The following is a 56,758-nucleotide window of genomic DNA, read 5'->3' as shown; positions in this document are numbered from 1 at the left end:
CTAGCGCACTATCGCCATTTAAATAACCATTGCGAACAGCATTGTTTATGCGTGTCATGCGGTCAAATTCTAATCCAGCAGCCCACTCAGACAGTAATTTCCCTTGAAATGGACGAGACATTGCTGAGGAAAACAACATCTCCTCTGTAATACCCATAAGCGGATATTGGCGTAGAACAGCATCAGGTAATAAAGCATCGAATAATGAGGAATAATAACCCGCTTCATACAAAGCATGCTCTCGCATTTCGCCTATTAACAACGTAAAAGCGCTATCAATCGCACGCTTATTAATAGCTTTCACGCTCGATAGTAATGACTCTAATCGCCTTGCAGTAAAGCCATTAACGTCAATAGTGTCATCATCTAAGGCAACAATAAGCGAAGCTGTTAATTCAGCGTCAAATTCATTGAGTGCATTTATCATGCGCCTTGCAACACCTGTAGAATAACGACCAGAAAACAAAGTGTGAGCTATCAATTCATCCCTTAATCGCTCATTCACTGATTTCATGTTTCACCTACTATTGTCGGCTCTTGGTTGTTAAGCTCATCGACCACCATATCAATATCATCAGCGGGATCGATAACATCATATTTCTGTAAACTTCTCACCAAGTCAGACTTGCGTGTTGCACCAGATTGCCATGCAGCCACAATTTCACGGATCATCGAACTATCAGCAATGTGATTAACGAGGTCTTTGTTAATTTCAAAAGAAGTGTCTTTAGTATCTAAACCTAAGTATTCAGCGCACCACATTAACGCTTTGCTAAACGCATCTGAGACATTTGAGCAACAAATACTAAGGATAGAAGTTTGGGCGTTTTGCTCACCAACAGACTGAATAACCGTTTTGACTTTACTGTCAGCGGAAACCAATTGAGCGCCCAGTGCCACCATATAATCACGCTTACTGTCCATAGCTTCTTTAGCCAACATATTTGGCTGAGCTTGCTCGTAACCAAAGAACCCTTTCACTGGCAGCATTAAAGGTGAACGAGACCCAACCATGATGCCTGTTTTTTCTAAGTGATCTCGCCACTCTATATCTAACCCGCCTAGATATGGCTGAACTTGCCCACAGAAAAACACTGAATCTTCATAATCAGCAGAATTTCGATAATGCCCTAGATTAATTTTTGCCAAACCTAACAATGGCGCCTCATCTATCGTATGGTCATTGTTTTGAGCACCCATAAACGTAAATGGAATTTCATCCCAAGCACCACTACCTGCACGCTCTGGAATATATTCAGAGTGGATTTGATACACACTGCTGCCAGCTGTCTTGCGATATACTCTACAGATAAACTTGCCATCTTCTATCACTAACACGCGGTATTGAATGGCATCTTTAAATCCAAAACCGTCCGCCTCTTCAACAGTCTCTCGCAATACCACCAGCGTTAGCATCGTCCTGCCATTAATACGATCAGTCCGCCAGTTAATAATATCTTCAGCACGATATTGAAATATGTACGGGAGCTTAGAGTCGCTGTTGTAATCAACATATAGCCCATGTCGTCCCACTTCCAATACCGATTCAAGAGAGGATTGAGCTAATTGGTAAATGCTTGAACCTGCACCATCTGCATCATCTTTTAAACAAGACAGCTTTTCAGCAACAGCAATCAATGGATCTTTCTTGAATGCCATCCCTATCATACCGTTACGAGTGTTACCTGTTATTGGGTAAAACACCGCACGGTCTTGATAGTCTTTATTGCGCTTTTTCTTACGCTCACTTTCCTTTTCTTCCAATTCAGGAAGATAACTCTTTACTTCCTCGCCACCTCGACAAACAGCGCGAACTAACTCCCACTGAGGAGCAGCCGTTTTATACTCCGGTCGAGTAAAATCAACATTATTTATACTCATCAGAAGGTTGTTCCTAAGTTAATTTCGAATGCTGGTCGTTTAACGTTCCGTCTACTTACAGCAAAATATCTAAACCCATCAGCATCATGTGATGTGTAATCATGAAGTGGTTTATCTTTCCAGCAACCTCGTTTGTCATCCCACTCTTTTCGGTATGCTTCGAGATGAGCAATGCCTTCACCACATTTATGTTCGTCAAAGACACACAGAGGAAGAATTTCACGTACAGCCTCAATACCTTCATCAATAGAAAGCTTTGGCACTACGTCAAATTGAATCGAGTAAATTTGCCCGCCAATTTCATACCCTTCACGAGCTAGTTCTCTACGCGATTTCGCATCTGAACCAAATTCACGGTTATCAATATCATGTGGTCCATTATGACTCGCGTATGTGTAGCCTTTATCTTTCAGCACTTTCATATAATGTCTTAGACCTTCACCACTGTTTGAGTAATGGTCTATCACGTGGAATTCATTACCGACTTCACGAATAAACCAGATTGACGTTGAATCACCAACGCCGATATCCCAATACGTATGAACAGGTAAGTGAGAATTATCAGGAAGTGTGCCAATGCGTTTATTTTCGTACAGAAAGCGGAATTGCTTAGCATAGTAAGCACCTTCAACTGATTGCTGGAATGCCTCTGAGGGTATTGACGGGTATTCCCGCCTCATATCATCGCCAAGTGTTTTTTCTTTTGCGTAGTACCACGCTTTCTGATGCTCATCCAAGTGAATGCCATGCTTGCGGGATATCTCATCAAAATAATCAATTAATCGCTGCGGCAATTGCTCAACAGGATCAATCGCATACTCAGGATTCTTCCACCATGAAAAGAAAAAGAATTTCCAATCTAAGTTAGATAGAGTTTTACACTGAATTTGCGCTTTCTCGGCCGACTGACAATAATCATAAAAATAGCCCGCCCGCCCCTCAGCAGTGCTTTCAATTGTTGTAAAACAGTCACTTGATACCGCTTCAAACGCACCAGTAACAATCTCACGAGCCTTTTCTGGATATTTGGCGCATATCTTACCGAACTCAGATACATGTAAATATCGGAGTGTACCGCCACGAAATGACGTGCTGATATAAAGTGATCCGCCTTTACTAAAAACCAATTCACCAGCCGCATCATTACTCGCCGGATTAGCAGCCTTAATTTCATCAGGTAGTTTTTCATAGGCATACTTTATCTTTTCCCTGAATAGTCGCTTAGCATCGTTTAGCGTGTGGGCTATTAAGGCACATTTAGCCGCCTCAAATAGCGCCGCATCTAATTGGATAATGCAAACCTCAGTTGTGAAACCAAGTTGACGAGCTTTGAGGATAATATTTCGCGTGTGCATCCCTTCAAAGTATTCAAGCTGCTCAGGTGTCATTTTAAATCGAACTGGCTTACCTTCTTTGTTGGTGATCCAGTACAAGTGATTCAGTCGCCAGAGCTTATCTCTTAATAATGCAAGATATTCTGGCTTCATACTTATTCCTTCGATAGGTCGTCCATCAGTGACGATATAGAGTCGGATACTTTATTCTGCTGTGCGTCATCCAGCCCATATGCCTGGCGCTCAAGTCCAATTAGGTTTTTAAGTGTCTCACTTAATGCTTTAGCAGATTTAACACGTTCGGGGAGGGAGATGATTGAATTGTAGAGTTCATTGAGTTTGTCTCGCCCATTGCTATCAGGCTCAAACATTAATTCACCTAGCTTCCTTAAAGCAGGTACATCCGTACATTCAGCAGATAGCTCATCAAATAAACTGTTGGTTAACTCCCTAGCCCTGCGAATATCACCCCTATGTTCCATACGAACATTGGCAATGACTTCAGCATTAGCTTCGATAAGTTGCCACTCAGAAATAGCCTTCTCGGCGGCAACCAGAGTGGCAACCTCTCTTTTGGCAACCAAGTTTTCAGCTCTAGCCTTAACCTTTGCCTTTAGATCTCGTTCCCATCCTTCTTTCTTTGCCCGTTTACTTATCGCTTGATGGGTTATCTCATATTGAGAGGCTATTTCTCTTATAGACATTACGCCAGCTCGGTAAGCCGACTCAATAGCCTCCCAATCTGGTCTTTTGAACATTATTCACCCTCATGATAAATCAAAAAGCCAACACAAAAACAAGATTTGCATGATTTCACAAAAACCTTTAATTTGATTTAAATCAGAATAATAATAATAATTAAATTAATGTATTTTATATGTTCATTGTTAATTCCATTGCCAAATACAATATTTAGTATTATTGCAATCTCCCTTATTGTGTTCGTTGCAATAAGGGATTTTTTATCTACACACTTATCTTTACATCTTAGTAGCCAATTATTTTGTCGATTGGTTTCACCAAAAACCTTGAAGTCTTTTAGCAAGAAAACAACTTGTCCTTCAAGTATGAATATTTCTTAAGGAATTTCTCATAACAAATTAAAAATTCACCATTTTGAGCTTTATTATTTACAATAAAAAACCCGCACTAGGCGGGTTGTCTATTACAGTAATTACATTTGTACTTGTTAATAAATTAATGTCGTAACAAGTAATTGACTTGTGATTCTATTGAAATATCAATACTCTTTGCCTGTCAAAACCATTAACACTAGCAAAGTTAAGGTATTCATCTAAAAGTTCTGGCGGCATAGTTGGTGTACGCGATAATACCCATAAGTAATCTTTATTAGGTCCCACAACTAGCGAATATTGATAGTTGTCATCAAGCTTAATAATGTTATAGCCACCGTAAAAAGGACCGAAAAAAGACACTTTCAAGGCACCTACATCCGACGATTCAACAAAATAAGCTTTTCCTATACTCTCTTTCCACTTTTTCCCGTTTGAATCCCATCCTCTGTTGACTACCTTTACACCACCATCATTGCGTAGAGAATAGTTTGCAGAAACTTTACTTAGTCCCTTTTCAAATCGATTATCTATTCTAGCAACTTCATACCATTCGCCAAGATAACGGGATAGTTCAAAATGTTTAACTGGTGTTATGTCATGTGGAATTTTCACACTACACCCATTAAGTAACAGCATACTTACAAACATAAAAACTGACTTTATCTGCATTGCAACCTCACATAAAATTGATCTATGAAGATACTTTCGCATAAAAAAGAGCACAGAGCGACTATAGTGATTTAGTATTTCGTGACTATAGAACCCTCGTATTTAGATAAAGTCATTGTCGCACTAACTTGGATTACACTAGCCAGTGTGGTAAACCGATTGATGATAATATTAAAAGAATACCGACTAAAAGGTATTGAAAAACATGAAGCATACGGATAAATAACTCTTTTAATATCATAGAGCGTACCCCTTATTGCTAATGTTATTGTATTATCAAAATGAATAGCACCACCTAAAATATAGCAGCTTTTTTTAATTTGTCAGATATCATATCTCACTAAAGCACTTCGCTATTGCTTATAATCATCTATCACATTACATATCATTCCAATAAACAATCAAATTATTCTGCTATAATGAAAGATGACCTTTGTAGCTTATAACCTCACACAATGTAAGGAAGGAAGTATGATTAAAAAATTCAGTTTCCTCATATGCTCACTAGTTATCGTTATGAACTTGGCTGCCTGCAATACGACTAAAGGCGTAGGTAAAGATATAGAAGCCAGTGGAGAAGCCATACAAAGAGCTGCTGAGTAAAATTAAACTTTGCCCAATCCTAAAAGTTTAGATATAAATACATCCTCTTGAGCCTTAATATTTAAGAAATAAAATAGCATAGCCCGTATTAATTGATGAAATTGAATGTTTGACGTCAGATTCATCATTATAATTTTTAGGGTGAATTTTCATTAACTGATTCTAACTTATAAGAGATATTACATATGAAAAGAAGAATAATTATTGCTACATTAATGACATTATTTATTCCAGCCATTGCGAGTGCTTCATGCGAAAGCGTTGTTGAAGAAATTACGCAAAAAATTATTAACAATGGCGTGCCTGAAGAGAGCTTTACCATTACCGTCGTTTCAAATGAAGAAGCAGCCTCACAACAAGGTACTGTTGTAGGTAACTGCTCTAATGAAACACAAAAAATTATTTATACAAAAAAATAACTCATGCTATGCAGAGGGCTCTAAATGAAGCCCTCTCGCTTTTTATTCTAGTTGTAGAACGCCATATTATTCAGAACTTGAATAAGCGATCAAGCCTACATATATAATTTCGTCACCTTCACTAATAATGTCAATTCAATTGTATAAAGCTGTTCTTCTTCGTGTGCAAATTCATATAATGGCTTAATTTTCTACTATGTTAATACAAACTTACTAAGTTGAGTGATAATCCCATTTGGATAAAAAAATAAATAGTGATACTATTTTCTCGCTGGTCAAGGATGACTAGCCCTACAATAATTATGAGTTAATCTTAAAAACTCCCCTTTAACTGAAGGGGAGTTTTTTTATTTTTTAGGAGCAGTCTTATTCACTTATTTGCGGAATTAACATAGTGCCTTTCAATTAAAAATTGCTTTATTTCTATGTTTGTTGTTGTTTAATTGTCCGGATTACTTTTTTGCAAAAAAATCGCCATTTCTTGAGGCTCTGCTTTGTAATATCTTATTGAGATTACTACCTTTTTAAGGTTGCCCCCATTCACGATTAACGTATAGTGACGCTTATTCATAAGTAGTTATTCTCATTTAGCCTCGATATCTGGGGCATTTCTTTATTGTTCAATTTTCCGTATTGCTTTCCTATTGAAAATATACTTATACTACTGGATTAAACTTTCATTACATAAGAGAACTGTATCAATATATATATGTATAATAATCCCGTTACTCTCTTACTAATATTTATCCCTACTCTTGCCTGCATCCTATTGATTATTGTTAAAGATAAAAAACAACCAAATATAACGACACTTTTTTTAAAATTCTCTATCTACCTGTTAAGCACTCTGACTTTCATAAATTTAATTTTTTTTGCAAGGGCATTTACTGATTGGTATTAACGTAAACACTCGGTTCTAATGTAATCTTGCAAACCAAGTATCATATTCTTGGATTCTGCGATTCGCTGCCTGAGTAGCCAATAATTTCCGATAGCGGAGTCAGTAGGTCTGGCGGTTGTTCCATCATCCAAGCCGGAGGTGGAATTGGTTTCGACTTTCTGGCAGCTGGCTCGGATGTACACCCGCTCAGGATTACGCTCAGCAGCAATACGCAACTCATCAATTTCAATTTTTGCATTGGCTAGTTCCTGAATATGTTTAGTATCGAGTTTATGGAGAGATTGGACACGTTCTTGGTAATCCTCATTAATTTTGACCTGCTCTGTCAACTTAACGAGTAGTCCGGCATTTTTGGTATTTAACTCACCTATCCTCTCGTGTTGTTTCCACATTCCCCATATCGCTATCAATGCGACAATAAATAACAATATGCTGACTTTATTCATGGCGATTACCATAGAGACGTTTAAAAATTAACTTGCCGACCTTTGTAATGCTCGATAGCTTTCTGGCAACGCTTTTCTAAACTTATCTTATCAGTGCCACCACAAGTGTCGTCTCGAAGTGCGTATACGCCAATTGCCCAGTAGATGGGTAGACAGATAATAAAGGAGGATAAGCATAAGCAAACTCGCCAAGACACACGTTTTTTTCTACCTCTCGTCTCGTCATTAGCCCTTTCCACGCCTTCCCCCCTGCATATATCCAGCGTTTTAGTTCATGACATGCGCCAGCTTGGTCACCAGTATTAAGTTTTTTAAGTAATGTTGAGCGCGAGAAAGCACCTATTCCCACGTTATAAGTAAATGAATAAAGTGCCGCCCTGGTGTAATCAGGAATATTGATTTTAATTAAGGGGTTTACTGCTTTAGCGACGATTGCTAAGTCTTTTTCCAGTAACTCGTCACACTCGACTTTTGTATAGGTTTTCGTCGGAATAATGTCAGAACCTGTATGCCCATAACACACCGTAAGAACACCACCTACATCACGGTAGGGTTTGGGCTCATATCCCTCAAAATTAATCACCATTGCAACAGTTAATGCCATCAGCCCACCTGTCACAGCGGCTATTTTTATTTTATTTGGTATCTTTGCCACTGTTAGCCTCTCTTAATTTGAATTCTTTCCGTTTGTAGTACCAATTCACCAAGAAGGTAGCGACAGTACAGATAATCCCAATGAGCACCGCCCACTGGTCTAGTGATAACGCCCCAGCTGCAGTAGTGATAACTCCAAGAGCATAAGAAAAGGGGCTAGAGTATTTTTCGTGCATACGCATATCCACCCCTGCGGAGTGTTCCAATATTTGGTTAATAGAAGTCCACCCGCTATAAAAACTAGAAGGTGTTAATGAAGTCAGTTGAAATTTAGGCAATAAAAAAGGTCACCGAAGTGACCTTAGTAAATTCTAGATAATTAATTTTTTTTCTTACCCGTTATAGCATCGTAAACAACACTTAAACCATAAATAATAATGGCTAGAGGCAACCCCCACTTCACATCTCCGGAGATGACACCATAATTTTCGAGTAATGTAATTATGCCCGCGAAGACAATAAATATACCAAAAAACATAAATACCTCATTCATGTATATGTGAGAATACCATTATACATAAAGATTAATTTAGCTTACATCTTGAATAGAGATAGCCGTACACAATCACCATTCGTCAAATGAATTAGATTGATTAAAATATTGAGGTAATCGCGTATTTAGCGCACCAAAAAAGACTTAAATCTAAACAGTACAATTATGATTTACTAACTTTAGCTTTGAACGACGAATTCAAACAAAAAACTGCACTAGGTAGGATATTTTCATCGTATTACCTCGCACTTCTACTGGTGCAACATGCACATATTTTAATAAGGTTATATCCTGAAGCTTTAGCCGCTGCTATTGCATGTATAGCATTAAATAGGTTACCTAGGTAGAAACGATTTGAAGTCATCGGCATTTGTTTACAGCCAACTTTGTGTATTTTGTAATTACCTTTTGGTCCCATCGTCGTCTGAATGTAATAGTTCATACATCTCCGCATTTACATTGTACAAAAGATTTATAACTTATGGACCGCCATCGAGGTATCGAACCCCGACTCTTAGTTTTGCTAAGACTAAATACTCTTCCAATTGAGTTAATGGCGGAATGATTTTACATCCAGTAGACCAATGCAAGGGAGGCTAAAAGCAGCCCTAAAATAGTTAGTGCATTTTGCGTTAGTGACAAAATTCGTTGATAAAAGGTAGGTAAGTTCATAGGTGATCCCTTAGGAAATGAATCCTTTGGATACCGCATCTATTTTTAAAATAAAAACTCGCAACTGCAAGATTTGCTTTTATAGCAATGAGGTATGATGTCACAGCTATTGTAACACATAACTCTCTCATTGGGGGGTAATGATATATAAAACAAAAAAACCCCGCTTTTTGCAGGGTTTCATAATCTATACGTTATTTAAGCTAACGTCATATTAGATTTACAGAAAATACATTTAGCACCAGAAGGGTTACTTTTTGTTACTTCAAAATGGTACCGTCTGTACTGAGACCCTTTACAGCAAGGGCATCTCATAAAGATATCGCCCTTAAAGCGCCACCACGTTTGCCGCAGCTGGACCTTTTGCGCCATTCTCTACTGAGAAGCTAACTTTTTGTCCTTCGTTCAGCGTTTTGAAGCTGTCACTTTGAATTGCAGAGAAGTGCACGAACACATCTTTGCTACCATCAGCAGGCGAAATAAAGCCAAAGCCTTTAGATTCGTTAAACCATTTTACTAAACCAGTCATTGTATTAGACATATTGAATTCCTTTGAATTTTTAATTGTTGCCACATGGCGTATAGGTTTGATGTTTCTTGTTACTTATGGAACTAATTAGGAGGAATTCACTACGAATGGGTATCTATGGGATAACGCTAAACGGGGGAACTTTCAAAACTTGCTTTCATAAATAGGTCTGTACTTCCAAACCAGTGATATTATTAAGCCACACAAATACAGGGATAGCAAATTTAATTTTCACTCTCACCGCAAAAGAGTTGATTTTCCTTAAGACACAACACATTCACCGTCAATAACTTTTTCAAACAAATCATGTTGATAGCCAATTTCTTATCAACCCAATTATTTTTTGCAACAGTATTGATTTGATTAACTGAGGTTGTATATGAAAAAGCCTCACTAGGTGATTTATTTAAATATGGATGATTTCGTTCATCCCGACAGTTATACGCTAACATAGCTCTTAGGTTCAATATTCATATGACTGGACAATCCAATCATATGAATAACTTTGAAATTCTAGAGTATTATTTTTAATATCATAACCCATACCGCAGCCTTAATGACTGAGGATAAGGATGGAAATATTTTTGATTATTCAAATAGTTATCAGGATATTCAGATAAATAGTGCGTTATTAATGTTAAGGGTGCCAATAAAGGTTGTGTTCCTTGTCGATACTCGAGGATTAACTTGCTTAATGCTTGTCTTTGGTTTGATGTTAGATAGCGTTTAAAATAACCTTGGATATGCATAAGTACATTAGTATGATTGCGCCTAGTTGCTTGGTTCTGTAATAAATTCATAAACTTATTTCGATACTCATCAAAATAAGAGTCGATTGAATCCCATTCATTGTTACTAGCAACAAAACGACCAAGTTCTCGATAAAGCGGTTGTGAATGAGCCAATAAAAGGAGCTTATATCGAGTATGAAAGTCGATTAATGAGTGGCGATTGAAGGAGTTTTTCTTTAGTTCATTTAGCTCATGAAGAGCAAATACCCGTATAATAAAATTTTCGCGAATATGGGGGTCACTTAACCTACCATCTTCCTCAACTGGTAACCAAGGCATTACTTTTAGTAATTGTTCAGTAAAAAGCCCCATTCCAGATTTTTTATTACCATTGCCAACAGAATCATACACTCGAACCCTTTCCAAGCCACAGCTAGGTGAGTTTTTACATACAATATAACCACTTAAATCTGAAAGCCCACTCAAATAGGCGGTCGAAAACTGAACCATTTCTTCAGTTAAATCGCCTTCCCGACCATCACTGAATTTGAGTCTAACGTTATTTTCTTCAGATTTAACTAGCCTCAATGCGGGTCTAGGTGTAGGTAAGCCAATTGCCATCTCTGGGCATGCTTGTTGGTATTCGAAATAATCTGATAACTCATCTACAGCAAAATGAAAACGCTTATGACCACCATCAAATCTAACACTATCACCCAATAAGCATGAGCTAATACCTACAGTGATTTTTTTACCTGATGTATTGCTCATATCACTAGAGGTAAGAAGATTAACCATCATTGCCACCTTATATGAAATCACTTATATACGAAATTGATTTATAGTAATAATTGAATTCATATTAGTAACATTGCACTTTATTTACTAGCTTTATAAATCACTACTCCACACTCTAATAAAACAAACAAAAAAGCCCCACTGAAGTGAGGCTCATAAGCTGCTGACGTTGTAGTCATTCTTATCACAATATCAGCTATTTTACGATCGTAAAGTATTTTATTAAATCTTCTCTACATACCTATCTAATTCTAATTTTATGTCTAACATCATCAACATTCCGTCAATGACCCCCTCCGCTTTTTGAAGTTTTTTCCCTATATGGGTATCTGAGCATTTATGTTCTCTAGCTAGCTGCATAAATGTTTTCCCAAATAAATAATAATCCAGTAGCAGGTCATGCATCTCTCTATTCTTTATACTTAATTGAGCCATACAGCTAGAGATAATCATTGCGTCATCTTCACAACATTGAGGTCGAGATTTCACCTTACTAGGTATTAAGCGGCTAAATCCTGCCGCTGTCGAATACCATTGAACTGACTCGATGTTATCCGCAGCCCATGCGCCCCACATTTCTAGTACTTGTTGAATATTACGCATCCGTTACCTCGTATTAATTTGCGAGCTTTTGCCGTCGGATTCAGCGTTAATACGTTTAGCTATAGAAATGGCACTATCTGATTCTTTGGCGAGATTTGAAGTGCCTCTTTCTCTTGTCTTGTACATAGTCATTAATCGCCCATTTATCACAGCATGATTTTCAGCCTTAACATCGGTAGAATATTTTTTTACTGTCGCGCGATAACATCCTAGGCACCGAGAAACCTCAGCCATATTTCCATATGTCTTAATAAGCAACTCTGGAATAGTCGTGATTTCAGCCTTCATAAATCCCCCATCTGATAAATGATCCCTTTCTGGTACCAATCAGGTAAAGTGAACTCAATTCGACCTATTACACCGCTAGCCCGTAGTGCCTGAATTCTTTTAAGCTCAATCTTCATGTGCTGATATAACTCATCCATTTGCCACGGTTTCAACTTCACTGAAGTACCTGCTAAACGAGCTATGCGGTCAATCGTCATTTCGCTGTAAGTGATAACAGCGTGAGCATTGAATTCGTGTGGGTCTTCGCCAAGTTTTCGATGGCAACCTACGCAGTGAGCGAAAGCATTAAAGGGATGGTATCGGGTTGATTTGTGTCGTCGTGATTTGAAATGTGAACAGTGGAGTTTTGAAGGTTCGTGTCTAAATTGTCTTCCGCAGTAGTCGCATTCATAATTTGCTCTTTCTCGGACCAACTGCGAAAACACAATATCGTGCTTGTCGCGTTTTAATGCCATTTATTTCTCCTGAATACCCCACTCAGCGACTACAATCACAACCATCGGGTTTTCGCTTAACTCTATCGTCCTCATAGTATCTACTGCATGCGGTAATATAAATTTGCGCTTTAACATTCCAGCACACTTCCTGACCGCATCATTTGATTTATGAATAGCCCAGCATAATTTAAGGGTAGTAAGTGCGCTCATAAACACTTCAGCCTCATCTCTCATCTCTCTTGTTGCTCCTTAAGTTTCATATACTCCGAGTTATTGGGAATGATGATTGGGATGCCTTTCTCAATACACCATTGTTCATGCTTCTCCATCATTAGAAGCATCCGTGCTTTATCCATCTTGCGGGTTTTCTCACGCTCTCCGTTTTCATCACGACCTAGCCAGTGACCGACAAAATATTCATGAGTTTCTTCATTAGTGATTGGCTTTGATAGAACGACTTCACCTGCCCCATTTTTAATATCAATGACAACACCACGCGCACGTAGCCAATCGCCTGTGGTTTCTATCCACATGCGCCATGTTCTGTTCATTGGTATTGTTCTGAGGTCACGCCATTCAGTAATTCTGATTCGATATCGCTTACCGGTTTCTGTTAATTCTGAGAGGGTTTTGAATATTCCTTTGAGATTAGATTTGTGGAGACAGATGCCATCTGTCAATTAGCCTCCTATTTTACCCTTGCGAAAATTAGTTTTGAGGCGTAGCCTAATAAAGTTAACTCGTTAATTAATCAGTTTTTACCTAGCGGCCATCGTATAATGGCTATTACCTCAGCCTTCCAAGCTGATGATGTGGGTTCGATTCCCACTGGCCGCTCCAATCGTCTTATCAGCCACTTTATCCCAATTAACTCTCAACTCCATTGCTAAGTTTAGCTATCAACTCATTTTGCCAAACCTTGATATAAGCTGTTCCACGAGGGAAGCATCTCAATAATTTTTTATTCAATTTACTTTGAATATTTAAGTAGTTCATCCCATTGAGCTTATGTCCTTTCTTTAATGACAGTAACTTACTATTAATATAACAATTGTTTTTTTCATCTAGCTTATGGTCTTTATGAAATAAAATACTCATTCTGTAATCTCTTAGCCGACAGCACTGTGATATTCAACATTCAAGTCATCAAGGCTAGCGTTACCTAAATTAGCCCAAAAGACAATCGTAGCCTCAGCATCCAACGCACACTCTGCTAACATTAGCTTTTCAAATGGCTTTCCATTCCATGTGCCGGTAATGTTGTATACCGCTTCGTCATCCATCTTAAAACTCCTTATGATTCTATGTGTTACTTGAGTCCATATTTGTTTTTCCAATCGGCAATGATTGATAACGCTTTGTCACGCTTAGTGGGTATCACTAAGCTTTCAAGTTGCAAAACTGGATCAGGGATTTTCTCACCTAATTTAATACGATTAGCCATAGTCTTAAGCTCAGACGCGCAAAGTTTTATAACCTCTGAATCCGATAAGTTTCGACTTCGCATTTCTGAGTAAATTTTAGTGACCATCCAGTAACAAGCGTTCGACTGCCAATTAAATCTACGCCAACCTCGCTCAGAGCAATACTTCTTGAACATGTCGTATAGTTCAGTTTCTGTGGGCAATCCGAGCTGAGTAAAGTCTTCCTGTTTGCACCACTTGATGAATTGACCGACTGCGGGGAAAAAAGGCGAATCACTTGCCCTCGCGTGTCTCATTCCGTTTTGAAGTTGCTCGCGGGTAGTAATTCCATTTTCAGCAAAGGCGGCAACCCACTGTCGCTTAGCCGCGAGCTCGTCACTTTCATTTTTGAATATGGTATTTACTGCCGCAGGAAAGATTTGTTTCAGGTTTCGGAATAACACATCAACGAGTTGCTCAGCTTGTGGGTTTACTACTTTTTGCGGCGTACTGTCTTGAGCAATTTTAGCCAGTGCGCCTACATCACGATTAGCAATTGCAGTTGCCAAATGAGATTTCATATAAATTCATTCTCCCATGCTTCACGAGTATTCCAGCTTTGTGTTGGCTCTTGCTCTACAGCTTGTTTGTTTCGGTTTTGTTGCTGACTTTGAATGACTAAAGTCGCCCATTTTTTGCGAAGTTTTGCAGGAGATAACACGACGCTACACCAGAACGAATCGCGGTTAGCCCATTGGAATAATCGGCAAATATCTTTGTGTGAATACCCGTCTAATTGCCTCATCAAGCGAATATCATTAGCCCATGATGACCAGTTTGGCTCTTTGGATGTAGGACTGATTATCAACACTTGTGAGTAAATCCATTGAGCTGCCTTGAGGTCATCAGCATTTCCCCACTTATTACCTTTGGGGGAACAAACAACAGCATCAGCCTTCAAGGTTAAAATGTTATCCAGTGAGTGGTCAGAGGATTCGTTAGAATTCGTGGACGAAAAATTATTAATATTATTGTCTTTGGTAAGACTGTTTTTGGTGTTGGGTGATTTCGCCAAACTAGAAACCTTTTTTTGCCCAACTTTTTGGGCGATTTCGCCCAACTTTTTTTGTGGTGTTTTTGGGCGTTTTTTGGGCAGTCTTTCTAACTGCCATTGCTCAAGATTTACGTTGACACTTACCAGCTTAAATCCGCCGATTTTTCTGAGATTGATAATTTTTCTCTCAGCCAAAACCTTTAACGCATTACCGATATCAGAGTCATCTAACCCTGTCATTTCTGCTAGATAGGTGTTGGTTACCTTATCCTCTGATTTATTCCAGCCATATGTGCAATCAATCACAGCATCGAATACCTGATGCTCTCTTCCAGCCATTTTTAGCTTTGGCTTGAGCCTACTGATACTGGTAGCTAGACGCATATAGCCATTATCAAGACTAGCCACTTGCTCCCCCGATTTATCAGCCAATCGTCGCTTATTAGCAAAATCCACATGCCTAACAATACTCATAGCGACCTCCATATCGATTTGTGATGTAATTCATTTTCATATATAATCACCTTGCGAAATTAAATAATTAATACGCCTCAGTTGCTCCAACAACTGGGGCGTTTTCTCGTGTAAGCAAGCGTGAAAGCTCGCCAATTTGCTTCCACAAAAAGCGATATTCCTCTTCACTAATTTTCTTTTCGCCCGGCAAAACAAAATCAATTACCCCTGCCGCTGCTAATGTCTCGCATAGCTCAGGTATCTTTTCGGTTCTACGAGTGATAGTTGAGTCATGAACGCCTAATGATTTAGCGATAACTGTTTGAGATGTTGTTCTGATAACTTGATAAGCGGTTGCCACCAAGTGATTGGATACAAATCGGTTAAACGATTTGCGTGAATTTGCGTTTTCCATAATTTATATTCCTTCATATATAGTTAGTCCGTTACCCACGATCCTGTGGGCGTTTTTATACTTGGTAAATCTGCCGCTTTATCAGCGGCTCCGTAGCAGCAAAAAACTGCGATTGTTAAAGAGCCGTAAATCTATGATGTTTTAGGTGGGAAAACATCATCTAGAGAGCATTTTGCACCAAGTTTTTGTAGCACTTCGACAATTACTCGACAATCATTCAGACTAGGTGTTCTGATGTTTGACTCGTAGTTTGCAATTCGCGATTGCCCCCACCCGATTGATGAAGCTAAAACAGCCTGAGAAATTCCTAGTTTTTTTCGCTGTTCTGCAATGTTATTCATTATAAATATCCTCCATGTCCACTTATTACATTACACACAATATGTGATTAGGTGTCAATCACATATTGTTTGAATACTTAAATCACATTTTGTGTTAAAAGATAGACATGAAAAAAATAAATGAAATTATCGGTGAAAGACTGAAGTCTATTCGGGAATCAAGAGGCTTAAGCCAAGCGCAACTTGCAAAGCTGTGCGGATATTCAGCAGCCTCTAGAATTGGAAATTATGAACTTGGGGAAAGAAAAATAAGTGCTGATGATGCATTGGTCATCAGCGAGGCGCTTGGTGTATCACCAGCAGAGTTAATGTTTGGTACCCAAAGTGATCAAGTTATTAGTAATTACGAATACCCATTACTGACCAAAATTCAAGCAGGCGCATTTACCGAAAATAGCAACTCTTATACAGAGAAAGATGCTATTGCATGGATACCTACAGCCAAGAAAGCAAGTGAACGCGCTTTTTGGCTTGAAGTTGAAGGTCATTCAATGACAGCAGCACAAGGAGGTAAACCTAGCTTTCCTGAAGGAATGTTGATACTTATTGACCCAAAAGAGCCTGTGAATGTTGGTGATTTTTGTATCGCTAGGCTAAACGGTAACGAATTTACATTTAAAAAATTAATAAGAGAATCAGGACAAACATTCCTTGAACCTCTTAACCCGAAATTTGATTTAATCCCAATAAATGAAAACTGCGAAATCATAGGTAAAGTTATAAAGTGTCAATGGTCTGATGACACATTTTGAGGAGAAAGCATGGCATTCAATGATATTGAACTAGCAAATATTGAAAAGTGCATGGAATTTTTCTTAGAAAAACGCCGCCCAGCAGAACATCTCAGAGATGAGCTCGATTTACAGTATCGTATTGAAGATGACTCGGTCGTTATATTCGAGGTTAGACAGCTAACATGGAGTGATTCAAGAGTAGAAGAACCTGTAGCAAAAATAATACATAACAAAATCACAGGCTCTTGGTCACTACTATGGATGGATAAAGACAGTAACTGGCATCATTACGATGAAAAAATGTTAGGTAGTTTTTCAGATGCTATTAAGCTTGTAGAAGATGACTTGCAAGGTTACTTTTTTGGTTAATGGAGCTTTCAACATAAAGCAATACAGCCCAAAAAAAACACATTAAACCACTGATAATATAGTCATCTTTCAATACACAGTTTTATCTTACTGTTACTAGTTACTTTCAACAGCCATTAATCTGCGTAGATGAAAAAATTGTGGAAGTACATAAAAGACCATAAGTTAGTAATACTATATTTTATTGCTATAGTCATTATTGCTTTCTTGATTGACTTTGATGATGACGCGTTTTGGCAAATATGGTCGATGGTTTTCTGATGCATGACGCCCCTTTAGGGTGTAGTTTAATCTTAAATTTTACCCTTGCTGGGATAAAAAATTTACCAAATTGGTAAAGAATGATAGGATAATGGTGTCTTGGAAATTTTATTTGAAAATAGCAAAATTCAAAAAATTTGCGAGCAAAAAAAGGAAGCTGAAAAAAAATTAGGTCCCTTGTGTGCTCGAAAATTAAGAACAAGACTAAGTGATTTAGAATCTGCCAGTAGAGTTACTGATTTGGTTGCTGGAAGCCCTCACCCTCTAAAAGGAGATCGAGCAGGTCAGTTTGCCCTTAGTCTTCATAGTGGCTATAGACTGGTTTTTAGCCCATCCAATGACCCATGCCCAACCAAGCCGGATGGCGGTATCGATTGGGATAAAGTGACTATTGTTTGTATTGAATATATAGGGGATTATCATGACTAATCTGAGTGCAAATTTCGCGCCGGACTGGGTCTCCCCACCTGGCGAAACCATACTTGATATTTCTGAAGAGCGCGGATGGTCTCAATCCGAGCTAGCTAAACGATTGGGGTTTAGTGAGAAACATTTGAGCTTGCTGGTAAATGGGAAAGTATCCCTTACCACAGATACAGCAGAGAAATTGGAACGCGTATTAGGTGGATCTTTGGATTTCTGGTTATCCAGAGAAGCCAATTACCAAGCCCATAAATCTAGAATTGAAGCTGCTGAGAAGCATGCTTCATGGGAGCCATGGCTCGATGAAGTGCCTGTTAAGGAGCTGATGGCTTGTGGTGCTATAGAGAAATTGAGAATAATCTCTAAGCATAAATTAAAAATAGTCGAGTCATGCCTGAAGTTTTTTGGCGTGGCATCTCCTGATGAATGGCGTGATATATATGGTGGAATGCAATTGTCATTCAGGAGAAGCCGAGAAGAGCAGTGCGATGTAGGTGCTATATCGTCATGGCTAAGGCTAGGAGAACAGGTGTCTGAATCTATAAATGCGCCTAAGTTCAATAAGAGTAAATTTGAGAAATCTCTAAAAGAAATACGTGGATTAACTGTCGAAAAGGCCGAGGTTTTCGGGCCAGCCATGAAGGAGCTATTGCTTGAATCTGGCGTAATTCTCGTTTTTGTTCCAGCTATACCGAGATCACATGTCAGCGGCGTCGCTAGGTGGATAAACCCTACAAGGCCATTAATTCAACTTTCACTATATGGAAAAACGAACGATAAGTTTTGGTTCACATTCTTCCATGAGGCTGCTCATATATTACTTCACTCTGATACCAAAGAGGATAAAAAATCAATTTTCTTAGATGACCCTAACGCTACAAGATCTCAAGATAAACATGAGATAGAAGCTAACGAATGGGCAGGAAAATATTTGATACCAGAGAAGTATAATAAATATCTTCCAGACCTTAGAAACAGAGATGCCGTCACTCAGTTTTCTAAAATGATAGGAATTCACACAGGAATAGTTGTCGGAAGATTACAGCACGACGAGCATATTCCAATTAATTGGATGAATGACCTAAAGCAGAGCCTAAGATTCAAATAACCCAAATAACAAAAGCCCTCCCCGCGAGGGCTTTTTTGTATATAAAACCCACGTCACCTAAATGGATAACCATATGAAAAAAATCATGATTTTATCAGCTTTAATTTCGTTAACTGCCTGCTCTTCAGGAAAAAATGAAAATCCGCCAACACAAGTAGGAATGGCTAACCCTGCTTCAGTTTATTGTGCAAAATTAGGCGGAAAACTAGATATAGTTAACACCAACGATGGACAAGTCGGATATTGCACCCTCCCCTCTGGCGAAAAAATTGAAGAGTGGTCTTTGTACAGAAGAGATCACAAATAAACATAAGAGCCCTAAGGGACTTTTTTTATGCCTTCCCCCTACGAATGTGAATAAAATCACAAATCGTGTCTAAAAATAAAGTTTTTTTCATTTAAAATCATCACGTTAATATCTAAACCCATAGTTGAACACAATTTGTGGTTGACATTTAAATCACGATTTGTGAATATTATGAGCGTCAACGGAACACAGCTCGTTGATGTTCTTTAACAACGATGATAGTGAGCTGTGTATTAACTATCAGAATGGAGTCGCTGATAAAGCGGCAACCTTCTCAGAAGGTTTTTGTGAGAATAAGGTGTTCACTCACTCCAGAGAGTTCTGCCCAGACATGAGAAACCGCCCTGTAAAAACAGATATAATCAAGGATTTCAATCCTTATTCTCACCAAAACCAACTATTTGGAGGGCATATGGCAACTATTTATGTGAAAAAATCACGCAAACCTGAATTTTTGCGCGGATTATCTAGAAATAGACGTCACGCTAGACGAAAAGCTGAAGCTATTTCGAAAAAAAATATTGAAATGAAATTGGATTCAATATTTCCAACAAGAAAAAATGTAAAACCAATTAGCCGAGTTGAAAAAGCAATTTCAATTCGCAGTACTAAAGTTTATGACTCAGTAGATAATACCTGCTTACCCAACGCTAGTATTTACTCAGCCAAATATCGTAAATCAGGAACGTTATTAGAATCTGGCAAAGTAACGGCAAGAGCTTAAAAGCCCATTCAGTGAGTGAGCTATGGTGAGTAACTAGGAGGAAATGAAAGTATGATTTAAAGAGTTTACATCACACGGTAGACAGGTTTTAGTAAAAAAAGCGCATAACCCTGATGAGTCAAAACTATCTGTTCGTTTCTGTTGGTTTGAAGAAAACTTTCAAGTTAAATTCGGAACTTCTTTTAAGTTCAATGACGTCTGCGAAGAAAGCTTTAATAAATCCAAACCCTTAGAGATAAGTACGTCGAAGTAATCAACCAAGAAGAGACCGACAAAGTTGTGGCGGCAATCATGCCAGAAATTTAATCATTCATCGAATAGCAATACTTACTCTAGCGTCTTTACGAGGGCGCTAGGTTGAATAATAGGAGGTATAGAATGGCTGGTAAAAAAGTACAGTTACATAGAGTAAAAGTTTACGGTAAAAACTTTTATTTTCATGAGAATTCAATTTCTGGGTTCTGGGAAGATGATGAAGATAAAGAAGATATCAGATCAGCAATTATGCTAACTAGCGGTAGTGACTTAGTTTATCCCGTACCGCTATCTGAGCTACTAGAACAATTAAAAGAAATTATTGATTTTCAGCTACCTTAAAAGGTATCTAAGAACGCTTTCGATGGAGGTGGGTTTTCTTTACTCCATTGCTTCTTGGCGACTTCATAGCATTCAGGATATAGAACTTCAATCTCAGCCATTAGTTGCTCTGGTGTCTTGATTGAATTTTGTTTAGCGGCTAATGCTAGAGCCATATCAAAAGCAACCCTTTCTACAGGGTTATGTTCGGTAATAACATTTTTAGACATCAATTCAATCCTCTCTATCTCAGGGGAGGAATAAGTATATCCAATTTATTACTGGGAAGTAATAAACCTCAACTGCCTGACGTGGTTAAAAGCAGGCAATTTGATACTTATTTTACTCAAAAAAACACACATAAGGAGGCAAAATGCCACACGCTAAAGCATCAGTAGATATTAATTTGAAACTCATTCTGTCTGATGAAATGCAACCCAAAGTAAAAGGTATGGCTGAAATATCTGTACCTGAAAATGAGCCAAATATAAAAATGCTATTGGATGAGTTTGTGAAAAATCTAATCGGGAACGAAGCGGTGAAAACAGCTCTCAAAAAAGCCGCATTAGAAACACTAGTCAGAGACATTATCCATTAAAAAAGACCTACATCTTTCATATTTAACCGAATAAATATTACCAACACCAGGGTACTTTCTATCGCTATCGCAAGATAAGTGAGGGTTTCGCACATCCGGAGATAAGCATGAATATTGATAAATACAAACTTTGTTTAGCTCAATCACAAGCTGGAATTGCACGCTATCTCAAGGATGAGAATGGATGGAGCGAAGCAAATGAAACATTAAAGAAAGCATATGGAGTCAAATATGAACGCAAAGCAGAAATACATAAAACAGAAAATATTCGCCCTACTGCGAGAGTCTGACATGACTGATAAACAAATAGACGAATTAGTAGCTGATTGGAAATTTAAACAGCAATTCGAAAAGACAAATAGAATCCTACGGCAAGTTAACTCTCGTGGGTCATACGCATTCACGTAAGGATGAGATATGAAAACTTCAGAATGTGAACTAAAGCAAAGGCTGGATGCCGAGAAAAGACGCAGAGAGCGCGAAGAAGAAGCTGAATACTATCGCATGGAAAGCTTAGGTGTTCAGCAGCAATCGACCCCTATTCGATGGATGAGAGGTGAATATGGGTAAATATCTAGTTAGATGCTTTCCATCTCATCCTATAAAAGAAGTAGCGTTAAACTCAGCGATAGAGCAAATCAAATTATCTAGGCAAGGAAAGCCTCAAGATATAAACGCATCAGGGAAGCAACGCGAAGCCACAAGTGTATGGCAATCAAATCTAGCAATGTCGAAATTTTTCCCTCCTCTACCAGATCACATCGAACAGCAACGGATTGCAGAAGACCTGATGAGATATGCGCGTTATATAGCGAAAGGAATCGCTCCAGACAACTACGGCTATGGTCAAGGTAGAAATATGGGCGACTAATTTTCGGAGGTAATTATGAGTGAGGTATACAAAGCAATAAGTAATGTTGCCAAGGAACTAGCAGAAAAAGGCATTAGTAAGGAAAAACCAGAAGGTGGTGGCGTTAATTATGCGTTTAGGAGTATTGATGCGGTATATAACGCCCTAGCCCCCGTATTAGTTAAGCATGGATTGCTTATCTTAACTCGCTGTACTGAGCGCTCTGTATGTGAACGAACTAGTAAGGGCGGAGGCGTATTAAATTATGTCACTGTAAAAGCTGAGTTTGATTTTGTGTCTGTCTCAGATGGCAGCAAACACACGGTCATGACTTATGGTGAGGCGATGGATAGCGGAGACAAAGCCACAAATAAAGCAATGTCGATTGCATACAAGTACGCAGCATTTCAAGCGTTCTGTATACCGACCGAGGAAACGGCGGTTGACGCTGACTCGGAGGTACATGATGTAGCACCAAGAACACCAGAGCAAATATTAAGTGATTACACAGGCTTTTTGTATAAAGCAACTAGCGAACTAGTGATCACAAATGAATACAAAAAAGTATGGAATGAACTCAACGGAAACAGTACTCAGCAAGAAGAGTGTAAACGGTTAACAGGAATAAGAATTAACGAACTTAAAAAGGCGGCATAAATGGCAGATAGAGGAGTAAATAAGGTCATCATTATTGGTTATCTAGGTAATGACCCAATAGTTAGATATGCACCAACTGGTACTGCATTTGCTAGCTTTTCAGTTGCGACAAGTGAAATATGGAATGACCGAAATACTGGCGAACAAAGAGAACGCACTGATTGGCATAATATTTCCATACAAGGAAAGTTAGCGGAAATAGCCGGGCAATATCTAAGAAAAGGCAGTCAGGTTTACATCGAAGGAAAACTCCGAACTCGTAAATATCAAGGGAATGATGGGCAAGAAAAAAATATTACTGAAGTTTTTATAGGCATCAATGGAACAATGCAAATGCTAGGTAATAATAGCCAAGCAAGAAGCTCGGAACCACGACAGCAAACACAGCGGTCTAGTCAACACCAACAACAAGCATCACAACATATTGAACCACCGATGGATTTTGACGATGATATTCCCTTTGCCCCTATCGGACTCCCCTATCCTCGCCACGCGATTTATGTGATTTAACCAAAGGATATATTTGCAAGGATGCAATAAAAAAACCGTCAACTTAGACGGTATAATTCTAACAAGGGAATTAATCATTAAATGAAGCTTAAACCTAGCCCCAACAACCAAAGTACACGAATAAAAACAAATAGATACTATTATTTTGAAAGTTTGCAAAAAAAAACCGACGCATGGGAGCATCGGCAAGGACTATAAAAATAATTAGAAAGTTCTAATTAACTATAGACTATAAATTTAAAAGGCTGATGAAACGTTTTAATCCTAGCGATTAAACAAATGCAATGAAGAGGAATGAATATGATTGAGAAGCCGATTTATTATATATCAGCGGAAAGAACAACCATTAAAAAGAATCACTTCTTACTTTGCATCGTTGCAGTTTCTGGTGATGGTTGCGAACTTTTAGCTGAAAAGAAGTTTGTTGTAAAACCGACAAGGCGGCAAATACGGAAGGTAACTAAATTTGTAATAAATCACATTAAAAGGTGGAGTGATGGATAAATCAAGGCTGCAATTTGAAGAATGGTTTAAAAAAGAGTATCCGTTAATTGAGTCTCAATCAGAAAATACTTTACTTCAGTCCGTAAAACGTCAATGCCACAAAGCATGGCAAGCATCACGCCAGAAATTACAGATTGAATTACCAACTAAAGAACCTAACCCATCACAAGATAATAGCTACGCCTTTGGATATAACAGGGCTATCACAGAATTAATTAAATTATTAAATAGACAGGGAGTGAAAATAAAAAATGAAAGTTAGCGATGAATTATTAGAAATAGTGGCAAAAATTGAACTTGAACTAAAAAATAGTAAATCATCTAAGATTAATATTGAGATAATGAAGCATGAAGCTCAAATTCTAATTTATCACTTTAAGGGGCTAAGTAGAAATAATCCAATTGGCTACATGTCAGTAACCGGAGTTGAAAATATACACGATTGTGGCTGTTCTACTGTGTATGAAGAATCAGACGATAAACGAAACATTCCTGTATACATCCAATATTAAATAACCATGCCAATAATCGGATATATATTACTGCTTGTAATACGAGGTTCTACTGTAAAATAGCAAGAATGTGAGAGCCGTAATGAGGCATCTAAGAGATAATCAATAATTAAATCCATCTATAGCAAAATATGGAGACTATTATGCATACAAACCTTTCTGTTGAGTGCTTACCAATATCTAAATACTGCGAATTGTTTGGTGAGAGCACTGATGCAATCAATAAACGAGTTCAAAGGCGCTTCTGGCAAGAGGGAGTGCAGATATTAAAGGTCGATGGTTCAAAAGAGCGTTGGATTGATATAAAGGAAGTCAACAAATGGGTCAGAAAAAACAAACAGGATACCTACTACCAAGAGGCGTAACCATCCGTCAAAATAAAACCAAAAATACGTTGGTTATTACATTCACTTATAAAGGGGTTCTGTGTAGGGACCCCCTATCCCGGCTAACCGTAGATAATAAAAATATTAAATACGCAGAAAGGCTACTTGCTGAAATTCAAAATAATATTGAAAAAGGTACATTTAATTACCACAAGTATTTCCCTAACTCTAAAAAATCAAATTTCTTCGGGGATAATAATCGTGAAAAAAGAGTTATTGATTATTTGGAGGAGTATCTTGTGATTTGTGAAACTAGAAATCTGTCACCATCGACTATCAAAGGCTATGAAAAGTGTAAAAATGCCTTATCAGATTTACACCAATTTCATGTTTCATCACTTACTCCTGCTATTCTTAAAAATTGGATACAGAAGCAAACGACAGTATTAAAAACTATCCGTAATCAACTCTCTTTCTTACGTAGCTCGCTAGATGAAGCCATTACTGATGGGATTATATCAATTAATCCTGTCAGCCTTGTATCGGCATCAAGATATCAATCAAAAAATAGCAGTGCCGAAAGTAACTATATTGTCGACCCTTTATCCCCACAAGAAGTATCAGCCCTACTCGCTGCAACAAAGTACGAGCAATGGAAAAACTTATTTCAGTTTGCCATTAATACTGGATTAAGAAGCTCCGAATTATGTGCATTAAGATGGAGAGATATAGATTTCATAGAAAATACTGCACATGTGCAATCCGCCAGCGTGGTAGGTGTTATTAAGAAAACAAAAACTAAAGCTGGTACCAGAAAGGTTGAATTAAATAGTGAGGCCATGAACGCCCTGAATGGGCAAAAGCAATTCACATTTATGAAAGACGGTGTAATTTTCGAGGACCCGAAAACAAATAAAGCTTGGGCAGGTGCTGATGCAATCAGAAAGAAAGCATGGGTGCCAACGCTGAAAAAAGCGGGTATTCGATATCGTAATCCTTATCAAACAAGACATACCTTTGCTACGAGGCATATCAGCCAAGGGGCTAATCTGTTTTGGCTAGCAGGACAAATGGGACATAAAGGACCTGAGATGCTGTTTAGGCACTATGGGGGATATCTTAAGGAGTATGATGGGAGTGTAGTAAATAAAATTTCAGATTTATTTTCAAACTGATATCTGAAAAATATATATCATAGCCTATACAACATTAATTATAAGATAAGATAAGATAAGATAAGATAAGATAAATTTTATTTAGATATGTGACATATATAAGGCGCATATATTCTTATGCGCCAAAATATTTAAATATAATTAAGCTGAATCTGTATCTAATAAATTTGGCTCAATGCCAACTAAACTTAACTCTAATGACCTGGCCTCTGGATTATAATATCGACCAACGGTTAAATTAGTGTCTTCATATTCAGGATTTATCTCTGATGTTGCAAAGATTAATTGAAAATCATGCTGATAATTTGCTGTTTCCTCAACAATTATTTTTTGCAAATTATGGCTTCGACCTTTCTCCATACCACCATCATCTATTCCATCAAGCATCATAAATCTAGGGAGGCGCATATACTCTTTATTCATGGATGCACTAAGTAAAGCTAAGTGAAAAACGTGACGTAAGATAACAGCAGAGCTCTCAGAGAAATTTTTAGAACCATTAACAGAGACTGAATTATCTTCAAAACTAAACTTAACTTGTTTAGCATCAATAAACTCAGCCTGTAAAGGCAAATCTAACCTCAGAAGTCTAATAGTATTAGACTCAATTAATTTTGCCACATCTAATTTTAAACTATCTTCTTTTAGTTCCAAGGATTCAATATAGCTTATTAACCTTTCTTTTTCAGATTCGAGATCACTCCTACTTTTCTCTAATTCTAAAATAACTGTATTTAGTTTCTGATGCTCATAAGCCTGATCTATAGCTGCCTCCACTGCTCCTAACTCTCTTGATATTTTTTCAACTTCAATCTCGTATGCTGTTTGCCAATTTTGTGATATAGATGAATACTCATCTTCGAGTCTTTTTACATCTTTCCTTAATCGTGGTGATTCTTTTTTGTGCTTTTTGAGCTCATCATTTTTATGATCCAAAATATATTTAGACTCATTTAATTGCACTTGGATTTCGTTACGCATTCTTAATAACTGCGGTGCATTTTCACCTTCAATTAATTCGGCTTTACATAAATTACAACAATTTGTATTTTCGACAGATTTAATTTCACTCAAGCAACCAGGACAAAACTGAAATTGTATGTCATTAAAATATTCCCTAGTTTTAGCTGACTCATTAAGATTCTGTAATCTAGCTTCAAGCTCAGTAATAAACATTTCAATATCAGCTATTACGAAAGAAAGTTTATCTATTTCATCTCGATTTTTCAGTTCTAAAGATTTAGCTTTGTTCAGAGACTGTCTAATAGCTCTAGTCTTCGCCTTATCGTCTGGTAAATCCGTATTAGTTTCGGTGCGCTCTAATCTTATGTCGTCAAGACTTTTCAGTAATTCACTTTTTTTTGTATTGAGCGCTTCAATACGTTCATTAATAAAGTGAATATTTTCAGATTGACCTGAGCGACCAAGTATTTTAAAAATACTTTTTAATTCACTGATACTTTTGCTAAGGTCTATCTCAACTTGTCGAAGCCTAACCTGTGAAGAATATAGACTATCATCATAAATTCCGCATAAGTAATCTCCAACGGTCTTTCTTGTCAATGCTTTATCAAAGCTATCCTCACGAAAAATCGGGCTATGCAATGATGGCTGATCAGCATAAAGTACTCTTAAGATTTGATGCATAGTTAAAATTGATGCTCCATCACCTTGTGCTAATGGCATATCTAACGCATCAAATATAACTTGCGAAAAACTTAAAACTTTCTCCGAGCGCTTAAAAGGATGACGCATCCATTCATTTGGAGCTGATTTAAGCGCTGCTTCAATAGTTCCAGAATAAAAACTAATAGGTTTCTGAATTTCAGGCGGGCTTAACTCTCTTTTTAAGCATACAGGCAAGCCATTAAGATAAACTTCAGTGAGGGTTTCAGTACAGATTTTAGCTTCAGGCTTCCAAGGGAGATTCTCAGCCCCCAAAGAGTAAGCTAATAAATCCATTATTGTTGTTTTTCCTGAGCTATTGCGACCTCTTATTACGTTAACACCTTTGTGAAACTTACAACCAAATGCTTGGTGACCATGTTGAAAAACACGAATTTCACTCACCCAAAATGTTGGACTAAGAAAAGTCATATCTATACTCCATTAATTGAGTCCGGTCCTTTAACCCATCTTTACCTGTCAAATCAAACTGAGAAAGTTCATTAATTATAAAATCGCTTATATCAGCCTTATCATTGAGAAAACTTTGCATGGTGATTAATAAATCATTAGGAATCTCTGTAGTAGTTCTTGTTATAACTCCATATTCTAACTTAGATAAATCTATCAGACCTGTTGCAGCAAGACATTTCAAAGCTGACATTTGTATTTGATGCATATCTCTAAAGGTAGAAAGTGAGTTAATAGGATCCCTATACTCATTTTTATATTTTCTGGCCAAAGATTTCGCTCCACTTTGTGTGGGTGGCATTCTTATATTGGCTATCATAGCTGGAAAAATCATATAAAAATCAAGTATTCTTACTTTATCAACTTCTGCAGTATTTAGATGATTAATCAATGCAATCATTCGGAAAAGACAATGGTATGCGTCAAACGCAGGATGATAAATTAACATTTATCCCACCTTATATGACAATTCCCCCCCAGAAAAAATAATAAACCCAACAAATCTGTTGGTGTTAATTCTAGAGGATTTTCCCCTAGAGTTTCATATAGGGTTTCAATTATTTCTGTAATTTTTGAATCGACAGTAATACGATCACTGTCATTATGAATTAATGGGTTAACTTTCATTAGAAAATCAAAATATATTCTATCAAGAAGAATTACGAATATTCTCTGAGCTGATTTGGATGTTTGCTTTTTCATAATAGCCATAGTTGCTTGCTGCTTAAACATCTTTGCGGCAAACAACAAATCTTCTCTATTACTATCAGTAAGCTTAGCGTCTAACCCCCTTACATCCGTTTCATTTTGAGCAGTGAAATAATGATTAAGCTTTTCATTGAATTGAGCGCTACGCTCACCAAAATCATCATTTCTCAAGCGCTCGTAGAGCTCAAGTAACTCTCTATTAACCTTAGAGTTACCATAGATATGGTTATGCTGGTCACCTGCAACAATGCTACCATTATCAACACGATTCCCAGTTTGTTGTGTATGTATCTGTGCTCGAGGAGTTGTAAACACCGACTAACCTCTCAACGACTGGAGTTATTTTGGTCACGTCCAACAATATTACCATTAGTAACATTATTTTTAGTTTGGCTAACATTATAGTTAGCATCATTGCTTTTAAGCTCTATAGATGTTTTTCTAGAGATAAAAGCGATTCGCAATGTCCAACCGGCACCTAAACCAACGATAAAACTTACTATGTGAGTAACCCAGTCCATTTACAAGTCCTTATAATAGAAGCGAAGTTACTTAACATCATAGTTATTATAAATAATATGTACAACTGCTATGCTTTTGAATATAGACATGCGTAACATCTATATCATACCATTGCATTATAGCTGTATAAAAATACAGTGTATTGTTTTTCTTAGCAAGCTTTTAATTTCAATAAGGCATCACAAAAATAACAAACGCTCCCCTAAAACTCTTAGATAAAAACATCAAAAGTTAGATAACCTGCTGAAATAAAAAACTCTATACCAGAACTACACTATGACCTCCATGTGCACACCTAGTGCACATGATTGATGATTACTAGAAATACTCTTTTATAATCAATCAATTAAAAAATTACGGACTCGGGTTCAACTCCCGCTAGCACAAGTTTCAGATCGTTTTCTTTCTATCATGTCGAAATTGTGCCGCAGGAATGTACCGCATGACGACATTAAAGCTCTCCCACCACCTCTACTATCGAACCAATACATGATAGTTTCGTAAAATCATCCCGACCATTAGCAATAGCCAATATAATCACTGGCAAGCCCTATATTCAGGAACCACGGAAACGGTCAAGGAATAAGCAGTAACTCAGGTTATTAGTCAACGCATGGCGGCAGCGTGAAATAGATGATTTTCATCTGAATATTGATAAGAGAATTGATGAACTCAGACGGGGGCTTTCAAACTATTTCACCTCAATCATTAATAGGATTACCAATAGCTTGCAACTACTCCATAAATATCAATTCAGCTCCTTAACCGGAGTTGAATTCAAAGTAAACATCAATAACTATTAATTTCTTAATTAAAGGACGTTATATACCTAATCCCCAAAATTCTCAGTAGATCTTGAATCAATTGATATTTTAAACCTTTTGCTTCTATTATTTTTTTCATGTTTGATACAAATTTCTTTGCATTTAACATATATAAAGCAACAAGAAATAGAGTTATAGCTACGTTGGATATCTTCGATTAACAGTTGGTAATAAACCGATAGACTACTTTTAGTCTAATACTTATGAAATCGAGATTGAAGATATTACAGGCTTCACAGCGGAGTAACATTATATTTTTAGAAAACCTTATAACAGATGTCCATGATATCAACCTGTATCGCCGCTACACCTGTTACATCATAAAAATATGTATCTGAACGAAAATTAGGGCAATCTCAAAAGCACTTGGTTAGACTCGTGTTAACCCTATACACTTTCTAACTACCCTGAATCAAAACAGGTTTTCACAACACTAAAACGGATTTTATCTATTTTATAGTAAATGTTATTAATTTTATCGAACACTCAACATCCAAAAAAAACAAAAATAAAATTAATTACAATAACTTACCTAACTGTAAAACTTTTGCAATATTATATGCCGCTTGTTGCACATTCTCTGCCCCCTGCTTTAGCGCCTCATCTAACGGGCTTAATCTTGGCAAAATACTGAAAAAAGCATCGATACCTTCTTGGTGTAGTGCTTCAACGCCTTTACCTAAAACGCCGCTTAGTGCAATAACAGGGACATTGTGTTTGGCCGCAACCTTGGCTATTCCTAAAGGCGCTTTTCCCCCTGCCGTTTGACCATCCATGCTACCTTCCCCCACAATAACCAAATCGGTATCAAGGATTTCTTGCTCTAACTTCACTGCATCAATAACGATATCAATGCCGGGTTTAAGCTTAGCATTCATAAATGCAGCGGCAGCAACAGATATCCCACCAGCAGCTCCTCCGCCAGATAAATACCTAAAATCATGCCCTTTAATTTGTTGGATAACCTCAGCAAAACGATTTAAACCTTTTTCCAATTCCAATACCATTGAAGCAGTTGCCCCTTTTTGTGGCCCGAATATCATTGCAGCACCCCGCTCTCCAACCAGAGGATTATCTACATCACAAGCCACTTCGATCGTACAGTGTTGCAATTGAGGAGACAGACTTGACGTATCAATCGTTGCGATATGATTTAAAACTTCACCGCCCAAACCAAGTTTATTTTGTTGATTATCATAAAAAACAACACCTAGGGCTTGAAGCATACCGACACCACCATCAACGGTTGCGCTACCGCCAATCCCTAATATGATTTTTTTCACCCCTTTTTCAAGCGCATCTTGAATTAGCTGACCTGTTCCGTAACTCGTCGTCAGCATTGGATTACGTTGTTCTGGGCTAACTAACATCAATCCGCTGGCCTGTGCCATTTCAATGACGGCAGTTTTACCATCATCTAATAAACCATAGTAAGCGCTTACCATATCCCCCAATGGATCCTTAACGACAAGTGATACTCGCTCACCACCTGCGGCAGCAATTAATGCATCAACCGTTCCTTCACCACCATCAGCAATCGGTAAACAAAGATATTGGGCATCAGGGAATACACTTTTAAATCCTTTAGTTATGGCATTTGCGGCACATTCTGCACTCATACTTTCCTTGAAAGAATCAGGGGCTATGATAATTTTCATATATGGCTACCTATAGAACGGTTAAGTAATCAGTTAAATAATATTGTTAATTTCGAAAAATATTATCGGTTATCAAAATACACATCCATTTTTATAAATGTGCGCATATTACTGATAAATAGATTAGCTTATTAAATTGAGAGAATTATATTCAGCACCGCTTTCTAAAAAACGTTTTAGCACTGAGTATAGCCATTAACTTCTATTCGTCATTGTATCAAAAAAAAACAATTGATAAAGATTTAATTGGAAAAATTTTCCAATTATTTTTTCATAATGAAATCAATGAACTGCAATTAAATCAAAAATAATAAAGCATTAAAACAAACCTAAAATGAATCAAGCCTCATTAAAATCAATCAAAAATAGAGTAAATTAACTTAAATTGAACAAAATATCTCAAAAAAAGAAATGATAAAAAACAAAAACTACTGTAATGCATTGTTTATTAGGTTATTTTTCAAAAAAGACGCTCCAGATCTATTTTTTGGAAAAATTTTTTAAATTTATATTGCATCCATCAGTTAACGGTGGCTATATTGAGTTCAAGAATTAATTCCTAGGTAGTCAATATAATTAATTAAACTGACGCTAATAACTATATATAAACCATTGGTTATTAAGTTGATGTATATATAAAAAATAATATTATTTAAAAAATTAAAACAATAACTTTATTACTTTATTAAAAATTCGATTAGTTAAATCTCTCGCTTTCAAATTTAAATTATATGCGTGGAAGGGCTCATATATGAACTATTCAGAAGAAAAAGAGATTTATCGTGAACGTGGTTATACAGATGATTTATTACCTAAAACACCGGAGCAACGAACATGGAAAACATTTAACTACTTTACGCTATGGATGGGTTCCGTACACAATGTCCCAAATTATCTAATGGTTGGCGGTTTTTTTATTCTGGGCCTTTCTACTTTGAACATTATGTTTGCCATCGCACTAAGCGCAATATGCATCGCTTTCGTTATGGTAATGAATGGTGCGGCGGGGTCTAAATATGGCATCCCATTCCCGATGCTACTTCGGGCATCTTATGGAATTAAAGGCTCACTCTTTCCTGGCGTATTAAGAGGCTGTATTGCTGCTATTATGTGGTTTGGCTTACAATGCTTTACTGGTTCATTAGCGCTATTAATATTAATCGGGAAAATTTGGCCTGAATTTTTAAATATAGGCAATGGTGAAACCTATATGGGAGTTACCATTCCAGCCTTTATTGTTTTCATCATTTTCTGGGCAATGAATGTTGCCATAGGACTAGGTGGAGGCAAGGTATTAAATAAACTTACTGCCATTCTTAACCCCTGTATTTATATTTTGTTTGGTGGTATGGCAATTTGGTCAGTTTCTTTAGTGGGCATTCAACCTATTTTGGATTATATCCCAAATGGTATTAGTGAAACGCCAAGTAAAGTATTCTTTTTCTTTATCGTTATTAATAGTGTTGTCGCTGTCTGGGCAGCTCCTGCGGTAAATACTTCTGATTTCACTCAATATTCGACTAGTTTTAAACAACAAGCCATTGGACAAACCGCTGGCCTGTTAGTGGCTTACTTGCTCTTTGCCATTAGTAGCGTATGTATTTTAGCCGGCGCCAGTATTCACTACGGCGTTGATACATGGAACGTACTTGATATTGTTCAAAAATGGGATAGTTTATATGCCTCACTCTTTGCGGTAGTCGTTATTCTGATGGCGACAATTTCCACCAACGCTGCTGGTAATATTATTCCTGCAGGATACCAAATTGCTGCACTGTCCCCATCCAAACTCACTTATCGTCACGGCGTTATTATTGCCAGTGTTATCAGCGTATTAATCATGCCTTGGAAACTAATTGAGAATCAGGACAGTATTTATACTTTCTTGGATATTATTGGCGGTATTTTAGGTCCAGTTATTGGTGTCATGCTATCGCATTATTTCATCGTAATGCGTACAAATATTAATTTAGATGTCTTATACACCCGTGCAGGCGATTATAAATTCTATGAGCACGGATTTAATATTACCGCTTTCGTTGTCACTGTTATTGCAGTTATTTTCTCCCTTGGTGGAAAATTCATTCCTGTATTAGAGCCTATATCACGTGTGTCTTGGTTTGCTGGCGTCATATTAGCCTTTGTTCTCTACTCTTTATTCAAAAAAGACACCACTAAGGTGGTTGAAAATAAAGTAAAAGCTACGAATGATTCAGATATCGGCATAAAAAACCCAGTGTAATCTGAATTAAATACCCTATTCAGCCCGTTTTAATATATTGAAAACACGCTGAACAGTAATGTTAATAAATGAAATTATAATCTTATCTAAGGAATACCCTATGTCATACGATTTAATCATTAAAAACGGTACTGTCATTCTTGAAAACGAAGCAATTAAAACCGATGTCGCGGTAAAAAATGGCAAAATTGCCGCTATTGGCTCTGGTTTATCTGGTGCAAAAGAAGAAATAAACGCCGAAGGCCTAGTCGTTTCACCAGGTATGGTTGACTCTCATGCCCACATTTCGGAACCAGGGAGAACACATTGGGAAGGCTATGAAACAGGGACGCGTTCAGCAGCAAAAGGTGGCATCACAACTATCATCGAAATGCCATTAAATCAGCTACCTGCAACCGTTGACCGTGAAAGTATTCAAATGAAATTCGATGCTGCCGCAGGTAAACTGTCAGTAGATGCAGCCCAATTTGGCGGTTTAGTCTCTTATAATCTCGATAGACTGCACGAGCTAGATGAAGTGGGTGTTGTTGGCTTCAAATGCTTTGTTGCCACCTGTGGTGACAAAACTATTGATAATGACTTCCGTGATGTTGATGACTTTCAGTTTTTACGTGGTGCAGAAATTATCAGTAAATTTAACGACTCTCGTGTATTAGTTCACTGTGAAAATGCATCAATCTGTGATGAATTAGGTCGAGAAGCTCAAGCTCAAGGGCGCATAACTGCTCACGACTATGTGGCCTCGCGCCCTGTATATACTGAAATTGAGGCAATTCGCCGCGTGCTATATCTGGCAAAAGTGGCTAATTGCCCAATACATATTTGCCATATCAGTAGCCCTGAAGGCGTTGCTGAAGTGACTAAGGCACGTAATGAAGGACAGGATGTTACCTCAGAATCTTGCCCTCACTATTTTGCCTTAACAACCAATCAGTTTGAAAAAATTGGTAATTTAGCAAAATGTTCACCACCGATTCGTGATGAAGCGAACCAAGAAGGCATGTGGGAAAAACTGTTTAATGGTGAAATCGACTGTTTAGGTTCTGACCACTCACCATGCCCACCAGATATGAAAGCGGGTCATGTATTCAAAGCTTGGGGTGGAATTGCAGGGATGCAAAACTGTGTTGACTTGATGTTTGATGAAGCAGTGCAAAAACGTGGAATGGAACTCCCATTATTTGCCAAATTAATGGCAACTAATGCAGCTAAGATCTTCGGCCTTAAACATAAAGGCTCCATTACCGTTGGTAAAGATGCAGATTTCGTGTTCATCAAGCCAAACTCACCTTATGAATTAAAAGCTCAAGATTTAGAGTATCGCCATAAAGTCAGCCCTTATGTAGGGCGCAAAATAGGTGCACAAGTTGCACGCACTATTTTACGTGGAGAAACTATCTACGATATTAATACTGGTGTTCGTGAAACGCCTATCGGGCAATTTATTTTAAAACACCAACAGTAATATGATGTAAATAATACAGCACACGCTTTACTGGGTGTGCTGTATTGTTATTTATAACAGGATGTAATTTATGTTTAGTTTGAACAAAGATAATGTGTTATCAGGCTTGCAATGGTTCTTTTTTATTTTTTGTAATACAGTCGTTATACCTCCTACATTACAATCTGCATTTCATCTGAGCAATGCCACCACTTACACAATTACCCAGTATGCTTTTTTAGCCACATCACTGGCTTGCTTAATTCAAGCTATTTTCGGACACAAGCGCTCTATTATGGAAGGTCCTGCGGGGCTGTGGTGGGGAACGATTTTATCTGTTGCATTTGCAGAGTCTGCTCAAGGAACACCATTAGAGGTTATTGGTGGAAGCTTTGCCGTAGGGATTGCCATTGCAGGGATCATCACTGTCATTATCGGTTTGAGTGGCGCAGGAAAATATTTGGCTTTATTATTTTCCCCCGGAGTAATGGCGGTATTCATGTTATTACTCGGCGCTAACTTGATTACTATTTTTCTAAAAGGCATGTTGGGCTTGCCTTTTAGTGCCACAACCGACGTTGTCCATATTAATTTTGATACCTTTTTACTGGCTTTACTTATCATGGTGCTAATTATTGGGATTATTGCCCTATTCCCTCGTCATATTAATAAATATGCCGTACTGATTGGCTCCATACTGGGTTGGCTCTTATTTGCCATGATCTTTCGAAGTGACTCAGTAGGAACAAATGGCATTGAGTGGCAGCTGTTCCCTCTCGGAAAAGTTGAGACTATCAATTATGGTATTGTCGCAACCTGTATTATTGCCTCACTGTTGAATACGTCCAATACGTTTGGCGCGATAAAAGGAACTGATTTGTTCCACCCAGATTCGCCAGCTACCCCAGCGATGTATCGCCGCAGCTTTATTAGCTCAGGTGCGCTGACTTTTGCATGTTCCCCATTAGGAATTGTGCCTTTCGCGCCTTTTGTTTCATCAATAGGGCTCATCACACAGACCAATGATTTCAGCAAAAAACCGTTTATTATTGGTAGTTTGTTATTCTTTGTTATTAGTTTCGTTCCCGTTTTTTCAGGGTTCTTTTCTACCTTTCCTTTAGTGATCAGTAGTACCGTGATGATGGTCACTTACTTACCTCTGCTTTGGTCTTCTTTGTTATTTATTCGTATTTTAGATTTAAACCCGCGCAATATTTATCGGCTTGCTTTGCCTATTTTTATTGGCATATTTTTGATGAGTGTTCCTCCAACTTACATGCAAGATATTCCATTGATGATAAGGCCTATCATCACAAATGGGTTATTAATGGGAATTATTATTTCTATTATCCTTGAAAATATATTTAAGTGGGATGCTATAAAATAGAAAAGAGAAATAAGTCAGATTTTATAGAGGTAATATGCATTAATTATATTACCTCTTTTTTATTCACGTAATGCTATGCAAAAAAAAGCCCCAGATACATGGGGCAAATAAACGACTAGTTAAACTGTTTACTACTTACATTTACACTTAAAACATGAGGATCATTACATTCAAACAATTAGACTGTGTATTAATCTCCTAATTTATGGTTAGCCATAATTTCAATTGCCTTCACTAAGGCTGAATGGTCATTATCTTGACCGCCATGTGCGGCACATAAATTGAAGAGTTCCTGACAGGTCGCAGTATTCGGTAAGCTCATCGATAATGCCTTCGCACCCTGTAAAGCAAGATTTAAGTCTTTCTGATGTAAAGAGATCCTAAAGCCTGGTTCAAACGTGCGTTTTACCATGCGCTCACCATGCACTTCAAGGATGCGAGAAGAGGCAAATCCTCCCATCAACGCTTCACGAACACGTGCAGGATCGGCCCCTGCTTTCGATGCGAAGACCAATGCTTCAGAAACGGCTTCAATGGTTAATGCAACGATAATTTGATTTGCAACCTTACAGGTTTGCCCATCACCATTGCCACCAACTAGGCTAATGTTTTTGCCCATCAGTTCAAATAACGGTTTTACCTTAGCAAAAGTCGCATCTTCACCGCCCACCATAATGCTCAGAGTGCCTTGCTTAGCGCCAACCTCGCCACCGGAAACTGGGGCATCTAAATATTGGCCACCTAATTCATTGACTTTCTTTGCATATTCTTTGGTTTCTATTGGTGAAATAGAACTCATATCAACAATGATTTTTCCTTTCAATGATGTTGATGCACAACCATTTTCACCAAAAAGAACATCACCCACTTGTGGCGTATCCGGTACCATCACAAAAATGATATCTGCATTTTCAGTCACTTCTTTAGCCGATGAAAACGTCTTTGCCCCTTCATCTGTAAGATAAGCCGGAATTTGCCCACGAGTATTTACAGCTAGCTCATGGCCACCCTTTAATAAGTTAGCCGCCATTGGGCCACCCATAATCCCTAAACCAATAAAGCCTAATTTCATGATGTTCTCCTAATTATAAATACGGTTTCATCCAGCCTAAACCGGCTTCAGTTGTGGTTGCTGGTTTATATTCACAGCCAATCCAACCTGTGTAGCCCATTTGTTCAAGCTGTTTAAATAGATAGCTATAATTAATTTCGCCAGTCCCTGGTTCATTACGGCCTGGGTTATCCGCTAATTGAATGTGGCAAATATGCTTTAATAAACGTTTCATTGTCTCAGTTAGCTCGCCTTCCATTCGCTGCATATGGTAAATGTCATATTGGAAGTAAATATTGGCATGACCGATACGCTTAATTAAATCTTCGACCTGAGCTGATTTATTCAAATAGAAACCTGGAATATCGTATGTATTCACGGCTTCTACCAGTAAACGTATATTCTCTTTTTCTAACTGCTCAGCCGCATAACGAAGATTTGCTACGAGGGTTTCCATCGTTTTTTCTTCACTAAGAGAGGGGTCTTTACGACCCACTAAGCAGTTAATTTGTTTACAGTTCAAGACTTTTGCATATTCAATGGCTTTTTGGACGCCTTCTTTAAATTCACTTTGTCTTTCAGGTAAGCAAGCAATCCCTCTTTCACCACCATTCCAGTCACCGGCTGGCAAGTTAAAAAGAACTTGAGTCAGTTTATTTTCATCTAACTCTTGCTTAATAGCTTGCGCTGAAAAATCATAAGGAAACATGTATTCCACGGCTTTAAAGCCATTTTGAGCCGCCAATTTAAAGCGCTGCATAAACTCGGCTTCAGTAAATAGCATGGATAAGTTAGCTGCAAACTTGGTCATTTTTCCGCTCCCTTATTTGTATTGGTAAAACGCTGTTGCCGTTGGTGCATCCGCTTCAGATGTTGCAACTTCTTCAAACTCAGTCACGTTATCCAGCTCAGTCCCCATCGAAATATTGGTGACGCGCTCCAAAATGATTTCCACAACAACAGGCACACTGAACTCTTCCATCAGTTGTTCAGCTTGTTTAAATGCAGGTGCAATGTCTTCTGGTTTGAATACGCGAATAGCTTTACAACCCAAGCCTTCGACCACTTTAACGTGGTCAACACCGTACTCTCCCAATGCTTCATTATTAATATTTTCAAATGAAAGCTGGACACAGTAATCCATGTCAAAGCCACGTTGGGACTGGCGGATCAGACCTAAGTAGGCGTTATTCACGACAACGTGGATGTATGGCAGTTTAAACTGCGCACCGACCGCCAATTCTTCAATCATAAATTGGAAGTCATAATCGCCAGAAACGGCAACGATTTTACGTTTAGGATCAGCAGCACGGACACCCAGAGTTGCTGGCAGAGTCCAACCTAATGGGCCTGCTTGACCACAGTTGATCCAGTGGCGTGGTTTAAATACATGTAACATTTGAGCCGCAGCAATTTGCGATAAACCAATGGTTGTGACATAGCAAACATCACGGCCAAATGCTTTGTTCATTTCCTCGTAAACGCGTTGTGGTTTTACAGGCACATTATCAAAATGCGTTTTACGTAACAGAGTACGTTTACGCGCTTGGCACTCATCCACCCACTTGTTGTAATCAGGTAAAGAGCCTGCTTTTTTACGTGCTTTTGCACGCTCAACCAACAGTTCTAAAGCCGCTTTAGCATCAGACACGATCCCTAAATCAGGGCAGAAGATGCGACCAATTTGCGTTGGCTCGATATCAATATGTACCGTTTTACGATCACCAACATATTTTTCTACAGAACCAGTGTGTCGGTTCGCCCAGCGGTTACCCACACCTAATAAGAAATCAGATTCTAATAAGGTTGCATTTCCATAACGGTGAGCTGTTTGTAAACCAACCATGCCGGCCATTAATTTGTGGTCATCAGGGATAGTTCCCCAGCCCATTAACGTTGGAATGACGGGCACGTTACAGATTTCAGCTAATTCTTGCAGTTTGTCTGCCGCATCTGCATTGATAACACCGCCACCGGAGATGATCAGTGGTTTTTTCGATGCGAATAACATATCCAGTGCTTTATCAACCTGAGCAACTGTTGCCGCTGGCTTGTAAGCAGGTAATGGTTCATAAGTCTCTGGGTCAAACTCAATTTCAGCGACTTGCACATCAAAAGGTAGGTCAATTAATACGGGTCCAGGACGACCAGAACGCATTAAATGAAAAGCTTGCTGCAATACTCGAGGAACCAATGCTGGCTCTAACACCGTTGTAGCCATTTTGGTGACCGGTTTTGCGATAGACTCGATATCGACTGCTTGGAAATCTTCTTTATGCAATTTCGCTCTTGGTGCTTGACCTGTAATGCACAAAATAGGAATTGAATCAGCAGAGGCGGAATATAATGCTGTGATCATATCCGTTCCCGCAGGACCTGATGTACCAAGACACATTCCAATGTTACCCGGATTTGCTCTCGTATATCCCTCTGCCATATGAGAAGCACCTTCTACGTGACGAGCAAGATAGTGTTTGATCCCACCATGCTTACGCATCGCACTATAGAATGGGTTTATTGCAGCTCCAGGAACACCGAATGCGGTTGTGATCCCTTCTTTTTCCAGTACATACATTGCAGCATCAACTGCGCGCATCTTAGCCATAACAACTCCTATTTGGAAAATTTTTCCAACTTGATTTTTTGTCTAAAAAAACCGTTTTTTAAAACGGGTTATCTATGTATTCTGTGCTCATTGGTTAGTCAGCGCGTTGATTATCAGCTAACTACCTGTTAAATCTTGTCTTTTCAGCGGATGGTTAGCACCCGCTGGTCTCTTGTCTTTATTGGCGCTCACCTAATGCCGCGCTGATATCCGCAGCAACGTCACGAACCAGTTCTCCCAGCTCAGTAAAACGCTCTTCAGTTACCCTTGAACTCGGCCCTGAAATTGATATTGCCGCTATCACTGAATTATTACGATCAAATATCGGTGCCGCTAAACAATTAAGACCCAGTGCATGTTCTTCGCTATCAATGACATAGCCCAGCTCTTGATAATGCCCCAATGCCTTTCTCAACACATTGATACTGGTGATGGTTTTAGGGGTGAATTCCTGTAAGCCGGAACGTGTCACAAGCTCTAACATTTCTTCTTCATCAAGAGGGAACAATAACGCCTTCCCAGCCCCTGAAGCGTGTAATGGTAAGCGACTCCCTAAAGGTGCACACATTCTCACTAACGCATGGCACTCACATTGGCGGATCAGAACTGCATCCAAATTATTACGGATAGCCAGATTTGCTGTTTCGCCTGATAGCAGCATTAGCCTGCGCATAAATGGTCCTGCCACCGACACAACGTCCCTATCATTCATATAGGTCGCCCCAACCGTGAATGATTGAAGACCGATATGCCACCAGCCAAGCTGTGGGTCTTGAAAAATAAATTCTGCTTGCTCAAGGACTTTCAGTAAGCGAAATGTCGTTGATAAAGGCAAACCTAACTGCTCGGATAAAACGGAGACTGATGAGCTACCACCTGAGTTAGCCAGAAATTGAAGAATATCCAGCCCGCGCTCAAGTGCCTGCGCACCTTTTGGCGAACTTTTATCTGTCTGTGGTCTTCCTTTTGTGCGTGGTTCAGTCATTTATTTTTACCTTTTATGTTTGCTATCGGCAGAAAGGAGCCATATTAGCTAGTCCTTGTCGCCCAATAGAGTAGTTAAGGAAAAACTATTTGACAAGGCTCAGGGAGATCCTTAACGACACAATTATCTGCACCACCTCTATCTACCGTTAAAAAATCCGTTTGTGATTGAAATGCATAAATCGGATGATGCCATACATCGCGGTGATAATTTACACCCTGCTTACCATTGGTGATAAATGCTCGCAAGGTACCAACAGGGATATCATCCCCCGGCTCAGCCACCACGACAATAAAACGCTCGCCATTCATTGGAATAAAAGCTTGGCTGGAAAGCGGATGCTTCTCTAAAAGTTTAACATTCATTGGCATATCAATGGGTTCTGAACGGCTAATACTCATTAGAACTGGGCTTTCATCGGTAATCTCTGCTTTACCTAAAGCATGATAACGTTCTGTCGTACCCTCATTGATATGAAAAAATTCAGATCCTTCAACTTGGATGACGTCTCCATAGGGGGCAAACGCTTCCGGTGTCAGATCAGATAGAACAAGTTCCATTATTTTCTCCTAACACACTAAAAATTTTAAGCCACTATTTTGTACAACCACCTACATGACAAAATCAGTTTATCAGGTTGTATTACATTTAACATCATTTTATGGAAAATTTTTCCATAAAAAATCATGGGTCACAGTTTTTCATTTTATTTCATATATAATCCTTTAATATTCAGTAAGATAATAATTACTAACAATTTTACAGAATTTATACTTATCACTTTCAATTATGATGAAGCCAACTTAATGGATAACGTGAAACAAAATGCAGATCTAAAAAATATTATAAATTGGTTTTTCCTTTGACTTTAGGGAGATACATACATGTTAGATCAAGAAACGATGACAACCTTTATCACTGTTGCGCAGTGTCAGAGCTTTTCTCAAGCCGCAAAACAACTCTACAAAAGCACTGCAACCATCAGTTACCGGATCAAAATCTTAGAAGAATATGTTGGAGTCCAGCTTTTCACTCGAACGACACGAACCGTTAACTTGACCTCTGCGGGGGAATATCTCCTTGAGCATTGCCGTGAATGGCATAATTGGTTAAGTAATATGCCAAATCAGTTACGGCTGATTAATGAAGGTGTCGAGCAAGAAATTACGATTGCAATTAATAACTTACTCTATGAGCCAAATGCCGTCGCTGACCTACTCCAACATCTCACCGAGCGCTTTCCTTTCACCCGCCTTAATATCACTCGGCAAGTGTATATGGGGGTATGGGATGCCCTACTCAGTAACAAATGTGATATTGCAATCGGTGTCCCAGGTTCTGAATCATTGGACAGCGACATGAACACCTTGTTTTTAGGCAAAATCGATTGGGTCTTTGCAGTTGCCAATCAACACCCACTTGCCTCTATTGACGGTATTCTTAGCGATGAACAACTGCGTTGTTACCCGACTATCAATGTGGAAGATACCTCGCAAGTTTTATCCAAACGCACTGCATGGCTATTATCAGGCCAACGAGAAATCAAAGTGCCTGATATGAAAACCAAAGTACTCTGTCACCTAAAAGGAACGGGGATTGGCTTTTTACCTGCCTCTATTTGCAAACCCTATATTCAAAACCAACAACTGATTGAGAAATCAATAAAAAGGCCTAGAAGACCGTCCCCCTTATCCTTAGCTTGGAATAGCAATCAGCAAGGAGAAGTATTAAAAACGGTCGTGAAACTGTTCAAACTGCGCGATCCCATCATCCAAAGCTTGCTGAGCCCAATTGACCCAGCAACAAAATAACGTTGAATGAATTACAAAATATCCAGATGTTGCTTATGTGTTGGTGGTGGAAAGCTTTCATCCAACAACGCAAGATCCTCACTATCTAACACCAGCCGGCAAGCGTGCGCATTTTGCAACATATGCGCCCTGCTACCTGACTCAGGAATGGCAACCACCCCCTCGCCGCGGATCACCCACGCTAATGCTATTGTTGCTGGTGCAACTTGATATTTTTGCGCAATCATCCTCAACGTTGGGTGCCGAAGTAATTGATTACCGCTGCCGAGCGGTGAATAAGCCATTAACGGCATTTTTTTATGTCGACACCAGTTCAGTAATGAATAATCAATACCACGGCTACCAAGGTTATAGAGCACCTGATTTGTCGCACAATATCGGCCTCCTGCGAGGTTATCGTACATATCTTGCAGTTCATTGATATCAAAGTTAGATATCCCCCAATAGCGAATTTTTCCCGCACTTTGCAGTTTTTCGAAACCTTGGATGGTCTCTTCGAGGGGGATATCGCCAGCCCAATGCAACAAGTACAGATCAAGCCTATCCGTATTTAAGCGGCGTAAAGAGCCCTCACAAGCATTAACTAACGCTTTGCCTCCGGCATTGAATGGATAAACTTTTGATACTAAAAACGTTTCATCGCGTCGTCCTGAAATTGCTTTACCAATTAACTGTTCAGAAGCCCCATTGCCATACATTTCAGCGCTATCAATTAATTTTAAGCCTACATCAAGGCCTGCTTGTATTGCTTCAATTTCTTCTTTTGCACTTTTCCGTTGCTGCCCCAAATTCCAACTACCCATGCCAATTGCGGGTAAAGCATCATGACCCAATGAAACGTTTTTCATTAATACATCCTTGATTATCAAAGCAATTAATCACTATGGTATAATTTTAGTGCCTGCCTCTCCTTTCAAAATAGCATCTATTTGCTTTAACGCACCAATATAAGCAGGTTTACCAGAACGCTGTACAAAACGGCTGACCGCCATCAATTTCGGTCCCATAGAACCATCATCAATTGCCATAGGGGCAACCTCTGCTACCGTTGCGCATCTAATCACGCTTTGCTCAGGAGTTCCCCAATTCCGATAGACGGCATCCGCATCGGTTAGAATAATTAGGTGGTCAGACTCAAGCACTTCCGCTAATAATGCGGAGGATAAATCTTTATCGATAACCGCCTCACTACCACAAAATCCATTATCCTGCTGAATAACAGGAACACCACCGCCACCATTACAGATGACAATATGCTGCTGATCTAACAAACATTTTATGGCATTAATTTCCAGAATCGCTTTCGGTTGAGGGGATGGAACAACCCGACGATAATGCTTTCCATCCGCTTTAATCGTCCAACCCAGCTTAGCTTCTAAACTTTCTTTTTGCTGCTCATCATAAACTGGGCCAATGTATTTCGTGGGGTTTTGATAGGCAGGGTCATTACCATCGACTTCAACACGCGTAAGCAGCGTTGTGACCGGCTGTTTAGGGTGTTTGCGACCCAATTCTTGCATCAACATATAGCCTATCATTCCCTGACTTTCCGCAACTAAAATGTCCAACGGATAAGCAGGCACATCTGGATACGCTAAGTTTTGCAACGCCAATAACCCAACTTGAGGTCCATTGCCATGTACAATCACCACACGATATTTTTGTGCAAGTTGCCCCAAAGTTCCCGCAATTGATGCGATAGCTTGATATTGATTTTCAGCGGAAAGCACTTCTCCGCGCTGCAGTAATGCATTGCCACCTAAGGCGATAACAATAGTTTCCATGTTTGTCCTTATTTATTCGCGAACGTTAACCCATTTCATCCATCCCCGCTAACCACACACCGATTAACGTATCCGCCCCCGAAAAATGACCGACCTGAAGCAATAAACGCACCGCTTGAGATAGTTTCATCGGCTGCGCTAATGCAGTTGCTAATGTTTGTAGTGGAGTCGAAAAGATGCCTTGGGAAGCAAAACGTAAATAGTTCACACTGATCAGAGTCGTGAGTGACTCTAAAGGCGGAGTGTCTTGAAAAAAATTGGGTAAGTTGTCACTATCAATTTTTGGGTTAAGAAAAGTGACCAATAGCATACCGATTAAGATATCATCAAAGCTTGGTGTTAAGCCGGGTCCTCTCCCAATTATCGACTGCCAATCAATGTGTTCACCTTGAAGGTATCGTTGATAGTTTGCTTTTAATTCTTTTAATTCACGACATAATGGGCCAGTTGTCACGTCACTCAAACTGCCGTGTAGACCACTTTTCGCTTTCGATTGCCTTAAAATGTCCCATAATGCAGTAAACGTTCCATTAGGGAGTTTTTGTGGCATCAACTTGAGTGATAAGCGTGCTTTTGGTGCAACAAGTTGCCAGTTAGGGCTGACTAATCGATCATTTTGATACTCAACAGACTCACATCCATCATCAAAAATAGCTTGAAAATCAGTATCAGAAACCATCCAGCCCATGGGACTTAGTCCTCGACCATAACGATGTAATGTCAATAATTCACCTGAAGGAGTGATAAAATTAAGTGCATGATTAAAGCGTCCAACGCAATTCAACATTCCTGTTTCTTTAGGTAAGTGAGAGCTAACAGACAGTGCTTGCATGATCATTTTTAAGCTCCTTCAGAGTGAAAATTATCGATTTATTCGCTAATACCCATTTTTTCCGCTAGCGCAACAATCGCTTTTTCGAAACAAGCCAGTGGTGCTCTTACCGTACCCGCACCAATTTGGCCAATCCCTGCTTCTTTATGAGCGATCCCTGTATTGATGAGCGGCGTTATACCCGTTTCAACCACTCGGCGAGCGTCCAGTCCGATACACGCTCCTTGGAAATCCCAAGTCGGAATTTGCAGCATCATGTTATGTTCTAAGTAAATTTCAGTCATTTCCTCAGACACGTCTAATGCGGCGCTCATCCCACCACTTGCACCAACAAAACGTGTAACACCCGGTGCTGCTACCATCGCTGCACCGCCAATACCGAACGCCTCAGTGATTGCACTGTCACCAATATCTGGGTTGGCATCCGCTTGGCTGTAACCTGAGAAAAAGAGACCTTCCGGTGTGTTAACAGGCGCCGTGAACCACTGATCACCCATACCGCTGATTTTCACACCAAAGTTTTTACCATTACGCGTTAATACGGTCACAATGGTGCCATGCTGAATTTCAGCGCCAGCATCCATCGCCGATTTACAGTAAGCCATGGCAAGGTTGAGGAAAAATTGGTCTGTAATGCTTAAGAATTGCATCACTTGCTGGAGCTCAGTCTTATCGATATCCAGTCCGCTCATGATTGGCGCAAGTTGTCTTAATAACAATGCAGAAGTAGCGATGTTGCGTTGGTGGAATTCATCCCCCATAGTGATGCCTTGCGCCATCACTGCTGTTAAATCAATGCCATTTTCCAACGTTTGTAAGGTTTTTTTCAGTACTGGGCCTAATGAATCACGCATCCAACGATGACGCACTTGTACATCTTCACCGTATGCCCCAAAACGCATGACTTTACCGATACCCTCATTCATGTTGCAGTATGCAAAGTTACCGTGGGTCATGTTCTTAACAACCAACATTGGCATGTTGGCGGAAGTAATTCCGCCCATTGGCCCCACCGCTTTTACGCTGTGGCAAGGAATGAATTCAATCTCACCATTGTTTAATAGCTTAAGAGCTTGCTCTTCATTATCAGCCCACTTTTCAAATAAACAGGCTCCGATACAAGCGCCACGCACGGGTCCACTCATTTCATCCCAAGTGACAGGCGGGCCCGCATGCAGTAGTTTTTTGCCTTGTTGTAACGTTGGGATGAGATCTTTTGCAGGCTCAACACTTTGCCAAAAAGGACGAGCGGCACGAATACGTTCAATTACTGCGGTATTTGCTTCTTCAATCGTTGAGTACATATCCAAACCCTTATTTCAATTTTTTCAGAATATTAGCTAATTTTTTATTCCCACCAGCGACGGGAGCCCACTGGTAGTGAACAACTGGGATATCATTGGCTTGTAAGTCATCCGCAAAACTGCGCACACCCGCGTTAATGACCGAAACGCTTTGCAGGATGTCTTGTTCTTTTTGGGGGAATGCAATCACAGGTGGAGAGATAATGTTGCATGCCAGCGTCACCGCTTCAGGTTGTGAATTCATCACCGCAATACCGGCCTCTTCGAGATAAGCGATTTGTTCGGAGCGCACTTGAGGGTCTTGCTCAGTCCCCGTTACGGTAGCAATAACCGCAATCGGTGAGTTATTTGAGCGATTAGCTCTTAATGCATTAATTTCTTTAGCCAGTGTTTGCGCTGAATCCATTTGAGCACCATAACCAATAACCACATCCAGTAATAACACGCCAACATCCGCTTTCTGAGCAAGCGCCGCAATTTGCTGGTTGCGAGTAGATGGGTCAATCATTGGGTGAGGCTTGCCCTGTGTATAGAAGTCATCACCTAAATCAATAATTCGATGGCCATCTTGGTTAAGCATCATTCCCTGATCGTGGGCAGCGTCTGTTTGTAACCCTAATTTTTCGGCCAATAACATGGCGCACTCAGCCGCGAGTGTTCCCCCCGCATACAGACCTGAAATTTTCTTTCCTTTTGCTGATGGTTGAAGCGCAGCTGCTTTCTCAACACGACCAAGCATGGCTGCAACACGCGCAGTTTCATCCAATGTTTCAGTAAAGTATAAATTTCCATCCTGTTTGATTTCAGGTTTGGTACCGAGGAATAATGCAACAACAGGTTTTCCTTGAGCCTTAAGCTTATCAATCACTTTGCTACGGATTTCTTTAGCGGGTGGCTTAGAAACAAAGGCGATAACATCGCTCTGCGGATCGGATGCGAGCAATTCAATGGCGGTCATGGCACTGACGCCACCAATTTCAGCGGTTAAATCGCGACCGCCTAACCCAATCGCATTTGTAATGCCTTGTCCTGCAAGCGTAATTTGAGAAATTAGCTCTTGAATACCCGTTCCCGATGCCCCAATGATGCCAATGTTTCCTTGGGGTGCTACGTTGGAGAACGCCAGTGGTGCACCAGCTAAGTAAGCCGTACCACAGTCAGGCCCCATGACTATCAGACCACGTTCGCTCGCTTTAAGCTTTAATCTGCGCTCATCCGCTGGCAACACGTTATCGGAGAACATCATGACGTTACAGCCATCATCTAACGCTTGGTCAGCCAGTTCTGCGGCAAACTCCCCTGCGATAGAAACTAATACCACATTGGCATTCGGAAGCTTATTTTTTGCCATTCGCCAACTACGAACACGCTGGAGCTTTTTCCCCGTTTGCTGTTGTCCTTGAGCCAACGCTTTGAGTGATTCATCCAACGCTTGTGCAATTTCATCAACAATAGCGGTATCCACAGATTCGGTTTTAATCGCAACACAAATATCATTCGGTGTTGCGTCATCAAAGGATGAATGCCAAAATCCGGTTGCATCAAGTAACGACTTATTCGCTGGTGTTCCCATCATGACGGATATTTCTGAAACATTTGGAGATTCACTTAGTTTTCGAGATATCAGCATTAAGCTCACTGAATCTTGGAAGCTCCCTTTTTTTATGAAAGCATGGATCATAGTGACATCCTTTAAACAACTTTTATTAATTGAAGTTTTATTTACTCAATAAATGAGATAAAAAAGTAAATAGGCATTTATTGAAAAATAAAATTACAAATAAACCTTATAAATAAGTTGAGAATGCTCACACTTTATATATTGTTAGAAATTCCTTTAAAATACACTTGGTATTAAAAGAAAAAACACCAAATTTAAAACTGTTAGATTCGTTCTAATAATTAATGGGCTATTTGCACAATTTTTTATAAAATCGAATAAAAATAATCTAGATCACATTTATAGATAATTTAGTTGTTACATTGGTATCAGCAAAGAGTTTTATTAAACTTAAAAAACACTAAAGGGTTATTTATGTATGAAAGTTTCTAAAGAAAAACTCCATCAGCTCATCGCTAATAAAATCCATGCAGCAGGATTATCAAAAGATCATGCTGATATCGTTTCTGATGTCCTTGTTCATGCCGATGCGAAAGGTATTCACTCCCACGGTGCGGTGCGTGTCGAATATTATGCAGAACGCATTTCTAAAGGTGGCACAAATAACTCACCTAATTTTACCTTTGAAAAAACAGGTCCTTGTAGCGCTGTCTTTGACGGCGATAACGGTGCAGGCCATGTTGCCGCCAAACTGAGTATGGACGAAGCCATTAAAATGGCAGAAGAAAATGGGATTGCAGTGGTAGGAGTGCGCCGTATAGGTCACAGCGGCTCATTATCTTATTTTGTTCAACAGGCTTCTAGTGCTGGCATGATTGGTATTTCAGTTTGTCAGTCAGACCCGATGGTCGTCCCTTATGGCGGTGCTGAAACCTATTATGGTACTAACCCTATCGCATTCTCCGCACCCGGTGAAACGGACAATATCACCTTTGATATGGCAACGACCGTACAAGCATGGGGCAAAGTGTTAGATGCTCGTTCAAAAAATGCAAAAATTCCAGATACTTGGGCTGTAGATAAAGACGGTAACCCAACAACAGATCCATTTGCAGTAACGGCATTAGTCCCAATTGCAGGGCCTAAAGGTTATGGCTTGATGATGATGGTCGATATTCTCTCCGGTGTGTTACTAGGACTGCCTTTTGGTAAACACGTCAGTTCCATGTATCACGATTTAACGCAAGGAAGAGAGCTGGGGCAATTACATATTGTTATCAACCCTGCTTATTTTACTGACCCGGTGATGTTCCGCAAACACATCACTCAAGTCATGAATGAACTCAATGCCGTTAAGCCTGCCCCAGGCTTCGATAAGGTTCAATTCCCAGGACAAAATAGCTTAGCAAGAGAAAAACAAAGTGAAGTAAATGGTATCGATATTGTCGATGAAATTTATGATTATTTGGTCTCTGATGATATTTACCAAAAATCCTATGATAATAAATCACCATTTGCCAGCTAAATAAATACGGAAATACGATGATTAATCGGATCTCCTGCCAATATTTATTGCATCGTTCTACCCCTAATCACTCGATAAATAAGAGGTTAGGGGCTCCTTGCCAAATATAACAAAGATACAGTAGAACCATTAATTATTTTCTTTTGCCTATGAAAACAAATATCGCGCTTTAGTGACAACACAAACTGTTTTGTTGCTACAGCACACAGTATAAAAATCACTAGGTGGTATGAATATGAAGGACTTTACAAAAGAAGTTAAAGAAACTTCAAATTGGCTGTCTCAACACGGCGCGGTAGAAAATAATGGCATGACGCGCCTGCTTTATACTCAAGAATGGGTTAGTGCGCAAAAAGCGTTAAAAAATGCATTCGAAAGTTCAGGTTTATATGCCTATTACGATGATATTGGCAATCTGTTTGGTCAACTCAAGGGCCGTAAATATCCAGATCAAGTAATTTTATCAGGATCACATATCGATACCGTTATTAATGGTGGAAATCTAGACGGGCAATTCGGAATTGAAGCCGCCTATATAGCGTTAGATTATCTGCATAAAACATATGGTCAGCCACTCAGAACATTAGAGGTTGTTTCCTTAGCGGAAGAAGAAGGTAGCCGCTTCCCTTACGTGTACTGGGGTAGCAAAAATATTGTCGGTATCGCCAAAAAGGAAGACGTTAAACATATTTCAGATGCTGAAGGGGTCAATTTTGTCGACGCAATGTCGCAAGCTGGTTTTAAATTTCGCCCCGCCAACCAAAATCCTCGCAGTGATATTAAAACCTTTGTTGAATTACATATTGAACAAGGTAACGTACTTGAACGTGAGCATATTACAATTGGCGTTGTGAATAGCATTGTTGGTCAACGTCGTTACAATATAACCTTAAAAGGTGAAGCCAATCACGCAGGCACAACGCCAATGGGGTATCGCAAAGATACTATCTGTGCCTTCAGCCGTATTTGTTATGAATCCACTGAAAAAGCCAAACAGTATGGTGACCCATTAGTACTCACGTTTGGTCGAGTAGTTCCCCACCCAAATACGGTGAATGTGGTTCCAGGTCAAACTGATTTTACGATTGATTGTCGCCATACCGATAAAGCAACGCTAGTTGAATTCACCGCTATGATAGAGAACGATATTCAACGAATTTGCACTGAAATGGGTATTGAGGTAAAAATCGACCTTTGGATGGACGAAGCACCAATTCCAATGGATGAGCAGCTAGTTACTTTCGTAAAAAAAATTTGTGATGAAAATCAATATAGCTATAAAGTCATGCACAGTGGTGCTGGCCATGACTCACAAATATTTGCCCCTATTGTTCCAACCGTCATGATGTTCGTTCCCAGCATTAAAGGGATCAGCCATAATCCTGCGGAAGCCACTACATTAAGCGATCTCGCTGAAGGCGTGAAATTACTGACGGAAGTTTTATATAAATTGGCCTATCTGGAATAGATTTTCTGCAACATATAGCCAAAACAACAAATAATGAAATTACTTAGGAGAGGTTAAAATGGGTTATTTAGATAATCAAATTGGCTACCCAAATGATATTTTGGCGTCACGTGCAATTATCAAAAAAGATAATTATGCCATCATTCCACCTAACGGGGTTGTTTGTAATATCATTCCCGGTTTTACTGACTGTAATATGACAATTTTATCCACCCCAAAATTAGGAGCTAGCTTTGTTGACTACGTCGGAACCTTATTCAATGAAGGTGGTAACTTAGCGGGTTTTGGTGGCGGTAAAATTGAGTGCATTATTTATGTCATTGAAGGCGAACTCATTGCTTATTCTGATAAAGATGAACATAAATTAACCCAAGGTGGTTACCTGTATTGCCCAGCTGGTGTCACCATGCGCTTTAAAAATAATAACAAGGGTAATCCTTCAAAAATATTTTTATACAAACGCGTTTATGAACCAACAGAGGGCCATAAAGCACACGTGGTTTGTGGTAACGTCAATGAGCTTCCTAAAATTGATTATGAAGGAATGCACAATGTCCATTTACAAGACTTATTACCTAAAGACCTTGGTTTTGATATGAATATCCATATTCTAACCTTCCAACCAGGTGCTAGCCACGGTTATATCGAAACTCATTATCAAGAACATGGTGCGTTAATATTATCGGGTAAAGGTATGTATAACCTCGATAATGATTGGGTTCCTGTCAAGAAAGGCGATTATATTTTTATGGCATCATATGCACTGCAAGCAGGTTATGCAGTTGGCGACGAAGAATTTAGCTATATTTATTCTAAAGATTGTAACCGTGATATTGAACTATAATTTCAAATAACTATGTTGCAATTCATTATCTATATTCTAAATCATTTGAATTGTAAGAAAACAAAATAGTCTCACTCGCAATCAAAGGCATTAATAAATAATGCCTTTGATTTCTTAAAAAATTCCTTCAAATTAAAATCAACTTTACCATTATATAAAGGAATAGATATGAAATTAATTAAATGCACTTTAATTTCTTTGCCTTTGTTACTTTCTGCACACTATGTAACTGCCAGTCAAGTTTATAATATTGATGAAGTAAATAAAATGAGTGTTAATGATTACGAAAAAACATTCTCGAATATTTTTGAAGATACAACGTGGCCTATTGTCGAGAGTGCCTCTAAACGCCCTTTTACTGGGTTTGTTAATATGTATATTGATCTTGTTAATGTGGTTGAAAAATCGGGAGCAGAGAAACAATTAGAGCTCATTAAATCTCATCCTCAATTAGCGTGCAAAAATTTGCGCAATAATAACATCGCAGCCTTGTCACAAGGGGAACAATCAGGTGCTGGGCTCAATGAATGCACAGAGGAAGAGGCTAAAGAACTAGCTAAATTAAATAAAGAATATAATGAAAAATTTGGTTTCCCTTTTTTATTGGCCGTTAAAAAAGCCACTAAACAACAGATTTTCTCTTCTCTTAAAACCAGAATCAATAATACCAGAGATCTAGAATTTAAAATTGCCTTACAGCAAGAATACAAGATTGTCCTATTTCGTTTATTAGATACCGTTCAATAATCACATTTATGTTATTTCAACTAAGGACAGTGCAAAATGAATATGAATAGCAACCGTAGAAATTTTATACTCGGAGCATCGGTTTTAGCGACTATGAAACACGTAAAGCTGCAGGAGATAATGTCGAGGTTGTTGGGCTAACATCCAGTTTTGGGTCTGACTATATCGACAGCGGGGTTGCTATCGGTATCGCAATGCATTCATTGATATGATGGCTAAACAACTTAAAAAAGACGCACAATTTGATGCCGCGATTATTGCAGGTTTCGGCTGCGGCGAAGCCTTTATTTTACAAGAGATGGTGCCTTTTCCCGTCATCGGCTTACTCGACGCCTCTCTGTCCACTGCCCTGCTATTTGGACGTAAATTTTCAATTCTCTCGGGAGGCGAAAAATGGAAGCCTATTTTGGAAAAACAAGTTGAACATTTTTGCCTAGCAAACCGGTTAGCTTCCGTGAAAACTGTTTCAATGACAGGTGCAGAAATCGTTAACAATCCAGATAAAGCTTATGAAATAATAGTGAAACTCAGCGATACCTGTGCACAAAAAGAAAAATAAAAAAGCTCACTCCTGTGGGCTTTTTTGTTATCTACCAAGCACTAAATTTATAACACAGCCATCTTAATTATATTTAATCAATTGAGTATATAGGGTGTATTATGACAAACAAGATGTTCGGTAATTTCATAAAACAGATTCGTATCCAAAAAAAATATCTCAACTTCAGAGGTAGCTAATAACTTAACTGGAGCTGGAGCTGGAGCTGGAGCTGAGTATATTCGATATGAAAATGGGGATATGTCTACCTACATCGATGATCTGCTTGTTATAGGGAGAATTTTAGATACTAATGTGAATTATCTGCTGGGTATATATGAGAAAAACAGTTCCTTGTATTAAATATAACCACAGAAAACCCAGCTTATCCTTATTATATTCAATAGGTTCTTTGCAAGCTTCAAGCTTCACCTGTTCGAAAAAAAACTCAATATTAACATTTAAGACTTTAAGTGCTGATACCAAAGCATCTCATAACTCCACGTTTTCCCCAAAAAAAATCAAAGTTATATAAAATCTCTAATTTTATTATGTACCACTAATAAATTAATATTATTTTTAATTAACCTTAATTTATAAACCCTCACTAACCTATACATTCAATGCGTTATATACTCTACGATCAAATAAGTTGTCATCTCTATGATTTCAATTCTGTTGAAATCATAGCCAACCTATTTTTATATATTATCAATAAAATCCTACAAATTAATTTGAAATATTCGAATTGTAAACCTTATTAAACTTTGGATAGAATGTTTCCCTAGCATTTCAATTGTTAATCAATTGTATTAATTGATTAACAACCAAGTTAATTATTTTTTCATTTTCACCATCATACAATCAATTTTATATTCGAGGTCAATTAAATATGTTTAAGGTAAAATTAATTAACATATTAATTCTTTCAGTAATACCAGGAACTGGCTTATCTGCTAGTTTTACCTCAAATGTAGATAAAGGTAATAAAATAAGTAATGAAGTTATTGATGGTATCCAGAATGTCTCAGGAATAATAACTAACAGCATGGTTATCACTAATGGACATCAATATATCAATGCTGGTGGTAGTGCATCACACATTGTACTCAATGGAGGTAAAAGTACAGTGACAGATGCAGCAATCAGTAGCTTCAAAATAATTTCGGGAATTCAAAACCTAGAATCAGGTGCTATTGCTAATAAAACATATATCGGTTCATCAGGCATTCAGCATGTTAATAATGGAGCTATTTCCAATAAAAGTACTTTAGAACATAAAGGAAGACAATTCATAAATGCTGGAGGTAAAGCGGAAGATACAACGGTTAATACTGGTGGAGCACAATATGTGTATGCAGGTGGTTCATCTAATATAACTACTATAAATGGGGGAGCTGTATTTGTTCGCGGTGGCACCGCTACAAACACTACAATCAACAGTGGAAAGCAAGTTGTAACAGATGGTGGTACTACATCAGGAGATACCATTAATAATGGAGGATACCAAAATATTGGTGCTAACGGCAGTGCTTTTAACGTAACTGTCAATGAAGGGGGTCGACAAGATATAAATGCAGGTGGATACGCAAAAGATACTACAGTTATCGGTGGTCGATATGATATTGATCCGACAGCAAAAGGAGAAAATGTAACCTTTAATGGTGGGGTTGGATATGTTTTCAAGAATGGTATTTTGTCTGGATATGCTAAATTAGATAATAGTGCATCGCTTTATTTAGCTGAAAACTCAGATGCTGATATATCATTATCCAACGATAGTAAGCTCTACGTTGTTAATAGTCTAAATACAAAAAATATAGCTTTATCGGATTCATCTGTACATTTCCACTCGCCTCTGGATAGCACATTATCCACCGAGGAATTTAAAACTTTAAATATAAACAAACTGGAATCTAATAACTCATCTTTCTATATGAATGTTGAGGGAATGGATGGCGATTTCCTTAATGTTACTGATTTTTCAGGAAAGAATAACATTGTAAATGTTGCAGGGAGCGGCAAAGAAAGTAGCGATGGATACCACTTGATCCATGCAGGGAATAGTACAAATGATGCATTTAAACTCAATGGAGATAAGGTTGAACTTGGTTCATTTGTTTATACTCTGGAACAAAAAAATGATAATTGGTATCTAAAGCAACATTCAGACCAATTATCTCAATCGGCTAAAAGTGCGTTATCGATCGCATCCTATGCCTCTACTATTTTCACTAATGAATATCATACTATCACTGATAGATTAAATAATAGTATGACCGATATAAATGGAAACCAGGTATGGGGAAGATATATTCATAACGAGTATAGAGTTGATAATGGAGTTAACAATCCCTACAAGTTAAAGCAAAATGGTTTTGAGTATGGTATAGGAAAAACTTTTGATATCAATACTGATAGTCTTAATACTGGCATTTCTTTTGGTATAACAAAAAATGAAATAAAAGAAAAATCAGGAAGTAAATCAGATGTTGATAGCTACTCATTAGGTCTGTATGCATCATATATAAAGGATAACGGTTTTTATTTAGATGCATTAGTCAAAGGAAATTACTTTGATAGTGAAAGTAGCGTCAGATTTAATATGAATAACATCGCGAATACAAGCTTTAAGCAAAAAGGTATTGGCTCTGCGTTTGAAATAGGAAAACAAACTAATTTTAATCATTCATTCATTACTCCCTACGCTAGAATTGAATATTTCTCTGCTAAAAATAAGGAGTTAAAAATGACCAATGGAATGAAAGTGAAATTAGGAAATGATAAATCATTAAAAGCGGAAGCAGGTGTTAAAGCAGGTTACACATTCGATATTGGTGAAAAATCCACATTAACACCTTATATAAAAGCTTCATTTGAAAACGAATTCATTAATGATAATACTGTATTAATCAATGATACCGTAAAACTTAAAAATGATTATTCAG

General features: G+C 38.6%; 66 protein-coding genes, 2 tRNA genes and 1 pseudogene (2 of these 69 only partly in view). 31 read left to right on the top strand and 38 right to left on the bottom strand.

What is annotated here, in order from left to right; translation table 11 throughout:
• The 5 genes from PR795_RS00600 to PR795_RS00580 all read right to left on the bottom strand — a co-directional run.
• Positions 1–514, bottom strand: partial view of a hypothetical protein gene (locus PR795_RS00600; protein WP_272516568.1) — the beginning only. 608 nt of this gene lie to the left of the window's left edge; only the first 514 of its 1,122 coding nucleotides appear in the window; the start codon lies at positions 512–514; the stop codon falls past the left edge of the window.
• Complete coding sequence (locus PR795_RS00595) at positions 511–1,881, bottom strand: DUF4055 domain-containing protein (RefSeq protein ID WP_036960285.1); 1,371 nt, start codon at positions 1,879–1,881, stop codon at positions 511–513. The genes PR795_RS00600 and PR795_RS00595 overlap by 4 nt, the downstream gene beginning before the upstream one ends.
• Positions 1,881–3,368 (bottom strand): terminase, encoded by a 1,488-nt coding sequence (locus tag PR795_RS00590; RefSeq protein WP_272516567.1) that lies wholly within the window; start codon positions 3,366–3,368, stop codon positions 1,881–1,883. The genes PR795_RS00595 and PR795_RS00590 overlap by 1 nt, the downstream gene beginning before the upstream one ends.
• Positions 3,369–3,370: 2 nt before the next feature.
• Positions 3,371–3,973, bottom strand: coding sequence for a hypothetical protein (locus PR795_RS00585; protein ID WP_272516566.1), 603 nt, complete (start codon positions 3,971–3,973; stop codon positions 3,371–3,373).
• 471 nt (positions 3,974–4,444) lie between these two features.
• Positions 4,445–4,939, bottom strand: coding sequence for a lipocalin family protein (locus PR795_RS00580; RefSeq protein WP_442959996.1), 495 nt, complete (start codon positions 4,937–4,939; stop codon positions 4,445–4,447).
• A 492-nt stretch (positions 4,940–5,431) separates the two neighbouring features.
• Here PR795_RS00580 and PR795_RS00575 point away from each other — a divergent pair, with 492 nt between their 5' ends.
• Positions 5,432–5,563: an entericidin A/B family lipoprotein gene (locus tag PR795_RS00575; RefSeq protein WP_154631331.1), complete on the top strand. Its 132-nt coding sequence runs from the start codon at positions 5,432–5,434 to the stop codon at positions 5,561–5,563.
• Between the two features lie 185 nt (positions 5,564–5,748).
• Positions 5,749–5,982, top strand: a complete 234-nt coding sequence (locus tag PR795_RS00570) for a DUF1161 domain-containing protein (protein WP_132494933.1) — start codon at positions 5,749–5,751, stop codon at positions 5,980–5,982.
• A gap of 897 nt (positions 5,983–6,879) precedes the next feature.
• On the opposite strand, the gene PR795_RS00565 is transcribed toward PR795_RS00570, so the two are convergent.
• From PR795_RS00565 to PR795_RS00515, 12 genes and pseudogenes are all read right to left on the bottom strand, one after another.
• Positions 6,880–7,329 carry a lysis protein gene (locus PR795_RS00565; RefSeq protein ID WP_272516564.1) on the bottom strand — a complete coding sequence of 150 codons (450 nt, stop codon included), beginning with the start codon at positions 7,327–7,329 and terminating at the stop codon, positions 6,880–6,882.
• Between the two features lie 82 nt (positions 7,330–7,411).
• Positions 7,412–7,984, bottom strand: a complete 573-nt coding sequence (locus tag PR795_RS00560) for a lysozyme (protein WP_272516563.1) — start codon at positions 7,982–7,984, stop codon at positions 7,412–7,414.
• Positions 7,965–8,165: a phage holin family protein gene (locus PR795_RS00555; RefSeq protein ID WP_006658152.1), complete on the bottom strand. Its 201-nt coding sequence runs from the start codon at positions 8,163–8,165 to the stop codon at positions 7,965–7,967. Before PR795_RS00555 ends, PR795_RS00560 begins: the two co-directional genes overlap by 20 nt.
• A 793-nt stretch (positions 8,166–8,958) precedes the next feature.
• A tRNA-OTHER gene (locus PR795_RS00550) sits at positions 8,959–9,036 on the bottom strand.
• A 322-nt stretch (positions 9,037–9,358) separates the two neighbouring features.
• Positions 9,359–9,520: pseudogene (gene ymcF, locus PR795_RS18075) on the bottom strand (cold shock small protein YmcF); the annotation flags it as partial.
• Positions 9,477–9,689 carry a transcription antiterminator/RNA stability regulator CspE gene (cspE, locus tag PR795_RS00540; protein ID WP_006661258.1) on the bottom strand — a complete coding sequence of 71 codons (213 nt, stop codon included), beginning with the start codon at positions 9,687–9,689 and terminating at the stop codon, positions 9,477–9,479. The gene cspE and the pseudogene ymcF, both read right to left, overlap by 44 nt.
• A 521-nt stretch (positions 9,690–10,210) precedes the next feature.
• Positions 10,211–11,206 (bottom strand): YbgA family protein, encoded by a 996-nt coding sequence (locus PR795_RS00535; RefSeq protein ID WP_179896710.1) that lies wholly within the window; start codon positions 11,204–11,206, stop codon positions 10,211–10,213.
• Positions 11,207–11,428: 222 nt separating this feature from the next.
• Complete coding sequence (locus tag PR795_RS00530; RefSeq protein ID WP_036950157.1) at positions 11,429–11,809, bottom strand: antiterminator Q family protein; 381 nt, start codon at positions 11,807–11,809, stop codon at positions 11,429–11,431.
• Positions 11,810–11,812: 3 nt separating this feature from the next.
• Positions 11,813–12,097, bottom strand: a complete 285-nt coding sequence (locus PR795_RS00525) for a hypothetical protein (RefSeq protein WP_272516562.1) — start codon at positions 12,095–12,097, stop codon at positions 11,813–11,815.
• On the bottom strand, positions 12,094–12,552 hold the full coding sequence (locus PR795_RS00520) for a hypothetical protein (protein ID WP_272516561.1): 459 nt from the start codon (positions 12,550–12,552) through the stop codon (positions 12,094–12,096). The genes PR795_RS00525 and PR795_RS00520 overlap by 4 nt, the downstream gene beginning before the upstream one ends.
• Entirely contained in the window at positions 12,553–12,744 is a 192-nt protein-coding gene (locus tag PR795_RS18070; protein WP_442959995.1) for a DUF7740 domain-containing protein, read from the bottom strand.
• 20 nt (positions 12,745–12,764) lie between these two features.
• Positions 12,765–13,214 carry a hypothetical protein gene (locus PR795_RS00515; protein ID WP_036968321.1) on the bottom strand — a complete coding sequence of 150 codons (450 nt, stop codon included), beginning with the start codon at positions 13,212–13,214 and terminating at the stop codon, positions 12,765–12,767.
• An 85-nt stretch (positions 13,215–13,299) separates the two neighbouring features.
• Between PR795_RS00515 and PR795_RS00510 the strand changes: the two genes are divergently transcribed.
• Positions 13,300–13,374: transfer RNA gene (locus PR795_RS00510), tRNA-Gly, on the top strand.
• Positions 13,375–13,643: 269 nt separating this feature from the next.
• On the opposite strand, the gene PR795_RS00505 is transcribed toward PR795_RS00510, so the two are convergent.
• The 5 genes from PR795_RS00505 to PR795_RS00485 form a co-directional block, all read right to left on the bottom strand.
• Complete coding sequence (locus PR795_RS00505; protein ID WP_165906924.1) at positions 13,644–13,817, bottom strand: hypothetical protein; 174 nt, start codon at positions 13,815–13,817, stop codon at positions 13,644–13,646.
• Between the two features lie 26 nt (positions 13,818–13,843).
• Positions 13,844–14,518, bottom strand: coding sequence for a replication protein P (locus PR795_RS00500; RefSeq protein WP_154631321.1), 675 nt, complete (start codon positions 14,516–14,518; stop codon positions 13,844–13,846).
• Complete coding sequence (locus PR795_RS00495) at positions 14,515–15,465, bottom strand: replication protein (RefSeq protein ID WP_272516560.1); 951 nt, start codon at positions 15,463–15,465, stop codon at positions 14,515–14,517. The genes PR795_RS00500 and PR795_RS00495 overlap by 4 nt, the downstream gene beginning before the upstream one ends.
• Before the next feature lie 67 nt (positions 15,466–15,532).
• Entirely contained in the window at positions 15,533–15,859 is a 327-nt protein-coding gene (locus PR795_RS00490; protein WP_272516559.1) for a hypothetical protein, read from the bottom strand.
• A gap of 131 nt (positions 15,860–15,990) precedes the next feature.
• The gene (locus PR795_RS00485) at positions 15,991–16,200 is read right to left on the bottom strand and encodes a helix-turn-helix transcriptional regulator (protein WP_006658131.1); all 210 of its coding nucleotides are present in this window, start codon (positions 16,198–16,200) and stop codon (positions 15,991–15,993) included.
• A 107-nt stretch (positions 16,201–16,307) separates the two neighbouring features.
• Between PR795_RS00485 and PR795_RS00480 the strand changes: the two genes are divergently transcribed.
• The 7 genes from PR795_RS00480 to PR795_RS00450 all read left to right on the top strand — a co-directional run bounded on the left by PR795_RS00480 (position 16,308) and on the right by PR795_RS00450 (position 20,723).
• Positions 16,308–16,952, top strand: a complete 645-nt coding sequence (locus tag PR795_RS00480; RefSeq protein ID WP_006658130.1) for a LexA family protein — start codon at positions 16,308–16,310, stop codon at positions 16,950–16,952.
• A gap of 9 nt (positions 16,953–16,961) precedes the next feature.
• Positions 16,962–17,303 (top strand): DUF3024 domain-containing protein, encoded by a 342-nt coding sequence (locus PR795_RS00475; protein ID WP_006658129.1) that lies wholly within the window; start codon positions 16,962–16,964, stop codon positions 17,301–17,303.
• A 360-nt stretch (positions 17,304–17,663) separates the two neighbouring features.
• On the top strand, positions 17,664–17,993 hold the full coding sequence (locus tag PR795_RS00470; protein ID WP_272516558.1) for a type II toxin-antitoxin system RelE/ParE family toxin: 330 nt from the start codon (positions 17,664–17,666) through the stop codon (positions 17,991–17,993).
• Positions 17,986–19,095, top strand: coding sequence for a helix-turn-helix domain-containing protein (locus PR795_RS00465; protein WP_154631316.1), 1,110 nt, complete (start codon positions 17,986–17,988; stop codon positions 19,093–19,095). Before PR795_RS00470 ends, PR795_RS00465 begins: the two co-directional genes overlap by 8 nt.
• Before the next feature lie 73 nt (positions 19,096–19,168).
• A complete protein-coding gene (locus tag PR795_RS00460) occupies positions 19,169–19,402 on the top strand; it encodes a putative hemolysin (protein ID WP_039861649.1) in 234 nt (77 codons plus the stop codon).
• A gap of 199 nt (positions 19,403–19,601) precedes the next feature.
• Complete coding sequence (locus tag PR795_RS00455) at positions 19,602–20,126, top strand: transcriptional antitermination N peptide (RefSeq protein WP_272516557.1); 525 nt, start codon at positions 19,602–19,604, stop codon at positions 20,124–20,126.
• 378 nt (positions 20,127–20,504) lie between these two features.
• On the top strand, positions 20,505–20,723 hold the full coding sequence (locus PR795_RS00450; RefSeq protein ID WP_272516556.1) for a hypothetical protein: 219 nt from the start codon (positions 20,505–20,507) through the stop codon (positions 20,721–20,723).
• Here PR795_RS00450 and PR795_RS00445 read toward each other — a convergent pair.
• Positions 20,720–20,932 (bottom strand): hypothetical protein, encoded by a 213-nt coding sequence (locus tag PR795_RS00445; protein WP_051422624.1) that lies wholly within the window; start codon positions 20,930–20,932, stop codon positions 20,720–20,722. The two genes, PR795_RS00450 and PR795_RS00445, sit on opposite strands and share 4 nt — an antisense overlap.
• 143 nt (positions 20,933–21,075) lie before the next feature.
• Here PR795_RS00445 and PR795_RS00440 point away from each other — a divergent pair, with 143 nt between their 5' ends.
• The 11 genes from PR795_RS00440 (at position 21,076) to PR795_RS00390 (ending at position 25,834) form a co-directional block, all read left to right on the top strand.
• Positions 21,076–21,300 (top strand): hypothetical protein, encoded by a 225-nt coding sequence (locus PR795_RS00440; RefSeq protein ID WP_112860843.1) that lies wholly within the window; start codon positions 21,076–21,078, stop codon positions 21,298–21,300.
• A gap of 107 nt (positions 21,301–21,407) precedes the next feature.
• The gene (locus PR795_RS00435) at positions 21,408–21,590 is read left to right on the top strand and encodes a host cell division inhibitory peptide Kil (RefSeq protein WP_071992608.1); all 183 of its coding nucleotides are present in this window, start codon (positions 21,408–21,410) and stop codon (positions 21,588–21,590) included.
• A 127-nt stretch (positions 21,591–21,717) separates the two neighbouring features.
• Positions 21,718–21,870, top strand: a complete 153-nt coding sequence (locus tag PR795_RS00430) for a hypothetical protein (protein WP_154631310.1) — start codon at positions 21,718–21,720, stop codon at positions 21,868–21,870.
• Positions 21,863–22,171: a hypothetical protein gene (locus PR795_RS00425; protein WP_036975068.1), complete on the top strand. Its 309-nt coding sequence runs from the start codon at positions 21,863–21,865 to the stop codon at positions 22,169–22,171. The genes PR795_RS00430 and PR795_RS00425 overlap by 8 nt, the downstream gene beginning before the upstream one ends.
• Before the next feature lie 15 nt (positions 22,172–22,186).
• Complete coding sequence (locus PR795_RS00420; protein WP_036975070.1) at positions 22,187–22,807, top strand: ERF family protein; 621 nt, start codon at positions 22,187–22,189, stop codon at positions 22,805–22,807.
• Positions 22,808–23,317, top strand: a complete 510-nt coding sequence (ssb, locus tag PR795_RS00415; RefSeq protein ID WP_036975072.1) for a single-stranded DNA-binding protein — start codon at positions 22,808–22,810, stop codon at positions 23,315–23,317.
• A 300-nt stretch (positions 23,318–23,617) separates the two neighbouring features.
• Positions 23,618–23,821, top strand: coding sequence for a DUF7279 family protein (locus PR795_RS00410; RefSeq protein ID WP_036975075.1), 204 nt, complete (start codon positions 23,618–23,620; stop codon positions 23,819–23,821).
• Positions 23,814–24,083 (top strand): hypothetical protein, encoded by a 270-nt coding sequence (locus tag PR795_RS00405; RefSeq protein WP_272516555.1) that lies wholly within the window; start codon positions 23,814–23,816, stop codon positions 24,081–24,083. The genes PR795_RS00410 and PR795_RS00405 overlap by 8 nt, the downstream gene beginning before the upstream one ends.
• Positions 24,073–24,333 (top strand): hypothetical protein, encoded by a 261-nt coding sequence (locus PR795_RS00400; protein WP_112860592.1) that lies wholly within the window; start codon positions 24,073–24,075, stop codon positions 24,331–24,333. Before PR795_RS00405 ends, PR795_RS00400 begins: the two co-directional genes overlap by 11 nt.
• Positions 24,334–24,476: 143 nt before the next feature.
• On the top strand, positions 24,477–24,698 hold the full coding sequence (locus PR795_RS00395; RefSeq protein WP_224050436.1) for an excisionase: 222 nt from the start codon (positions 24,477–24,479) through the stop codon (positions 24,696–24,698).
• Entirely contained in the window at positions 24,653–25,834 is a 1,182-nt protein-coding gene (locus PR795_RS00390; RefSeq protein ID WP_272516554.1) for a site-specific integrase, read from the top strand. Before PR795_RS00395 ends, PR795_RS00390 begins: the two co-directional genes overlap by 46 nt.
• Positions 25,835–25,975: 141 nt before the next feature.
• Here the strand turns inward: PR795_RS00390 and PR795_RS00385 are convergent, their stop codons facing one another.
• From PR795_RS00385 to PR795_RS00365, 5 genes are all read right to left on the bottom strand, one after another.
• Positions 25,976–27,931, bottom strand: a complete 1,956-nt coding sequence (locus PR795_RS00385; RefSeq protein WP_272516553.1) for an AAA family ATPase — start codon at positions 27,929–27,931, stop codon at positions 25,976–25,978.
• The gene (locus PR795_RS00380) at positions 27,918–28,418 is read right to left on the bottom strand and encodes an ABC-three component system middle component 5 (RefSeq protein ID WP_272516552.1); all 501 of its coding nucleotides are present in this window, start codon (positions 28,416–28,418) and stop codon (positions 27,918–27,920) included. Before PR795_RS00380 ends, PR795_RS00385 begins: the two co-directional genes overlap by 14 nt.
• Entirely contained in the window at positions 28,412–28,993 is a 582-nt protein-coding gene (locus PR795_RS00375; protein ID WP_272516551.1) for an ABC-three component system protein, read from the bottom strand. Before PR795_RS00375 ends, PR795_RS00380 begins: the two co-directional genes overlap by 7 nt.
• A gap of 11 nt (positions 28,994–29,004) precedes the next feature.
• Positions 29,005–29,199, bottom strand: coding sequence for a hypothetical protein (locus PR795_RS00370; protein WP_272516550.1), 195 nt, complete (start codon positions 29,197–29,199; stop codon positions 29,005–29,007).
• Between the two features lie 1,343 nt (positions 29,200–30,542).
• A complete protein-coding gene (locus PR795_RS00365) occupies positions 30,543–31,682 on the bottom strand; it encodes a glycerate kinase (RefSeq protein ID WP_006661249.1) in 1,140 nt (379 codons plus the stop codon).
• A 751-nt stretch (positions 31,683–32,433) separates the two neighbouring features.
• Here PR795_RS00365 and PR795_RS00360 point away from each other — a divergent pair.
• The 3 genes from PR795_RS00360 to PR795_RS00350 all read left to right on the top strand — a co-directional run bounded on the left by PR795_RS00360 (position 32,434) and on the right by PR795_RS00350 (position 36,755).
• Entirely contained in the window at positions 32,434–33,924 is a 1,491-nt protein-coding gene (locus tag PR795_RS00360; protein ID WP_036968313.1) for an allantoin transporter, read from the top strand.
• A gap of 100 nt (positions 33,925–34,024) precedes the next feature.
• A complete protein-coding gene (allB, locus tag PR795_RS00355; RefSeq protein WP_006661247.1) occupies positions 34,025–35,389 on the top strand; it encodes an allantoinase AllB in 1,365 nt (454 codons plus the stop codon).
• A 70-nt stretch (positions 35,390–35,459) separates the two neighbouring features.
• Positions 35,460–36,755, top strand: coding sequence for a uracil/xanthine transporter (locus tag PR795_RS00350; protein WP_272516549.1), 1,296 nt, complete (start codon positions 35,460–35,462; stop codon positions 36,753–36,755).
• Between the two features lie 190 nt (positions 36,756–36,945).
• On the opposite strand, the gene glxR is transcribed toward PR795_RS00350, so the two are convergent.
• The 5 genes from glxR to PR795_RS00325 form a co-directional block, all read right to left on the bottom strand.
• A complete protein-coding gene (glxR, locus tag PR795_RS00345) occupies positions 36,946–37,827 on the bottom strand; it encodes a 2-hydroxy-3-oxopropionate reductase (protein WP_006661245.1) in 882 nt (293 codons plus the stop codon).
• A gap of 13 nt (positions 37,828–37,840) precedes the next feature.
• Entirely contained in the window at positions 37,841–38,617 is a 777-nt protein-coding gene (gene hyi / locus PR795_RS00340) for a hydroxypyruvate isomerase (protein WP_272516548.1), read from the bottom strand.
• A 12-nt stretch (positions 38,618–38,629) separates the two neighbouring features.
• Positions 38,630–40,411, bottom strand: a complete 1,782-nt coding sequence (gcl, locus tag PR795_RS00335; protein ID WP_006661243.1) for a glyoxylate carboligase — start codon at positions 40,409–40,411, stop codon at positions 38,630–38,632.
• Positions 40,412–40,589: 178 nt separating this feature from the next.
• On the bottom strand, positions 40,590–41,396 hold the full coding sequence (locus PR795_RS00330) for an IclR family transcriptional regulator domain-containing protein (RefSeq protein WP_006661242.1): 807 nt from the start codon (positions 41,394–41,396) through the stop codon (positions 40,590–40,592).
• 74 nt (positions 41,397–41,470) lie between these two features.
• A complete protein-coding gene (locus tag PR795_RS00325; protein ID WP_006661241.1) occupies positions 41,471–41,956 on the bottom strand; it encodes an ureidoglycolate lyase in 486 nt (161 codons plus the stop codon).
• Positions 41,957–42,280: 324 nt separating this feature from the next.
• Between PR795_RS00325 and allS the strand changes: the two genes are divergently transcribed.
• Positions 42,281–43,207: an HTH-type transcriptional activator AllS gene (gene allS, locus PR795_RS00320; RefSeq protein WP_004261545.1), complete on the top strand. Its 927-nt coding sequence runs from the start codon at positions 42,281–42,283 to the stop codon at positions 43,205–43,207.
• 11 nt (positions 43,208–43,218) lie between these two features.
• On the opposite strand, the gene PR795_RS00315 is transcribed toward allS, so the two are convergent.
• The 5 genes from PR795_RS00315 to fdrA are packed head-to-tail and all read right to left on the bottom strand — an operon-like array spanning position 43,219 to position 48,808.
• Positions 43,219–44,055, bottom strand: coding sequence for an aldo/keto reductase (locus PR795_RS00315; RefSeq protein ID WP_006661240.1), 837 nt, complete (start codon positions 44,053–44,055; stop codon positions 43,219–43,221).
• Between the two features lie 33 nt (positions 44,056–44,088).
• Entirely contained in the window at positions 44,089–44,991 is a 903-nt protein-coding gene (locus PR795_RS00310; protein WP_272516547.1) for a carbamate kinase, read from the bottom strand.
• A gap of 25 nt (positions 44,992–45,016) precedes the next feature.
• Positions 45,017–45,829 (bottom strand): DUF2877 domain-containing protein, encoded by an 813-nt coding sequence (locus tag PR795_RS00305; RefSeq protein ID WP_224120228.1) that lies wholly within the window; start codon positions 45,827–45,829, stop codon positions 45,017–45,019.
• Positions 45,830–45,861: 32 nt separating this feature from the next.
• Positions 45,862–47,127, bottom strand: a complete 1,266-nt coding sequence (locus PR795_RS00300; protein ID WP_006661237.1) for a DUF1116 domain-containing protein — start codon at positions 47,125–47,127, stop codon at positions 45,862–45,864.
• 10 nt (positions 47,128–47,137) lie between these two features.
• Positions 47,138–48,808, bottom strand: coding sequence for an acyl-CoA synthetase FdrA (gene fdrA, locus PR795_RS00295; protein ID WP_036968297.1), 1,671 nt, complete (start codon positions 48,806–48,808; stop codon positions 47,138–47,140).
• Positions 48,809–49,166: 358 nt separating this feature from the next.
• On the opposite strand from fdrA, the gene allD reads away from it, so the two are divergent.
• The 6 genes from allD to PR795_RS00265 form a co-directional block, all read left to right on the top strand.
• Positions 49,167–50,213: an ureidoglycolate dehydrogenase gene (gene allD, locus PR795_RS00290; protein ID WP_006661235.1), complete on the top strand. Its 1,047-nt coding sequence runs from the start codon at positions 49,167–49,169 to the stop codon at positions 50,211–50,213.
• A 235-nt stretch (positions 50,214–50,448) separates the two neighbouring features.
• The gene (gene allC, locus PR795_RS00285; protein ID WP_006661234.1) at positions 50,449–51,681 is read left to right on the top strand and encodes an allantoate deiminase; all 1,233 of its coding nucleotides are present in this window, start codon (positions 50,449–50,451) and stop codon (positions 51,679–51,681) included.
• A 58-nt stretch (positions 51,682–51,739) separates the two neighbouring features.
• Entirely contained in the window at positions 51,740–52,525 is a 786-nt protein-coding gene (gene allE / locus PR795_RS00280) for a (S)-ureidoglycine aminohydrolase (RefSeq protein ID WP_006661233.1), read from the top strand.
• Positions 52,526–52,693: 168 nt separating this feature from the next.
• A complete protein-coding gene (gene uraD, locus PR795_RS00275; protein WP_006661232.1) occupies positions 52,694–53,272 on the top strand; it encodes a 2-oxo-4-hydroxy-4-carboxy-5-ureidoimidazoline decarboxylase in 579 nt (192 codons plus the stop codon).
• A gap of 208 nt (positions 53,273–53,480) precedes the next feature.
• Complete coding sequence (locus PR795_RS00270) at positions 53,481–53,831, top strand: aspartate/glutamate racemase family protein (RefSeq protein ID WP_272516546.1); 351 nt, start codon at positions 53,481–53,483, stop codon at positions 53,829–53,831.
• A gap of 871 nt (positions 53,832–54,702) precedes the next feature.
• Positions 54,703–56,758 carry the 5' portion of an autotransporter outer membrane beta-barrel domain-containing protein gene (locus PR795_RS00265; protein WP_272516545.1) on the top strand. Its footprint extends 140 nt past the window's final position, so 2,056 of the gene's 2,196 nt are visible here — the first part of the coding sequence; it begins with the start codon at positions 54,703–54,705; its stop codon lies beyond the right edge, outside the window.

This window comes from Providencia sp. PROV209 (assembly GCF_028479485.1).
In the GTDB taxonomy this organism is placed as follows: domain Bacteria; phylum Pseudomonadota; class Gammaproteobacteria; order Enterobacterales; family Enterobacteriaceae; genus Providencia; species Providencia alcalifaciens.
This window is presented reverse-complemented; position numbering and strand designations above follow the sequence as displayed.

What these genes read in the sequence shown, in the direction of transcription:
- PR795_RS00595 (WP_036960285.1), bottom strand. Translation starts at nt 1,881, where the DNA reads ATGAGTATAAATAATGTTGATTTTACTCGACCGGAGTATAAAACGGCT.
- PR795_RS00590 (WP_272516567.1), bottom strand. Translation starts at nt 3,368, where the DNA reads ATGAAGCCAGAATATCTTGCATTATTAAGAGATAAGCTCTGGCGACTG.
- PR795_RS00585 (WP_272516566.1), bottom strand. Translation starts at nt 3,973, where the DNA reads ATGTTCAAAAGACCAGATTGGGAGGCTATTGAGTCGGCTTACCGAGCT.
- PR795_RS00580 (WP_442959996.1), bottom strand. Translation starts at nt 4,939, where the DNA reads ATGTTTGTAAGTATGCTGTTACTTAATGGGTGTAGTGTGAAAATTCCA.
- PR795_RS00575 (WP_154631331.1), top strand. Translation starts at nt 5,432, where the DNA reads ATGATTAAAAAATTCAGTTTCCTCATATGCTCACTAGTTATCGTTATG.
- PR795_RS00570 (WP_132494933.1), top strand. Translation starts at nt 5,749, where the DNA reads ATGAAAAGAAGAATAATTATTGCTACATTAATGACATTATTTATTCCA.
- PR795_RS00565 (WP_272516564.1), bottom strand. Translation starts at nt 7,329, where the DNA reads ATGAATAAAGTCAGCATATTGTTATTTATTGTCGCATTGATAGCGATA.
- PR795_RS00555 (WP_006658152.1), bottom strand. Translation starts at nt 8,165, where the DNA reads ATGCGTATGCACGAAAAATACTCTAGCCCCTTTTCTTATGCTCTTGGA.
- cspE (WP_006661258.1), bottom strand. Translation starts at nt 9,689, where the DNA reads ATGTCTAATACAATGACTGGTTTAGTAAAATGGTTTAACGAATCTAAA.
- PR795_RS00535 (WP_179896710.1), bottom strand. Translation starts at nt 11,206, where the DNA reads ATGGTTAATCTTCTTACCTCTAGTGATATGAGCAATACATCAGGTAAA.
- PR795_RS00530 (WP_036950157.1), bottom strand. Translation starts at nt 11,809, where the DNA reads ATGCGTAATATTCAACAAGTACTAGAAATGTGGGGCGCATGGGCTGCG.
- PR795_RS00525 (WP_272516562.1), bottom strand. Translation starts at nt 12,097, where the DNA reads ATGAAGGCTGAAATCACGACTATTCCAGAGTTGCTTATTAAGACATAT.
- PR795_RS00520 (WP_272516561.1), bottom strand. Translation starts at nt 12,552, where the DNA reads ATGGCATTAAAACGCGACAAGCACGATATTGTGTTTTCGCAGTTGGTC.
- PR795_RS18070 (WP_442959995.1), bottom strand. Translation starts at nt 12,744, where the DNA reads ATGAGCGCACTTACTACCCTTAAATTATGCTGGGCTATTCATAAATCA.
- PR795_RS00505 (WP_165906924.1), bottom strand. Translation starts at nt 13,817, where the DNA reads ATGGATGACGAAGCGGTATACAACATTACCGGCACATGGAATGGAAAG.
- PR795_RS00500 (WP_154631321.1), bottom strand. Translation starts at nt 14,518, where the DNA reads ATGAAATCTCATTTGGCAACTGCAATTGCTAATCGTGATGTAGGCGCA.
- PR795_RS00495 (WP_272516560.1), bottom strand. Translation starts at nt 15,465, where the DNA reads ATGAGTATTGTTAGGCATGTGGATTTTGCTAATAAGCGACGATTGGCT.
- PR795_RS00490 (WP_272516559.1), bottom strand. Translation starts at nt 15,859, where the DNA reads ATGGAAAACGCAAATTCACGCAAATCGTTTAACCGATTTGTATCCAAT.
- PR795_RS00485 (WP_006658131.1), bottom strand. Translation starts at nt 16,200, where the DNA reads ATGAATAACATTGCAGAACAGCGAAAAAAACTAGGAATTTCTCAGGCT.
- PR795_RS00480 (WP_006658130.1), top strand. Translation starts at nt 16,308, where the DNA reads ATGAAAAAAATAAATGAAATTATCGGTGAAAGACTGAAGTCTATTCGG.
- PR795_RS00475 (WP_006658129.1), top strand. Translation starts at nt 16,962, where the DNA reads ATGGCATTCAATGATATTGAACTAGCAAATATTGAAAAGTGCATGGAA.
- PR795_RS00465 (WP_154631316.1), top strand. Translation starts at nt 17,986, where the DNA reads ATGACTAATCTGAGTGCAAATTTCGCGCCGGACTGGGTCTCCCCACCT.
- PR795_RS00460 (WP_039861649.1), top strand. Translation starts at nt 19,169, where the DNA reads ATGAAAAAAATCATGATTTTATCAGCTTTAATTTCGTTAACTGCCTGC.
- PR795_RS00455 (WP_272516557.1), top strand. Translation starts at nt 19,602, where the DNA reads ATGTTCTTTAACAACGATGATAGTGAGCTGTGTATTAACTATCAGAAT.
- PR795_RS00450 (WP_272516556.1), top strand. Translation starts at nt 20,505, where the DNA reads ATGGCTGGTAAAAAAGTACAGTTACATAGAGTAAAAGTTTACGGTAAA.
- PR795_RS00445 (WP_051422624.1), bottom strand. Translation starts at nt 20,932, where the DNA reads ATGTCTAAAAATGTTATTACCGAACATAACCCTGTAGAAAGGGTTGCT.
- PR795_RS00440 (WP_112860843.1), top strand. Translation starts at nt 21,076, where the DNA reads ATGCCACACGCTAAAGCATCAGTAGATATTAATTTGAAACTCATTCTG.
- PR795_RS00435 (WP_071992608.1), top strand. Translation starts at nt 21,408, where the DNA reads ATGAATATTGATAAATACAAACTTTGTTTAGCTCAATCACAAGCTGGA.
- PR795_RS00430 (WP_154631310.1), top strand. Translation starts at nt 21,718, where the DNA reads ATGAAAACTTCAGAATGTGAACTAAAGCAAAGGCTGGATGCCGAGAAA.
- PR795_RS00425 (WP_036975068.1), top strand. Translation starts at nt 21,863, where the DNA reads ATGGGTAAATATCTAGTTAGATGCTTTCCATCTCATCCTATAAAAGAA.
- PR795_RS00420 (WP_036975070.1), top strand. Translation starts at nt 22,187, where the DNA reads ATGAGTGAGGTATACAAAGCAATAAGTAATGTTGCCAAGGAACTAGCA.
- ssb (WP_036975072.1), top strand. Translation starts at nt 22,808, where the DNA reads ATGGCAGATAGAGGAGTAAATAAGGTCATCATTATTGGTTATCTAGGT.
- PR795_RS00410 (WP_036975075.1), top strand. Translation starts at nt 23,618, where the DNA reads ATGATTGAGAAGCCGATTTATTATATATCAGCGGAAAGAACAACCATT.
- PR795_RS00405 (WP_272516555.1), top strand. Translation starts at nt 23,814, where the DNA reads ATGGATAAATCAAGGCTGCAATTTGAAGAATGGTTTAAAAAAGAGTAT.
- PR795_RS00400 (WP_112860592.1), top strand. Translation starts at nt 24,073, where the DNA reads ATGAAAGTTAGCGATGAATTATTAGAAATAGTGGCAAAAATTGAACTT.
- PR795_RS00395 (WP_224050436.1), top strand. Translation starts at nt 24,477, where the DNA reads ATGCATACAAACCTTTCTGTTGAGTGCTTACCAATATCTAAATACTGC.
- PR795_RS00390 (WP_272516554.1), top strand. Translation starts at nt 24,653, where the DNA reads ATGGGTCAGAAAAAACAAACAGGATACCTACTACCAAGAGGCGTAACC.
- PR795_RS00385 (WP_272516553.1), bottom strand. Translation starts at nt 27,931, where the DNA reads ATGACTTTTCTTAGTCCAACATTTTGGGTGAGTGAAATTCGTGTTTTT.
- PR795_RS00380 (WP_272516552.1), bottom strand. Translation starts at nt 28,418, where the DNA reads ATGTTAATTTATCATCCTGCGTTTGACGCATACCATTGTCTTTTCCGA.
- PR795_RS00370 (WP_272516550.1), bottom strand. Translation starts at nt 29,199, where the DNA reads ATGGACTGGGTTACTCACATAGTAAGTTTTATCGTTGGTTTAGGTGCC.
- PR795_RS00365 (WP_006661249.1), bottom strand. Translation starts at nt 31,682, where the DNA reads ATGAAAATTATCATAGCCCCTGATTCTTTCAAGGAAAGTATGAGTGCA.
- PR795_RS00360 (WP_036968313.1), top strand. Translation starts at nt 32,434, where the DNA reads ATGAACTATTCAGAAGAAAAAGAGATTTATCGTGAACGTGGTTATACA.
- allB (WP_006661247.1), top strand. Translation starts at nt 34,025, where the DNA reads ATGTCATACGATTTAATCATTAAAAACGGTACTGTCATTCTTGAAAAC.
- PR795_RS00350 (WP_272516549.1), top strand. Translation starts at nt 35,460, where the DNA reads ATGTTTAGTTTGAACAAAGATAATGTGTTATCAGGCTTGCAATGGTTC.
- glxR (WP_006661245.1), bottom strand. Translation starts at nt 37,827, where the DNA reads ATGAAATTAGGCTTTATTGGTTTAGGGATTATGGGTGGCCCAATGGCG.
- hyi (WP_272516548.1), bottom strand. Translation starts at nt 38,617, where the DNA reads ATGACCAAGTTTGCAGCTAACTTATCCATGCTATTTACTGAAGCCGAG.
- gcl (WP_006661243.1), bottom strand. Translation starts at nt 40,411, where the DNA reads ATGGCTAAGATGCGCGCAGTTGATGCTGCAATGTATGTACTGGAAAAA.
- PR795_RS00330 (WP_006661242.1), bottom strand. Translation starts at nt 41,396, where the DNA reads ATGACTGAACCACGCACAAAAGGAAGACCACAGACAGATAAAAGTTCG.
- PR795_RS00325 (WP_006661241.1), bottom strand. Translation starts at nt 41,956, where the DNA reads ATGGAACTTGTTCTATCTGATCTGACACCGGAAGCGTTTGCCCCCTAT.
- allS (WP_004261545.1), top strand. Translation starts at nt 42,281, where the DNA reads ATGTTAGATCAAGAAACGATGACAACCTTTATCACTGTTGCGCAGTGT.
- PR795_RS00315 (WP_006661240.1), bottom strand. Translation starts at nt 44,055, where the DNA reads ATGAAAAACGTTTCATTGGGTCATGATGCTTTACCCGCAATTGGCATG.
- PR795_RS00310 (WP_272516547.1), bottom strand. Translation starts at nt 44,991, where the DNA reads ATGGAAACTATTGTTATCGCCTTAGGTGGCAATGCATTACTGCAGCGC.
- PR795_RS00305 (WP_224120228.1), bottom strand. Translation starts at nt 45,829, where the DNA reads ATGATCATGCAAGCACTGTCTGTTAGCTCTCACTTACCTAAAGAAACA.
- PR795_RS00300 (WP_006661237.1), bottom strand. Translation starts at nt 47,127, where the DNA reads ATGTACTCAACGATTGAAGAAGCAAATACCGCAGTAATTGAACGTATT.
- fdrA (WP_036968297.1), bottom strand. Translation starts at nt 48,808, where the DNA reads ATGATCCATGCTTTCATAAAAAAAGGGAGCTTCCAAGATTCAGTGAGC.
- allD (WP_006661235.1), top strand. Translation starts at nt 49,167, where the DNA reads ATGAAAGTTTCTAAAGAAAAACTCCATCAGCTCATCGCTAATAAAATC.
- allC (WP_006661234.1), top strand. Translation starts at nt 50,449, where the DNA reads ATGAAGGACTTTACAAAAGAAGTTAAAGAAACTTCAAATTGGCTGTCT.
- allE (WP_006661233.1), top strand. Translation starts at nt 51,740, where the DNA reads ATGGGTTATTTAGATAATCAAATTGGCTACCCAAATGATATTTTGGCG.
- uraD (WP_006661232.1), top strand. Translation starts at nt 52,694, where the DNA reads ATGAAATTAATTAAATGCACTTTAATTTCTTTGCCTTTGTTACTTTCT.
- PR795_RS00270 (WP_272516546.1), top strand. Translation starts at nt 53,481, where the DNA reads ATGATGGCTAAACAACTTAAAAAAGACGCACAATTTGATGCCGCGATT.